Source organism: Tardiphaga sp. 215_C5_N2_1 (assembly GCF_052076055.1).
Classification (GTDB): domain Bacteria; phylum Pseudomonadota; class Alphaproteobacteria; order Rhizobiales; family Xanthobacteraceae; genus Tardiphaga; species Tardiphaga robiniae.
Genome location: NZ_CP197240.1, coordinates 853355 through 909521, shown reverse-complemented (window position 1 = coordinate 909521; position 56167 = coordinate 853355). Strand labels below are relative to the sequence as shown.

General features: G+C 61.6%; 57 protein-coding genes, 3 tRNA genes and 1 pseudogene (2 of these 61 cut by a window edge). 16 read left to right on the top strand and 45 right to left on the bottom strand.

Annotated elements, in window-relative coordinates:
- On the bottom strand, positions 1-2438 hold the 5' portion of the coding sequence (gene dnaE / locus AB7828_RS04215) for a DNA polymerase III subunit alpha (protein WP_441229475.1). The gene continues 1045 nt to the left of window position 1, outside the view; the window shows 2438 of its 3483 coding nt (coding positions 1-2438); the start codon lies at positions 2436-2438; the stop codon falls past the left edge of the window.
- Positions 2439-3133: 695 nt separating this feature from the next.
- Here dnaE and AB7828_RS04210 point away from each other — a divergent pair.
- Positions 3134-3433, top strand: a complete 300-nt coding sequence (locus tag AB7828_RS04210; protein ID WP_441229474.1) for a DUF3551 domain-containing protein — start codon at positions 3134-3136, stop codon at positions 3431-3433.
- A 59-nt stretch (positions 3434-3492) separates the two neighbouring features.
- On the opposite strand, the gene AB7828_RS04205 is transcribed toward AB7828_RS04210, so the two are convergent.
- The 26 genes from AB7828_RS04205 to AB7828_RS04080 all read right to left on the bottom strand — a co-directional run bounded on the left by AB7828_RS04205 (position 3493) and on the right by AB7828_RS04080 (position 27459).
- Positions 3493-4191, bottom strand: coding sequence for an ABC transporter ATP-binding protein (locus tag AB7828_RS04205; RefSeq protein WP_068730961.1), 699 nt, complete (start codon positions 4189-4191; stop codon positions 3493-3495).
- A 9-nt stretch (positions 4192-4200) separates the two neighbouring features.
- Positions 4201-5481, bottom strand: coding sequence for a lipoprotein-releasing ABC transporter permease subunit (locus AB7828_RS04200; RefSeq protein ID WP_320443987.1), 1281 nt, complete (start codon positions 5479-5481; stop codon positions 4201-4203).
- A 76-nt stretch (positions 5482-5557) separates the two neighbouring features.
- On the bottom strand, positions 5558-6877 hold the full coding sequence (gene proS, locus AB7828_RS04195) for a proline--tRNA ligase (RefSeq protein ID WP_441229473.1): 1320 nt from the start codon (positions 6875-6877) through the stop codon (positions 5558-5560).
- A 568-nt stretch (positions 6878-7445) separates the two neighbouring features.
- On the bottom strand, positions 7446-7826 hold the full coding sequence (locus tag AB7828_RS04190) for a hypothetical protein (protein WP_441229472.1): 381 nt from the start codon (positions 7824-7826) through the stop codon (positions 7446-7448).
- 56 nt (positions 7827-7882) lie between these two features.
- Positions 7883-8158, bottom strand: a complete 276-nt coding sequence (locus tag AB7828_RS04185; protein ID WP_315841858.1) for a DUF1467 family protein — start codon at positions 8156-8158, stop codon at positions 7883-7885.
- Between the two features lie 7 nt (positions 8159-8165).
- On the bottom strand, positions 8166-8588 hold the full coding sequence (gene mce, locus AB7828_RS04180) for a methylmalonyl-CoA epimerase (protein ID WP_068730877.1): 423 nt from the start codon (positions 8586-8588) through the stop codon (positions 8166-8168).
- 31 nt (positions 8589-8619) lie between these two features.
- Positions 8620-10284, bottom strand: coding sequence for a ribonuclease J (locus AB7828_RS04175; protein ID WP_089264553.1), 1665 nt, complete (start codon positions 10282-10284; stop codon positions 8620-8622).
- Positions 10281-11099, bottom strand: a complete 819-nt coding sequence (locus AB7828_RS04170; protein WP_309944083.1) for a biotin--[acetyl-CoA-carboxylase] ligase — start codon at positions 11097-11099, stop codon at positions 10281-10283. Before AB7828_RS04170 ends, AB7828_RS04175 begins: the two co-directional genes overlap by 4 nt.
- Positions 11100-12536: an NADH-quinone oxidoreductase subunit NuoN gene (nuoN, locus tag AB7828_RS04165; RefSeq protein WP_120290021.1), complete on the bottom strand. Its 1437-nt coding sequence runs from the start codon at positions 12534-12536 to the stop codon at positions 11100-11102.
- A 25-nt stretch (positions 12537-12561) separates the two neighbouring features.
- Positions 12562-14067: an NADH-quinone oxidoreductase subunit M gene (locus AB7828_RS04160; RefSeq protein WP_374725641.1), complete on the bottom strand. Its 1506-nt coding sequence runs from the start codon at positions 14065-14067 to the stop codon at positions 12562-12564.
- Between the two features lie 14 nt (positions 14068-14081).
- Complete coding sequence (gene nuoL, locus AB7828_RS04155; RefSeq protein ID WP_309944086.1) at positions 14082-16166, bottom strand: NADH-quinone oxidoreductase subunit L; 2085 nt, start codon at positions 16164-16166, stop codon at positions 14082-14084.
- 7 nt (positions 16167-16173) lie between these two features.
- Complete coding sequence (gene nuoK, locus AB7828_RS04150) at positions 16174-16482, bottom strand: NADH-quinone oxidoreductase subunit NuoK (RefSeq protein ID WP_068730883.1); 309 nt, start codon at positions 16480-16482, stop codon at positions 16174-16176.
- Positions 16479-17117 carry an NADH-quinone oxidoreductase subunit J gene (locus tag AB7828_RS04145; protein ID WP_068730884.1) on the bottom strand — a complete coding sequence of 213 codons (639 nt, stop codon included), beginning with the start codon at positions 17115-17117 and terminating at the stop codon, positions 16479-16481. The genes nuoK and AB7828_RS04145 overlap by 4 nt, the downstream gene beginning before the upstream one ends.
- Positions 17118-17126: 9 nt before the next feature.
- Positions 17127-17615, bottom strand: a complete 489-nt coding sequence (nuoI, locus tag AB7828_RS04140; protein WP_089264557.1) for an NADH-quinone oxidoreductase subunit NuoI — start codon at positions 17613-17615, stop codon at positions 17127-17129.
- A gap of 7 nt (positions 17616-17622) precedes the next feature.
- The gene (gene nuoH / locus AB7828_RS04135; protein WP_089264558.1) at positions 17623-18648 is read right to left on the bottom strand and encodes an NADH-quinone oxidoreductase subunit NuoH; all 1026 of its coding nucleotides are present in this window, start codon (positions 18646-18648) and stop codon (positions 17623-17625) included.
- A 4-nt stretch (positions 18649-18652) separates the two neighbouring features.
- Positions 18653-20722 (bottom strand): NADH-quinone oxidoreductase subunit NuoG, encoded by a 2070-nt coding sequence (gene nuoG, locus AB7828_RS04130; RefSeq protein WP_441232192.1) that lies wholly within the window; start codon positions 20720-20722, stop codon positions 18653-18655.
- An 11-nt stretch (positions 20723-20733) separates the two neighbouring features.
- A complete protein-coding gene (nuoF, locus tag AB7828_RS04125) occupies positions 20734-22059 on the bottom strand; it encodes an NADH-quinone oxidoreductase subunit NuoF (RefSeq protein WP_439058214.1) in 1326 nt (441 codons plus the stop codon).
- An 11-nt stretch (positions 22060-22070) separates the two neighbouring features.
- The gene (locus AB7828_RS04120) at positions 22071-22286 is read right to left on the bottom strand and encodes a hypothetical protein (protein WP_089264560.1); all 216 of its coding nucleotides are present in this window, start codon (positions 22284-22286) and stop codon (positions 22071-22073) included.
- Positions 22283-23089, bottom strand: a complete 807-nt coding sequence (nuoE, locus tag AB7828_RS04115; protein WP_439058213.1) for an NADH-quinone oxidoreductase subunit NuoE — start codon at positions 23087-23089, stop codon at positions 22283-22285. Before nuoE ends, AB7828_RS04120 begins: the two co-directional genes overlap by 4 nt.
- A gap of 10 nt (positions 23090-23099) precedes the next feature.
- On the bottom strand, positions 23100-24068 hold the full coding sequence (locus tag AB7828_RS04110) for an FkbM family methyltransferase (RefSeq protein ID WP_439058212.1): 969 nt from the start codon (positions 24066-24068) through the stop codon (positions 23100-23102).
- Positions 24065-25258 (bottom strand): NADH-quinone oxidoreductase subunit D, encoded by a 1194-nt coding sequence (locus AB7828_RS04105; RefSeq protein ID WP_089264562.1) that lies wholly within the window; start codon positions 25256-25258, stop codon positions 24065-24067. The genes AB7828_RS04110 and AB7828_RS04105 overlap by 4 nt, the downstream gene beginning before the upstream one ends.
- On the bottom strand, positions 25255-25869 hold the full coding sequence (locus AB7828_RS04100) for an NADH-quinone oxidoreductase subunit C (protein ID WP_441229471.1): 615 nt from the start codon (positions 25867-25869) through the stop codon (positions 25255-25257). The genes AB7828_RS04105 and AB7828_RS04100 overlap by 4 nt, the downstream gene beginning before the upstream one ends.
- A gap of 26 nt (positions 25870-25895) precedes the next feature.
- Positions 25896-26483 (bottom strand): NuoB/complex I 20 kDa subunit family protein, encoded by a 588-nt coding sequence (locus AB7828_RS04095; RefSeq protein ID WP_089264564.1) that lies wholly within the window; start codon positions 26481-26483, stop codon positions 25896-25898.
- Positions 26474-26839 carry an NADH-quinone oxidoreductase subunit A gene (locus tag AB7828_RS04090; protein ID WP_068730894.1) on the bottom strand — a complete coding sequence of 122 codons (366 nt, stop codon included), beginning with the start codon at positions 26837-26839 and terminating at the stop codon, positions 26474-26476. Before AB7828_RS04090 ends, AB7828_RS04095 begins: the two co-directional genes overlap by 10 nt.
- A gap of 231 nt (positions 26840-27070) precedes the next feature.
- Complete coding sequence (locus AB7828_RS04085) at positions 27071-27280, bottom strand: hypothetical protein (RefSeq protein WP_089264565.1); 210 nt, start codon at positions 27278-27280, stop codon at positions 27071-27073.
- On the bottom strand, positions 27268-27459 hold the full coding sequence (locus AB7828_RS04080) for a hypothetical protein (RefSeq protein ID WP_175367099.1): 192 nt from the start codon (positions 27457-27459) through the stop codon (positions 27268-27270). The genes AB7828_RS04085 and AB7828_RS04080 overlap by 13 nt, the downstream gene beginning before the upstream one ends.
- Positions 27460-27533: 74 nt before the next feature.
- Between AB7828_RS04080 and AB7828_RS04075 the strand changes: the two genes are divergently transcribed.
- Positions 27534-27794 (top strand): DUF3072 domain-containing protein, encoded by a 261-nt coding sequence (locus tag AB7828_RS04075; RefSeq protein WP_441229470.1) that lies wholly within the window; start codon positions 27534-27536, stop codon positions 27792-27794.
- Positions 27795-27903: 109 nt separating this feature from the next.
- On the opposite strand, the gene AB7828_RS04070 is transcribed toward AB7828_RS04075, so the two are convergent.
- Positions 27904-27980, bottom strand: a tRNA-Asp gene (locus AB7828_RS04070).
- A 255-nt stretch (positions 27981-28235) separates the two neighbouring features.
- On the opposite strand from AB7828_RS04070, the gene AB7828_RS04065 reads away from it, so the two are divergent.
- From AB7828_RS04065 to AB7828_RS04040, 6 genes are all read left to right on the top strand, one after another.
- On the top strand, positions 28236-28556 hold the full coding sequence (locus tag AB7828_RS04065) for an HU family DNA-binding protein (protein ID WP_068730898.1): 321 nt from the start codon (positions 28236-28238) through the stop codon (positions 28554-28556).
- Between the two features lie 98 nt (positions 28557-28654).
- Positions 28655-29914 (top strand): peptidase T, encoded by a 1260-nt coding sequence (gene pepT / locus AB7828_RS04060; protein WP_441229469.1) that lies wholly within the window; start codon positions 28655-28657, stop codon positions 29912-29914.
- Positions 29915-30118: 204 nt separating this feature from the next.
- Entirely contained in the window at positions 30119-30853 is a 735-nt protein-coding gene (locus AB7828_RS04055; protein WP_089264570.1) for a helix-turn-helix transcriptional regulator, read from the top strand.
- An 82-nt stretch (positions 30854-30935) separates the two neighbouring features.
- Positions 30936-31550 (top strand): acyl-homoserine-lactone synthase, encoded by a 615-nt coding sequence (locus AB7828_RS04050; protein WP_158596803.1) that lies wholly within the window; start codon positions 30936-30938, stop codon positions 31548-31550.
- Entirely contained in the window at positions 31550-31735 is a 186-nt protein-coding gene (locus tag AB7828_RS04045; protein WP_315841841.1) for a hypothetical protein, read from the top strand. The genes AB7828_RS04050 and AB7828_RS04045 overlap by 1 nt, the downstream gene beginning before the upstream one ends.
- Positions 31736-31833: 98 nt before the next feature.
- Positions 31834-31910, top strand: a tRNA-Val gene (locus tag AB7828_RS04040).
- 16 nt (positions 31911-31926) lie between these two features.
- Here AB7828_RS04040 and AB7828_RS04035 read toward each other — a convergent pair.
- From AB7828_RS04035 to AB7828_RS04010, 6 genes and pseudogenes are all read right to left on the bottom strand, one after another.
- Positions 31927-32342, bottom strand: a pseudogene (locus tag AB7828_RS04035) (GFA family protein).
- A gap of 96 nt (positions 32343-32438) precedes the next feature.
- The gene (gene lon, locus AB7828_RS04030) at positions 32439-34865 is read right to left on the bottom strand and encodes an endopeptidase La (protein WP_093758782.1); all 2427 of its coding nucleotides are present in this window, start codon (positions 34863-34865) and stop codon (positions 32439-32441) included.
- A gap of 307 nt (positions 34866-35172) precedes the next feature.
- On the bottom strand, positions 35173-36447 hold the full coding sequence (gene clpX, locus AB7828_RS04025; RefSeq protein ID WP_089264575.1) for an ATP-dependent Clp protease ATP-binding subunit ClpX: 1275 nt from the start codon (positions 36445-36447) through the stop codon (positions 35173-35175).
- Positions 36448-36890: 443 nt separating this feature from the next.
- Positions 36891-37526, bottom strand: a complete 636-nt coding sequence (locus AB7828_RS04020; RefSeq protein WP_089264576.1) for an ATP-dependent Clp protease proteolytic subunit — start codon at positions 37524-37526, stop codon at positions 36891-36893.
- A 310-nt stretch (positions 37527-37836) separates the two neighbouring features.
- The gene (tig, locus tag AB7828_RS04015) at positions 37837-39189 is read right to left on the bottom strand and encodes a trigger factor (protein ID WP_441229468.1); all 1353 of its coding nucleotides are present in this window, start codon (positions 39187-39189) and stop codon (positions 37837-37839) included.
- Positions 39190-39350: 161 nt separating this feature from the next.
- A tRNA-Leu gene (locus AB7828_RS04010) sits at positions 39351-39435 on the bottom strand.
- Positions 39436-39585: 150 nt separating this feature from the next.
- Between AB7828_RS04010 and AB7828_RS04005 the strand changes: the two genes are divergently transcribed.
- The gene (locus AB7828_RS04005) at positions 39586-40902 is read left to right on the top strand and encodes a multicopper oxidase family protein (protein ID WP_441229467.1); all 1317 of its coding nucleotides are present in this window, start codon (positions 39586-39588) and stop codon (positions 40900-40902) included.
- A gap of 7 nt (positions 40903-40909) precedes the next feature.
- Here the strand turns inward: AB7828_RS04005 and AB7828_RS04000 are convergent, their stop codons facing one another.
- Positions 40910-42406, bottom strand: coding sequence for an NAD(P)H-hydrate dehydratase (locus AB7828_RS04000; protein ID WP_441229466.1), 1497 nt, complete (start codon positions 42404-42406; stop codon positions 40910-40912).
- Between the two features lie 442 nt (positions 42407-42848).
- On the opposite strand from AB7828_RS04000, the gene AB7828_RS03995 reads away from it, so the two are divergent.
- Positions 42849-43187 carry a P-II family nitrogen regulator gene (locus AB7828_RS03995; RefSeq protein ID WP_068730910.1) on the top strand — a complete coding sequence of 113 codons (339 nt, stop codon included), beginning with the start codon at positions 42849-42851 and terminating at the stop codon, positions 43185-43187.
- Positions 43188-43374: 187 nt separating this feature from the next.
- The gene (gene glnA, locus AB7828_RS03990; RefSeq protein ID WP_068730911.1) at positions 43375-44784 is read left to right on the top strand and encodes a type I glutamate--ammonia ligase; all 1410 of its coding nucleotides are present in this window, start codon (positions 43375-43377) and stop codon (positions 44782-44784) included.
- A 77-nt stretch (positions 44785-44861) separates the two neighbouring features.
- On the opposite strand, the gene AB7828_RS03985 is transcribed toward glnA, so the two are convergent.
- Positions 44862-45548, bottom strand: a complete 687-nt coding sequence (locus AB7828_RS03985) for a hypothetical protein (RefSeq protein WP_439058205.1) — start codon at positions 45546-45548, stop codon at positions 44862-44864.
- A gap of 122 nt (positions 45549-45670) precedes the next feature.
- On the opposite strand from AB7828_RS03985, the gene AB7828_RS03980 reads away from it, so the two are divergent.
- Positions 45671-46810 (top strand): AI-2E family transporter, encoded by a 1140-nt coding sequence (locus tag AB7828_RS03980; protein WP_089264581.1) that lies wholly within the window; start codon positions 45671-45673, stop codon positions 46808-46810.
- Between the two features lie 140 nt (positions 46811-46950).
- On the opposite strand, the gene AB7828_RS03975 is transcribed toward AB7828_RS03980, so the two are convergent.
- The 6 genes from AB7828_RS03975 to AB7828_RS03950 all read right to left on the bottom strand — a co-directional run bounded on the left by AB7828_RS03975 (position 46951) and on the right by AB7828_RS03950 (position 50611).
- Complete coding sequence (locus tag AB7828_RS03975) at positions 46951-47247, bottom strand: antibiotic biosynthesis monooxygenase family protein (RefSeq protein WP_092142187.1); 297 nt, start codon at positions 47245-47247, stop codon at positions 46951-46953.
- Between the two features lie 78 nt (positions 47248-47325).
- A complete protein-coding gene (locus AB7828_RS03970; RefSeq protein ID WP_441229465.1) occupies positions 47326-47562 on the bottom strand; it encodes a hypothetical protein in 237 nt (78 codons plus the stop codon).
- Positions 47563-47598: 36 nt separating this feature from the next.
- Positions 47599-48843 (bottom strand): diguanylate cyclase, encoded by a 1245-nt coding sequence (locus tag AB7828_RS03965; protein ID WP_441229464.1) that lies wholly within the window; start codon positions 48841-48843, stop codon positions 47599-47601.
- Positions 48844-49087: 244 nt separating this feature from the next.
- On the bottom strand, positions 49088-49564 hold the full coding sequence (rpsI, locus tag AB7828_RS03960; RefSeq protein ID WP_089264585.1) for a 30S ribosomal protein S9: 477 nt from the start codon (positions 49562-49564) through the stop codon (positions 49088-49090).
- Positions 49564-50028 carry a 50S ribosomal protein L13 gene (gene rplM / locus AB7828_RS03955; RefSeq protein ID WP_089264586.1) on the bottom strand — a complete coding sequence of 155 codons (465 nt, stop codon included), beginning with the start codon at positions 50026-50028 and terminating at the stop codon, positions 49564-49566. Before rplM ends, rpsI begins: the two co-directional genes overlap by 1 nt.
- 151 nt (positions 50029-50179) lie before the next feature.
- The gene (locus AB7828_RS03950) at positions 50180-50611 is read right to left on the bottom strand and encodes a PaaI family thioesterase (RefSeq protein ID WP_093758792.1); all 432 of its coding nucleotides are present in this window, start codon (positions 50609-50611) and stop codon (positions 50180-50182) included.
- Between the two features lie 76 nt (positions 50612-50687).
- On the opposite strand from AB7828_RS03950, the gene AB7828_RS03945 reads away from it, so the two are divergent.
- The 3 genes from AB7828_RS03945 (at position 50688) to AB7828_RS03935 (ending at position 53540) form a co-directional block, all read left to right on the top strand.
- Entirely contained in the window at positions 50688-51509 is an 822-nt protein-coding gene (locus AB7828_RS03945; protein WP_441229463.1) for an enoyl-CoA hydratase, read from the top strand.
- Between the two features lie 5 nt (positions 51510-51514).
- Positions 51515-52111 (top strand): CoA-binding protein, encoded by a 597-nt coding sequence (locus AB7828_RS03940; protein ID WP_175367108.1) that lies wholly within the window; start codon positions 51515-51517, stop codon positions 52109-52111.
- A gap of 148 nt (positions 52112-52259) precedes the next feature.
- On the top strand, positions 52260-53540 hold the full coding sequence (locus AB7828_RS03935; RefSeq protein ID WP_068730964.1) for an O-acetylhomoserine aminocarboxypropyltransferase: 1281 nt from the start codon (positions 52260-52262) through the stop codon (positions 53538-53540).
- A gap of 181 nt (positions 53541-53721) precedes the next feature.
- Here the strand turns inward: AB7828_RS03935 and AB7828_RS03930 are convergent, their stop codons facing one another.
- Together AB7828_RS03930 and AB7828_RS03925 are read right to left on the bottom strand one after the other, a co-directional pair.
- On the bottom strand, positions 53722-54531 hold the full coding sequence (locus AB7828_RS03930; protein ID WP_441229462.1) for an FTR1 family iron permease: 810 nt from the start codon (positions 54529-54531) through the stop codon (positions 53722-53724).
- A 119-nt stretch (positions 54532-54650) separates the two neighbouring features.
- On the bottom strand, positions 54651-55742 hold the full coding sequence (locus AB7828_RS03925) for a COX15/CtaA family protein (protein ID WP_441229461.1): 1092 nt from the start codon (positions 55740-55742) through the stop codon (positions 54651-54653).
- Positions 55743-55895: 153 nt separating this feature from the next.
- Here AB7828_RS03925 and AB7828_RS03920 point away from each other — a divergent pair, with 153 nt between their 5' ends.
- A complete protein-coding gene (locus tag AB7828_RS03920; RefSeq protein ID WP_441229460.1) occupies positions 55896-56120 on the top strand; it encodes a DUF2842 domain-containing protein in 225 nt (74 codons plus the stop codon).
- Here the strand turns inward: AB7828_RS03920 and AB7828_RS03915 are convergent.
- Positions 56117-56167, bottom strand: the end of a protein-coding gene (locus tag AB7828_RS03915) for a polysaccharide deacetylase family protein (RefSeq protein ID WP_441229459.1). Its footprint extends 987 nt past the window's final position; only the last 51 of its 1038 coding nucleotides appear in the window; the start codon falls outside the window, past its right edge — the gene reads right to left on this strand; it ends in the stop codon at positions 56117-56119. The two genes, AB7828_RS03920 and AB7828_RS03915, sit on opposite strands and share 4 nt — an antisense overlap.

The window sequence follows — 56167 nt, the reverse complement described above, 5'->3', positions numbered from 1 at the left end:
GCCTCGGCGCGAAATTCCGACAGCTTGTCGGTGTTGCCCATGTCGAGCGTCATCGACGCCGCAATGAACTCCACCGGATAATGCGCCTTCATATAGGCGGTGTGATACGACACGAGCGCATAGGCCGCCGCGTGGCTCTTGTTGAAGCCATAGTCGGCAAATTTCGCGAGCAGATCGAAGATCGTATCGGCCTGCCCTTTCGGCACACCGTTCTTGACGGAGCCGGCGACGAAGATCTCGCGCTGCTTTTCCATTTCGGCGCGGATCTTCTTGCCCATCGCACGGCGCAGCAGATCGGCGTCGCCAAGCGAATAGCCGGCCATGACCTGCGCGATCTGCATCACCTGTTCCTGATAGATGATGACGCCGAAGGTTTCCTTCAGGATCGGCTCGATGATCGGATGCAGATATTCCGGCTCTTCATCGCCATGCTTGCGCGCGCAATAGGTCGGGATGTTCGCCATCGGGCCCGGACGATACAACGCGACCAGCGCGATGATGTCCTCGAAACGGTCGGGGCGCATGTCCACGAGCGCGCGCCGCATGCCCTGGCTTTCCACCTGGAACACGCCGACCACTTCACCGCGCGCCAGCATCTCGTAGCTCTTGGCGTCGGTAATCGGCGTGGTCGCAAGATTGACGTCAATATTGCGCTGCTTGAGTAGCTTCACGGCGACATCGAGCACCGTCAGCGTCTTCAGGCCGAGGAAGTCGAACTTCACGAGACCTGCTGGCTCAACCCATTTCATGTTGAACTGGGTGACCGGCATGTCCGATTTCGGATCGCGATACATCGGCACGAGCTGCGACAGCGGCCGGTCGCCGATCACGATGCCTGCGGCGTGGGTCGAAGCGTGGCGCGTCAGACCCTCGAGGCGCTGCGCGATATCGAAGGCTTTGGCGACGATCGGATCCTCGTCGCGGAGCGCCTGCAGCTTCGGCTCGCCTTCGATCGCCGCAGCCAAGGTCACAGGGGCCGCAGGATTTTGCGGCACCAGCTTGGTCAGCTTGTCGACCTGGCCATAGGGCATCTGCAGCACACGGCCGACGTCGCGCAACACGCCGCGCGCCTGCAGCGTACCGAAGGTGATGATCTGCGCGACCTGATCGCGGCCGTAGCGCTGCTGCACATAGGAGATCACCTCACCGCGGCGATCCTGGCAGAAGTCGATATCGAAGTCGGGCATCGAGACGCGTTCCGGATTGAGGAAGCGCTCGAACAGCAGGTTGAACTGCAGGGGATCGAGGTCGGTGATGGTCAACACCCAGGCGACCAGCGAGCCGGCGCCCGAACCGCGGCCCGGCCCCACCGGAATGCCCTGCGCCTTCGCCCATTTGATGAAGTCGGACACGATCAGAAAGTAACCCGCATAGTTCATGCGGGAGATGACGTTGAGTTCGAAGTCGAGCCGAGCGTGGTATTCCTCCTCACTCTTGCCTTGTGACACGCCGTGGATCTCGAGACGTTTGCGCAGCCCCTCCTCGGCCTGACGGCACAACTCGTCGGATTCCTCCTGGGCCGCGCCTTCGGCGTTACTGCCGGCACCGACCGTGAAGCGCGGCAGGATCGGCTTGCGTGTCTTCGGCCGGAACGAGCAGCGCTCGGCGATTTCGACGGTTGACGCCAATGCCTCAGGAATATCGGCAAACAGAACCGCCATTTCGGCGCGGGTCTTGAAGCGATGATCGGTGGTGAGCTGCTCGCGGTCCGTTTCGGCAATGATCCTGCCACCGGCGATGCATAGCAGCGCATCATGGGCCTCATAGTCATCCGCGGCGGCAAAATACGGCTCGTTGGTTGCCACCAACGGCAGGCCCTTGGCGTAAGCCAAGTCTATCAAACCCGCTTCGGCGCGGCGCTCCTTCTCTGCGCCATGACGCTGCAGTTCGATGTAGAGCCGATCGCCGAATAGCGATGCGAGTCGGTCGCAACGCGCAGCGGCAAGCGCGGATTGATCGGCGAGCAGCGCCTGATTGATCGGACCATCCGGACCGCCGCTCAACGCGATCAGGTCTTCTGTTTCCTCCAGCAGCCAGTCCAGCTTGATGTGGGGCGCGTGGTTGACCGGGGTTTCCAGAAACGCGCGCGAGTTGAGTTTCATCAGGCTCTGATAGCCGCGCTCCTTGGCGGCCAGCAGCACAATGCGCGGCATCACGGCGTTCAGCGCATTACGGGCGTTGGGATCCTGGTCGCCGAAATCGATCGCGACCTCGCAGCCGGTGATTGGCTGGATGCCGTAGCCCACCAGCTTCTCGGAGAATTCCAGCGCGCCAAACATGTTGTCGCTGTCGGTCAGCGCCAGCGCCGGCTGATGGTCGGCCTTCGCCAGTTCCGCCAGTTTCTGGATCTTGATCGAGCCCTTCAGCAGCGAATAGGCCGAATGCACGTGCAGATGGACAAATCCGGCATTCGACGCGGCGGCGGGCTTCTGACTCATGGCGTGGGACGTTCCGGACTTTGCAGCGCCCGATCTGGGCAGTCATCGACACTGGGGATCGCGGCAGCCTGTTCAGGCCGACTCGCTGCCCTATGGTGATGCCTGCCCCCGGCCAAGTCCATGTGAAACCCGCTCGGGCCCGGAAGCGTCCCCGCATTCCCTAGGGAATGCTTGTCATTCCCCGGGAGCGCTCCCGTATCCGCCGGAGAGTGCTTCCCCGGTGTTCCGGCGCCAGCTTCGCAGCCAGCGTCCGGGAGCAGGATCACAGCTGGGGGATCAGTTGCGCCCAAACCGCAATCATGCCGACGAACAGAACGATCGATGCCAGCGCAGCGGCTTCTTCAACAAAGGTCTTCAACATGGTGGCCTCCGTGATCTCTGGAACATATGAAGAACATTGTTCTCATTCTGTTCCTAAGTCAAGCAGCCGATCCGGGCGCGTCGCGCCTCATATTCCGAATGGTTAAGACGGCGAGCCGGCACGCTTTCCGCCCAGCCAGCCAAGGCCATCCCTCGCCGGCGATCACCTACGCCGTATTGCGTCGCCTGTGCCGAACAAGCCCTGTTACGGCATGTTTCCGGCGCCAGATGCGGAGCGGAATCCGGCTTTGTGAGTTGACGAATACCTCTCGGACCGGCTTTGTGCCGGTCAGAGATCACACGCAGCCGGCCATCTGAGTCGGCAGGAGAATTCGATGCGCGCAGCCCTGCTTGCTCTGGTCGCCTTCGGCGCCCTCTCGGCCCTCAATGTCACGCCCGCCGCAGCACAGCGCACCGATCCCGGCCCGTTCTCGTTCAACACGCCGAGCGGTTATCCGTTCTGCATGCGCTCGCTCTATGACGACGACGACTGCAGCTACCGCACCTATGCGCAGTGCGCCGCGACGGCATCGGGCATCGGCCTGACCTGCTTCGCCAATCCGGCGTTGGCCTATGCGCAGACCTACGCGCCGCAGCAGCCGCGCGTGAAGCGCAAGCGTAAGAGCAGCTACTGAGCGACGGCGCCGTCCGCGGCGCCTCGCTTTTTCTCTCTCAAATGAAACGAGCGGCGGGGTCAGTCGAGTTCGACGACCTTGCCGTTTTCCAGCGACACCCGCCGGTCCATGCGGCCAGCCAGTTCCATGTTGTGGGTCGCGATCAACATCGCCACCTTGGTCGCCTTCACCAGCTGCATCAGCGCCTTGAAGACATGATCCGCGGTATGTGGATCGAGATTGCCCGTCGGCTCGTCGGCAAACAACACGCGCGGTGCATTGGCCACCGCGCGGGCAATCGCAACGCGCTGCTGCTCGCCGCCCGACAGCTCCGCCGGGCGATGTGTGATGCGTTCGGCCAGACCCAGATAGGCCAGGATTTCCTTGGCGCGGGCGACCGTCTCGGAGCGCTTCAAGCCGCGGATCATCTGCGGCAGCATGACGTTTTCCAGCGCGGTGAATTCCGGCAGCAGCCGATGCGACTGGTAGACGAAGCCGATATCGGTGCGGCGGATCTGGGTGCGCTCGGTGTCCGACAGGCCCGAGGTCGCGGTGCCGCCGACATAGACCTCGCCGTCATCTGGGCTCTCGAGCAGGCCGGCAATATGCAGCAGCGTCGACTTGCCCGAGCCGGATGGCGCCACCAGCGCGACCGACTGCCCCGCCCACAATGCCAGCTTGGCATTGTCGAGAATGGTCAGAACGCTTTCGCCCTGGGTGTATTGCCGCTTGATGTCGTGGAGATAGACCACCGGTACATCATCTGCCCCTTGCGCCATATCAGTCACTCACTCGTATCTTAGCGCATCGACGGGATCGAGGCGCGCGGCGCGCCACGACGGGTAGAGGGTCGCCAGGAACGACAGCGTCAGCGCCATGATGACCACCGCGCTGGTTTCGCCGACGTCGACCTCGGCCGGCAGCTTGGACAGGAAATACAGTTCCGGCGAGAACAGCTCAGTGGATGTCATCCACGAGATGAATTGCCGGATCGTCTCGATGTTGAAGCAGACCAGTAGTCCAACGAAGAAGCCGACCAGCGTGCCGACCACGCCGATCGCAGCACCCGTGATCAGGAACACCCGCATGATCGAGCCTTGAGAGGCGCCCATGGTGCGCAGGATCGCGATGTCGCTGCCCTTGTCCTTCACCAGCATGATCAGGCCGGAGACGATGTTCAGCGCCGCCACCAACACGATCAGCGTCAGGATCAGGAACATGACGTTGCGCTCGACCTGCAGCGCATTGAAGAAGGTCGAGTTGCGCTGCCGCCAATCGACGATGAAGATCGGCCGCCCGGCCGCCTCGGTCACGAGCTTGCGATACTCGTCGATCCTGTCGGGATTGTTGGTGTAGACCTCGATCGAGGTCACGTCAGAGGGGCGATTGAAGTAAGTCTGCGCCTCGGCCAATGGCATGAACACGAAGGTCGAGTCATATTCCGACATGCCGATCTCGAAGACGGCAGCAACCTTGTAGGGCTTGATGCGCGGCGTTGTGCCCATCGGGGTCACCGCCCCCTTCGGCGAGATCAACGTGATCATGTCGCCGGCATGGATCGAGAGTTGATCCGCCAGCCGCCGACCGATCGCCACACCCTGCCCGTCATCGAAGCCTTCGAGCGTGCCCTGCTTGATGTTCTTGGCGATCGACGTGAGGTTATTGAGGTCGCCGGCGCGGATACCGCGGATAAAAATGCCGGCAGCCCCAAACGCGGATGACCCCAATCCCTGGCCATCCACGACCGGCGCGGCAAGACGAATGCCATTCACACCGCTAATGCGGTCGGCGACATCCTTCCAGTCGGTCAGCGGGCTTTCCAGCGGCTGCACCAGCAGATGCCCGTTGAGGCCGAGGATCTTGTCGAGCAGCTCCTTGCGAAAGCCGTTCATCACGGCCATCACGATGATCAGCGTGGCGACGCCGAGCATGATGCCGAGGAACGAGAAGCCGGCAATGACGGAGATGAATCCCTCTTTGCGGCGCGCACGGAGATAGCGTCCGGACAGCAGCCATTCGAAGGCGGCGAAGGGTGGGGTTCGAACTGGCTCGCTCATGGCATCATCCATCGCCCGACTCCCATACGAATCGGGCTTATTCTAGCCGCATCGTGAGTGATGCGGCGACCACGCAGTGGATAAGTCGTCAGGACGTCAGCTTTGCGACGACCTCGGCGGCACTGATATTCTCACGCGAACCGTCTTCGCGCCGCTTCAGCTCGACCTTGCCTTCGGCGAGCCCCTTCGGGCCGACGAGAATCTGCCAGGGCACACCGATCAGGTCGGCGGTGGCAAACTTGCCGCCGGCGCGCTGGTCGGTGTCGTCATAGAGCACATCGACGCCCTTGGCCGAGAGCTCCTTGTAGAGCGCCTCGCAGGCCGCATCCGTATCGGCCGAACCCTGCTTCAGGTTGAGGATGGCGGCACGGAACGGCGCCACTTCCTCGGGCCACTTGATGCCGTTCTCGTCGTGGCAGGCCTCAATGATCGCGCCCAGCAGCCGCGATACGCCGACGCCGTAGGAGCCGCCATGGATCGCCGTCTCCGCGCCATCGGCGCCGGCAACGGTCGCCTTCATCGCGTCGGAATATTTGGTGCCGAAATAGAAGATCTGGCCGACTTCGATACCGCGGGTGTTGAGCCGCCGCTCGGCCGGCACTTCGCTTTCGAACCGCGCGGCGTCGTGGACGTCTTCGGTTGCCGCATAGATCGAGGTCCACTGATTGATGATGCCCGTGAGATCACCGCTATAATCGACATCGGCCGGCGGGATCGGCAGATCGAGCACGTTCTTGTCGCAGAACACGCCGGACTCGCCGGTCTCGGCGAGCACGATGAATTCGTGGGAGTGATCGCCGCCGATCGGTCCGGTCTCGGCGCGCATCGGGATCGCTTTGAGGCCCATGCGCGCGAAGGTGCGCAGATAGGCGACGAACATCTGATTGTAGGAATGCTTCGCCGCGGCTTCGTCGATGTCGAACGAATAGCCATCCTTCATCAAGAATTCGCGGCCGCGCATCACGCCGAAACGCGGACGCTGCTCGTCGCGGAACTTCCACTGGATGTGGTACAGGTTCAGCGGCAGGCTCTTGTAGGACTTCACATAGCCGCGGAAGATTTCGGTGATCATTTCCTCGTTGGTCGGCCCGTAGAGAAGCTCCCGCTTGTGGCGGTCCACGATGCGCAGCATCTCCGGCCCATAGGCGTCGTAGCGCCCACTTTCGCGCCAGAGATCGGCGAGCTGCAATGTCGGCATCAGGAGCTCGATGGCACCCGCCCGGTTCTGCTCCTCGCGGACGATCTGCTCGATCTTCTTCAGCACCCGCAGGCCCAGCGGCAACCAGGCATAGATGCCGGCGGCCTCCTGACGGATCATGCCCGCGCGCAGCATCAGCCGGTGCGAGACGATCTCGGCTTCCTTCGGCGTTTCCTTGAGAATGGGCAGAAAATAGCGCGACAATCGCATGGTTAGGCCTGGGAATCGGAGGGACACGGGAGAACGCGAGTGAAACCGGATCGGCCGCCAAAATACAAGGGCGACGGGTCGCACGCCGGGCAGTCTAGGACATGGAGCCGGCAATCGGGGCTTAATTCCGTTCGCCTGGCGAATTTCTTCCCAGGCTGTCAAATATCTCCATTTCCGATGCCGGCAAGGCGACCCCAGCGTGACCGGAAATCGCGTAAAAGGTCGCGATTCTACCCTTGGCCTAAATTTTGAACACACATTGCCGAAATTGGTGACAAACAAAAAAAGTTAAGCTACGACTCACAGCTCAGGCGGTTCGTAAGGACAGAGTCTGGTGGTCCAAGTCTCGGGAGGAGCCCTGACGCGCTCAAGCAGCGTCAACCCGCTAAGCAAGGATAAAATCCAAAGTTTGGGGTAATAGGGTCGACACAATTTTCCGAGCAGGGCTGCGGCCCTGCTCTTTTTTTTCGGCAGATTCCCGACAACGACCGCGACGCTTCATATCGTCCGAGACGAAAAAGGCCGGCATCCATGCCGGCCTTTTTTCGAAGATGCAACGCGCTGCGTACTACAGCGCACCACCCTTCGGCCTGATGCCCGACAGCCACGAACAGACCAGGCCCTGTACCGCGCCGACGATCCCGAATGTAAGGATCTGGCGCAGCGGGATCGACACCGACGTCCAGATCAACATCATCCCGATACTCACGACATAGCCAGTAAGCGCCGAGGTCAGCACCTTCGGCCACAGCTGCATCTTGTCTTCGAGGAACCAGTCCTCAAGCCACATCACCAGCGACGGGATCAGCCCGAACCAGTAGGCAAAGGGCAATCCCATAATGAAGCCGGGAAAGCCACCGATGATCCTGCCGCTGGCAATTTCGCGCAGCTCGAAAACCGCAAAGCCGACAGCCGGCCCAAGCAACAGAAAAAGCAGAAAGCGCTTCATGCGTCAGCTCCGTATCGACACCTGAAAGGACAGACTCCGCAGGTTAAAGATCGCTCTCAGATCGGCACGCCCATCAGCTTCGAGAGCCTCTCGATGTTGAAGTAGTCCATGCGATACGCATACATGCCGGCCGCGAATAGCACCGCGGAAATCACCGTGGTCCAGATCAGCTTGCGCCCCATCCGGGCCAGCACAGGCGCACCGGGATCGGTGCCGTCGGTGCCCTCGCCGTCCTCATGCTGGCTGCGCACGCCGAATGGCAGCGTCAGGAACAGCGTGATCCACCAGATGACGAAATAGACCGCGAGCGACGTCGAGATCGTATAGGCCATCGTGCCCTCAGGACTGTTCGATTTCGGAAGCTTGTTCGATCTCTACCAGCGCGCCCGAGAAATCCTTGGGATGCAGGAACAGCACAGGCTTGCCGTGGGCGCCGATCTTCGGCTGGCCGTCGCCAAGCACGCGCGCGCCTTCCTTGATCAGGTTGTCGCGTGCCGCGATGATATCCGGCACTTCGTAACAGATGTGATGAATGCCGCCGTCAGGATTGCGCTCGACGAATTTGGCGATCGGCGAGTCCGCGCCGAGCGGCTGGATGAATTCGATCTTGGTATTCGGCAGCGTCGCGAACACCGTGATTACGCCATGCTCCGGCAGCGGCACGGTCGCGGAAATCTCGGCACCGAAGGCGGTGCCGTAGATCTTCGCAGCTTTCTCCGCATCGGCGACGGCAATCGCCACATGATTGAGCCGGCCCAGCATGGTGTCCTCCGTAGTCTTTGTTTCTTTGCTTTTAGTCTTCGACCTGCAGGATGTGAACGTAGCACATCGTCTTCTTGCCCCATTGATCGGCGAGTGACGAGCGGACAGCGCGTCGCACCGACTCCGCCATCGCATCCGGATCGCGCTTGCGCGCCTTGGGCAGGTTTTCGACGATGTTGACGACGATGTCGAACACGACATCCTCCATCACCTCGCCCTTGAGGTTCTTTTCGGGAATGCCGATCAGATCGACCGCAGGGTCGTCGACCAGTTCGCCCTTCATGGTCACGGCCAATGCCACGAAAGCGCAGCCGGCAAAGGACAGCCGGCGCCGCTCGCTCACCGCGCGGGACTTGGAGTCCTCGAGGATGAGGCCGTCCTTGAACATGCGGCCCGACGGCAATTCGTCGATGACGGCAGCATCGCCGGGCGCAAGGCGCACCAGATCGCCGTTCTTGACGATCATGGTCCGCGGCACGCCGCAGGCGCGCGCCAGCTTGGCATGCTCATGCAGATGCAGCGCCTCGCCATGGACGGGGATCAGCAATTGCGGCCGCACCCAGGAGATCATGTCGCGCAATTCGTCGCGGCGCGGATGGCCGGACACATGCACCAGCGCATCGCGATCGGTGATCACCTCGATGCCCTGCGTGACAAGACCGTTGATGATGGTGCCGACCGCCTTCTCGTTGCCCGGAATGGTCCGCGACGAGAAGATCACCGTATCGCCCTTGTTGAGGGTCACCATCGGATGATCATCGCTGGCGATACGCGCCAGCGCCGCGCGCGCTTCACCCTGGCTGCCCGTGCACAGCGCCACCACCTTGTCCGGCGGGAAATGGCCGTAATAGTCGGCGTTGCGGAACGCCGGCAGTCCATCGAGATAGCCGCATTCGCGAGCCACCTGCACGACGCGCTCCATGGCGCGGCCGACCAGCACCACTTCGCGGCCCGCGGCCTGCGCCGCTTCGGCAACGGCCCGCAACCGCGCCACGTTCGATGCGAAGGTCGTAACGGCGACGCGGCCCTTGGCAGCCTTCACCAGTTTGGTGAGCGTGGCGGCAACCTCCGTTTCGGAAGGTGAGCGGCCATCGCGCACCGCATTCGTGGAGTCGCCGATGATGGCCAGCACGCCGGCATCGCCGAGTTCACGCAGCCGCTTTTCGTCGGTTGGCAGGCCGATGATCGGTGTCGGATCGATCTTCCAGTCACCGGTATGCAGCACGGTGCCGAGCGGCGTGTGCAGCGCGATCGCATGGGATTCCGGAATCGAATGCGCAACCGGAATGAACTCGATATCGAACGGGCCGAGATTGATGCGGCCGCCCGATGGCACCACGGTGACGGGGATCTTCGGCGGATTGCGCTCGCTGGCGCATTTGGCTTCAAACAATGCGGCGCTGAACTGCGTCGCATAGATCGGGCATTTCAGCTTGGGCCACAGGTCGATGATGGCGCCGAAATGGTCCTCATGGGCGTGGGTGAGCACGAGACCAACGAGATTCTTCTTTTCCTTTTCCAAGAAGCGCACGTCGGGCATCACCAGATCGATGCCGGGCAGATGTTCCTCGTCGCCGAAATAGACGCCGAGGTCGATCGCCAGCCACTTCCCGGCCAGGCCATAGATCGACAGGTTCATGCCAATCTGGCCGACGCCTCCCAGCGGTGCGAAGGTCAATTCGTTGGGTCGCGTCATTTGCGTACTGTCCTTGTCGACGCGGCCGATCCGAAATGAACGTCGCCGGCGGTAATAGGGATTCGCCGGCGATCCGCTGTCGCGACAATCATACAACCGGCCTCATCAATGGTGTCGAAAATTCCCGAAATCGTCTGTACCCCGTTGTCCACGGACACCGGCTGACCGATCCCTGCTGCACGCTCCAGCCACTGTCGCCGGATCTCGGCAAACCCGCGGCCGGAATCCCAGATGCCGCGCATCTCCTGCCAGGTGTCCGAAAGCGCCGCAAACAGGTCTTCGGCGCTGGCGCTGACACCCATCGCATGCAGGCAAGCAACCGGATAAGGCATATTGTCGGGGGCCGCCACCACATTGGTGCCGATGCCGACGACAACAGCAAGCTGGCCGTTCGGCGCTGCCTCCGCCTCCAGATTCATTCCGACCAGCTTGTGCCCGCCTGCCAGAACGTCGTTCGGCCATTTCAGCCGATAATCATTCGCGGCCGACTGCGGCGCCCGCATCGCGGCTTCGACGCTGATCTGTCGGAGCGCCTTCTCAACGGCAACGCCGGCCGCAAAGCCCAGCGTCGCCGCAACTGAGGGCGTCACATCAAGAACTTCCAGCACCGAACTGGCGAGGTTCCCGCGGGGAGCGACCCACGGCCGATGCCGCCGCCCACGTCCCGCAGTCTGTTCCGTTGTGACAAACCACATCGGACCGCGCTCGCCTGTGCGTGCGCGGTCCATGGCTTCAGTATTGGTTGAACCGGTTGAGTCGAATGCGGCGAGCTTCGTGCCCGCCGCGAGGGCTCGGGGACCGAGCGAAAATACCATCTAGAACAGCGACTTCGCTGCGAATGCCGCCGCGCTGACCAGAGGCGCCGGATAGACGAAGAACAACACGTTGAAGAGACCCGCCACAGCCAGCACCGTGCGCAGTTCAACGCGCATCGGATCGAGCTTCCCGACCGGCTCGTCGAAATACATGAGCTTCACGATGGACAGGTAGTAGAACGCGCCCACCACGCTGGCCAACACACCGACCACGGCCAGTACGAACAGGCCCGACTTGATGGCCGCCATGAAGACGTAGAACTTGCCGAAGAAGCCGGCCAGCGGCGGCACGCCTGCCAGCGAGAACAGGAACATCGCGAAGAAGAAGGCGATGATCGGATTGGTGCGCGACAGGCCGGCGAAATCCTTGATCGTCTCAACGGGCTGGCCATTGCGCTTCATGGTCAGGATGATGGCGAAGGTGCCGAGGGTCATCGCGACATAGATCGCGATATAGACCAGCACGCCCTGCGCACCCTCCTGCGTGCCGGCGGCAAGACCGACCAGCGCGAAGCCCATGTGGCCGATCGACGAATAGGCCATCAGGCGCTTGATGTTGGTCTGGCCGATGGCGGCGAACGAGCCCAGTACCATCGAGGCCAGCGACACGAACACCACGACCTGCTGCCATTGCACGACAATGCCCGGGAACGCCGTCAGCGTGACGCGGGTGAACACGGCGAGTGCTGCAACCTTCGGGGCCGAGGCGAAGAAGGCGGTGACGGGCGTCGGTGCGCCTTCGTAGACATCGGGCGTCCACATGTGGAACGGCACGGCCGACACCTTGAAACAGAGGCCGGCGAGCAGAAACACCAGGCCGAACACCAGGCCGATATTGCCGGTCTTGGCTTCGGCGGCGATGCCGGCGAAGGACACCGTGCCGGTGAAACCGTAGATCATAGAAGCGCCGTAGAGCAGCATGCCCGACGACAGCGCGCCGAGCACGAAATACTTCAGGCCGGCTTCGGTCGACTTTGCATTGTCGCGGTTGGAGGCTGCGACGACATAGAGCGCAAGGCTCATCAGTTCGAGGCCGAGATACAGCATGATCAGGTCGCCGGCCGAGATCAGCACCATCATGCCGAGCGTCGAGAGCAGCACCAGGATGGCGTATTCGAAAATACGACGGGACTGGTCCGCGAGGAATTCACGCGACAGGATCAGCGTCACGGCCGACGCGATAATCGCCAGCACCTTCAGGAAGCGTGCATAATCGTCGACGATGAAGCTGCCGCCGAAGGTGACATGCTTGCCCGCAGGCAGCATGATTTCAGCCGCGCCGACCACCACCAGCAGGCAGACGGCGAGCGTGGTGACGAGACCCGTGACCTTCGGTCCGTTGAAGGCACCGATCATCAGCAGCACCATGGCGCCAACCGCGAGCATCAGCTCCGGCAGTACGGGCAGCAGGGAATATCCGGCGGTCGTAATCGTCATTGCGCGTTATCCTGATCTGCTGCGGTCATTGCAGCAGCGCGGCTGCCTTCACGGCAGACGTTGCAGCAGCGTAATTGTTAACGAGGAGCTGGATCGAAGCCGCCGACATGTCGAGCACCGGCTTCGGATAGACTCCGAACAGAATGGTGAGAATGACCAGCGGCACCAGCACCAGGCCTTCCCGGAACGTGATGTCCTTGATGCCCTGCAACGCAGGCTTGGTCAGTTCACCGAACACGACCTTGCGGTACAGCCACAGTGCATAGGCCGCCGACAGGATCACGCCGATGCTGGCGAATGTCGCCGTCGGGATCGAGACCTTGAAGGTGCCGATGAGCGTCAGGAATTCACCGACGAAGCCGGAGGTGCCGGGCAGACCGACATTGGCCATGGTGAAGACCATGAACAGCGCCGCATAGATCGGCATCCGGTTTACGAGGCCACCATAGGCCGCGATCTCACGGGTATGCAGGCGGTCGTAGACGACGCCGACGCAGAGGAACAGCGCGCCCGACACGATGCCATGCGACACCATCTGGAACACTGCGCCGGAGACGCCCTGGGTGGTGCCGGCGAAGATGCCCATGGTCACATAGCCCATATGCGCGACCGACGAGTAGGCGATCAGCTTCTTGATGTCTTCCTGCATCAGCGCGACCAGCGACGTGTAGACGATCGCGACCACGGAGAGCGTCCAGACCATCGGCGCGAAGTAGAGAGAGGCATCCGGGAACATCGGCAGTGAGAAGCGCAGGAAGCCGTAACCGCCCATCTTCAGCATGATCGCAGCCAGTACGACTGAGCCTGCCGTCGGCGCTTCCACGTGTGCGTCAGGCAGCCAGGTGTGCACTGGCCACATCGGCATCTTCACCGCGAAGGATGCGAAGAATGCCAGCCACGCCCAAGTCTGCAGGCTGCGCGGCACGGCGGTGTGCATCAGCGTCGGGATGTCGGTCGTACCCGCATTCCAGTACAGCGCCATGATGGCCAGCAGCATCAGCACCGAGCCGAGGAACGTGTAGAGGAAGAACTTGAACGAGGCGTAGACGCGGCGCGGGCCGCCCCAGATGCCGATGATCAGGAACATCGGGATCAGGCCGCCTTCGAAGAACAGATAGAACAGCACCAGATCCAGCGCCGAGAAGGTGCCGATCATCAGCGTTTCCAGGAACAGGAACGCGATCATGTATTCGCGGACACGCTTGGTGACCGACTTCCAGCTGCACAGGATGCAGAACGGCATCAGCGCCGTGGTCAGGATCACGAAGGGCAGCGAAATGCCGTCCACACCCATATGGTAGTTGATGGTCGCGGCCAGCCAGGGCGCCTTTTCGACAAACTGGAAGTCGCCGTTCGACGGGTCGAAGCGCATCACCAGGATCAGCGAGACCGCAAAAGTGATCAGCGTGGTCCAGAGCGCGATCCAGCGCGCATTGCCCTGCGCAGCCTCGTCGTCGCCGCGGCTGAGATAAATCAGGATCGCACCGACGATCGGCAGGAAGGTGACGACCGAAAGAACCGGCCATGTCATGACGGACGCCATTGTTACTGGCCCCCCAGGCCGAAGATAAACCAGGTGATCAACCCGGCGACGCCGATCAGCATCGCGAAGGCATAGTGATAGAGGTAGCCGGTCTGCAGCTTAACCACGCCGCGCGTGATATTGAGCACGCGGGCCGAGACACCATCAGGCCCGAGGCCGTCGATGATCATGCCGTCGCCCTTCTTCCACAGGAAGTGGCCGATCCACTTGGCCGGGCGGACGAAGATGATCTCGTAGAGCTCGTCGAAGTACCACTTGTTGAGCAGGAACTTGTAGAGCAGCGGATGCTGGTTCGCGAGTTCGACAGGCAAATACGGCTTGCGAACATAGAACAGATACGAAATCAGGAAACCGAGCACCATCATCACGGTCGGCACATAGGGCACCCAGCCGGGAATGTGGTGCATCTCCTCGATGATGTGCGGGTTCATCTTCAGCGATTCCCGGAAGAACTCGCCAACGTGATGACCAGCAAACAGCTCCTTGAACGGGAAGCCTGCGGCGAACGATCCGATGCCCAGCACGGCCAGCGGGACCAGCATCCACAGCGGCGCTTCATGTGCTGCATCGTAATGCTTCTTGTCGTGGGGCTCGCCATGGAACGTCTTGAACACCAGACGCCATGAATAGAACGAGGTCAGCAGCGCCGCGACCACGGTCATCAGGAAGCCGTAGAAGGCGAACTGGGTGTGCGAGGCGTAAGCCGCTTCGATGATCGCGTCCTTCGAGAAGTAGCCGGCCGTGAACGGGAATCCGGTCAGCGCCAGCGTACCGATGGTCATCATCGCGTAAGTGAACGGGATCTTGTTCCATAGGCCACCCATCTTCCGGATGTCCTGTTCGTGATGCATCGCATAGATCACCGAGCCCGAGCCCAGGAACAGCAGCGCCTTAAAGAAGGCGTGCGTAAACAAGTGGAACATGGCGACCGAGTAAGCCCCCGTCCCCAGCGCCACGAACATGTAGCCGAGCTGCGAACAGGTCGAGTAAGCGACGATGCGCTTGATGTCGTTTTGCACCAGACCGATGGTCGCGGCGAAGAATGCAGTGGTCGCGCCGACCAGCATCACGACGGCCTGCGCGTTCGGCGCAAGTTCAAACAGCGGCGACATGCGCGCCACCATGAAGACGCCCGCGGTGACCATGGTCGCCGCGTGGATCAGCGCCGACACAGGCGTCGGGCCTTCCATCGCGTCCGGCAACCAGGTGTGCAGCAGGAACTGGGCTGACTTGCCCATCGCGCCGACGAACAGCAGCAGACAGGTCAGTGTCAGTGCATCGGCGTGCCAGCCGAAGAAGTTGATCGTCTTGCCGGTCAGGCCGGGCGCGCTGGCGAAGATCGTGTCGAGATCGGTCGAGCCGACCAGCATGAACAGCGCGAAGATGCCGAGCAAGAAGCCGAAGTCGCCGACGCGGTTAACCACGAAGGCCTTGATCGCCGCAGCATTGGCCGAGGGCTTCTTGAACCAGAAACCGATCAGCAGGTAGCTGGCCAGACCCACGCCTTCCCAGCCGAAGAACAGCTGCAGCAGGTTATCCGCGGTCACCAGCATCAGCATCATGAAAGTGAACAGCGACAGATACGCCATGAAGCGCGGCCGGTTCGGATCATCTTCCATATAGCCGAGCGAATAGATGTGCACGAGCGACGACACCGTGGTGACGACGACCAGCATCACGGCGGTCAGCGTATCGACGCGCAACGTCCAGGACATCTGCAGGTCGCCCGAATTGATCCAGTTCAGCAGCACGATACGGGCATCGTGATGCATGAAGGCGACGTCCACGAAGGTCATCCAGGACAGCACCGCCGACACCACCAGAAGACCGGCAGTGATCAGCTCGGCCGCACGCGAGCCGAGTGCGGCCGGCTCGGCAACGTGGTGATGGTCGTCGTGATCATCGTGACCATGATCGTCATGCCCATGCGCAGCATGTGCATGCGCGCTGGCATCGCCGTGACCGTGGTCGTCATGCGCATGGTCCATCTCGTCGCCGCTCGGGTTACGCCCATGCGCACCCAAGATGGCGATGAAGCCTGCGATCAGCGCGCCGATCAGCGGCAGGAATACAAGAGCCTGGATCATAACTGGCTCAGCCCTTCATCAGATTGACGTCTTCAACCGCGATCGAGCCGCGGTTGCGGAAATAGACCACCAGCACGGCGAGACCGATCGCTGCTTCCGCAGCGGCCACGGTCAGCACAAGCAGCGCGAACACCTGCCCGACGATGTCGCCTAGGAAGGTCGAGAACGCCACCATGTTGATGTTGACGGCGAGCAGGATCAGCTCGATCGACATCAGGATGACGATGATGTTCTTGCGGTTCAGGAAGATGCCGAGAATGCCCAGCGTGAACAGGATCGCTGCGACCGCCAGATAGTGTCCGAGACCGATCGTCATTTGACCCAGCTCCCTGCGTCGGCGTCCTGCAGGCCCTGCCCGGTCGCGACCTTGCGCACTTCCATCGCCAGTTCCGGATTGCGCGCGTTCTGAACATTGATGTCCTGGCGCCGGACCTTGACCTTGTGGCGCAGCGTCAGCACGATCGCGCCGATCATCGCCACCAGCAGCACCATGCCGGCCAGCTGGAAGTAATGGATGTACTTCGTATAGAGCACGAGGCCGAGCGCCTCGGTATTGCTCACATTCGTCGGGATGGCCGCCGTGATCGACTTGGTGACGTTCGGGTTCATCACCCAGCCACCTGCGACCAGCAGCAATTCGGCAAGGAAGATCGCACCGATCACGAGACCAAACGGCAGATACTGAATGAAGCCTTCGCGCAGCTGCGTGAAGTCGACGTCGAGCATCATGATGACGAACAGGAACAGCACCGCGACGGCGCCGACATAGACGACGATCAGCAGCATTGCGAGGAATTCGGCGCCCATCAGCACGAACAGGCCCGAGGCGTTGACGAAGGCCAGGATCAGGAACAGCACGGAGTGCACGGGATTGCGCGAGGCAATCACCATGACCGCAGAAGCCACACAGATGCTGGCGAACAGATAGAAGAACAGTGCGGGAAGGATCATCTGGTCACCTTACCGGTACGGCGCGTCGAGTTCGATTGACTTCGCAATCTCGCGCTCCCAGCGGTCGCCGTTGGCGAGCAATTTCGCCTTGTCATAATAGAGTTCCTCACGCGTCTCGGTGGCGAACTCGAAGTTCGGTCCCTCGACGATCGCATCCACCGGACAGGCCTCCTGGCACAGTCCGCAATAGATGCATTTCACCATGTCGATGTCGTAGCGCACGGTGCGGCGCGTCCCATCGTTGCGGCGCGGGCCGGCTTCGATGGTGATGGCCTGTGCCGGACACACCGCTTCGCAGAGCTTGCAGGCGATGCAGCGCTCTTCACCGTTTGGATAGCGGCGCAGCGCATGCTCACCGCGGAAACGCGGCGAGATCGGCCCCTTCTCGAACGGATAATTCAGCGTCGGTTTCGGCTTGAAGAAATACCGCATGGCGAGGACGAACGCCGAAACGAACTCCGCCAGCAGAAGCGAATGAGCTGTTGCCCTGATATTCATAGTGACCTCATTTCGGAGCAAGGCCCCCGAATTGCAGCACGGCAGCGACGATGATGACGTACGCCAACGACAGCGGCAGAAACACCTTCCAGCCCAGACGCATCAGCTGGTCGTAGCGGTAGCGCGGCACGATCGCCTTCGCCATCGCAATCAGGAAGAACATGAACATCACCTTGATGGCGAACCAGATGATGCCTGGCACCCAGGTGAATGGCGCGAACGGGATCGGCGACAGCCAACCGCCAAGGAACAGGATCGTTGCCAGCGCACACATGGTGACGATGGCAACATATTCACCGAGCATGAACAGCAGATACGGGGTCGAGCCGTATTCGGTCATGAAGCCCGCGACCAGTTCCGATTCCGCTTCGACGAGGTCGAAGGGTGGACGGTTGGTTTCAGCCAGCGCCGAGACGTAGAAGATCACGAACATCGGGAACAGCGGGATCCAGTACCAGCCGAGAATGCCCCACTTCGAATCCTGCGCGGCGACGATGGCCGTCAGGTTCAGCGAACCGACGCAGAGCAAGACCGTGATGATGACAAAGCCAATCGAGACTTCGTAGGACACCATCTGCGCGGCGGCGCGCAGCGCCGACAGGAAGGGATATTTGGAGTTCGACGACCAGCCGGCCATGATGATGCCGTAGACCGACAGCGACGAGATCGCGAAAATATAGAGCACGCCGACATTGATGTCGGAAATGACCCAGCCGAGATCCATCGGGATCACCGCCCAGGCCGCCAGCGCGAGCACGCAGGACACCAGCGGCGCCAGCAGGAACACGCCCTTGTTGGAGCTGGAAGGAACCACCGGCTCCTTCAGCACGAATTTCAACAAGTCCGCGAAGGATTGCAGCAGGCCGAATGGCCCGACCACGTTGGGGCCACGGCGGATCTGTACCGCTGCCCAGATCTTGCGGTCAGCCAGCAGGATGTAGGCAATCGCAATCAAGAGCACCACGAGCACAAGGAGGCTCTGCGCGACCATGATGATCAGCGGCCACAGGGTGCTTGTCCAGAATTCAGCCATCGGTTTACTCCGCCGCCGTCAGCATCTGGCCGGAAGCCAGGCGGGAGCATTCCGCCATGATGGCTGACGCACGCGCGATCGGGTTGGTCAGGTAGAAGTCCTCAACGGAGGCCTTGAACGGTGTCTTGTCGACGGTGCCGCCCTTGCCCGCAAGGGTCTTGATCGCACCGGCATCGCCGGCCTCGATCTGATCGATGCGCATCAGGTGCGGTGCAGCCTTGAAGATTGCCTGCCGCAAGGCAGCTAGTGAGTCGTAAGGCAGCTTGTGGCCGAGCACGTCGGACAATGCGCGGATCACTGCCCAGTCCTCGCGGGCATCGCCCGGCGGGAAACCGGCGCGTTCCGCCATCTGCACGCGGCCTTCGGTGTTGACGAAGATGCCGGACTTTTCGGTATAGGCCGCACCCGGCAGGATCACGTCGGCGCGATGCGCACCGCGGTCACCATGGGTGCCGATGTAGACGACGAAAGTGCCGTCAGCGACTTTCACGTCGTCGGCGCCGAGCGAGAACAGCACGTCGAGCGAACCGGCCGAGGTCATCTGCGCGAGGCTCAGGCTGCCCGATGTCGGCGCGAAGCCGATATCGAGCGCGCCGACAGTCGAGGCTGCCGTCTGCAGCACCGCAAAACCGTTCCAGCCGTCCTTGATCACGCCGAAGTCCGAGGCGAGCTTGGCAGCCGCCGCGAGTACCGCAGCGCCATCGGCACGTGCGGCTACACCGGCGCCAACTAGCACGATCGGATGCTTGGCGTTCTTCAGCACATCGGCGAAGGCGTTCTTGCCGGCGGCGAGTTCGGCCAGCGAGTCCGTGCCGGCGCCGAGATAGTCGTAGCGATAGGTCAGATCGGCCTTCTCGCCGATCACGCCGACCTTCAATGCACCGGTGCGCCATGCCTTGCGGATGCGCGCGTTGAGAACGGCGGCTTCCTTGCGCGGGTTGGCGCCCACGATCAGCAGCGCATCGGCCTGCTCGATGCCGGCGATGGTCGGGTTGAAAATGTAGGACGCGCGGCCAGTGGCCGCATCGAAAGCGCCCGCGCTCTGGGTCGCCAGATTGGCCGAGCCCATGCTTGCGAGCAGTTGCTTCAGCGCGAACATTTCCTCGACGGCGGCGAGATCGCCAGCGATGGCGCCGATCTTCTTGCTGCCAGCCACCTTAGCAGCGATGGCGCTGAATGCTTCAGCCCAGGTCGCCGCACTCAGCTTGCCGTTGTCGCGGATATAGGGACGATCGAGACGCTGCGTGCGCAGGCCGTCAACGATGTGGCGGGTCTTGTCGGAGATCCATTCCTCGTTCACCGCCTCATTGACACGCGGCAGGATGCGCATCACTTCGCGGCCACGGGTATCGACGCGGATCGCCGAGCCGACGGCGTCCATGACGTCGATGGACTGGGTCTTGCCGAGTTCCCACGGACGCGCAGCGAAAGCATAAGGCTTCGAGGTCAGCGCACCGACCGGGCAGATATCGACCAGGTTGCCCTGCAGCTCCGAGGTCAGCGCCGTTTCGAGGAACGAGGTGATTTCCATGTCCTCGCCGCGACCGGTCGCGCCCATTTCCGGCACGCCGCAGATCTCGGCGGCGAAGCGGACGCAGCGCGTGCACTGGATGCAGCGGTTCATCGAGGTCTTCACGAGCGCGCCGAGATACTTGTCCTCGACGGCACGCTTGTTTTCGGCAAAGCGCGACGTGTCGACGCCATAGCCCATCGCCTGGTCCTGCAGATCGCACTCGCCGCCCTGATCGCAGATCGGGCAATCCAGCGGGTGGTTGATCAGCAGGAATTCCATCACGCCTTCGCGTGCCTTCTTGACCATCGGCGAACGGGTCGAGATTTCTGGCGGTTCTCCCTTGGGACCAGGCCGGCAATCGCGCACACCCCAGGCGCAGCTCGCGACCGGCTTCGGTCCGCCCTTCACCTCGACCAGACACATGCGGCAGTTGCCGGCGATCGACAGGCGCTCGTGGTAGCAGAAGCGCGGGATTTCGGCGCCGGCGGCTTCACACGCCTGCAGCAGCGTGTATTCCGCGGGGACCTCGATCTCTTTGCCGTCGATGATCAGTTTCGTCATAGCCATGCGCCCTACTCCGCCGCGACCAGATGCGCGGGATCGAGGATGCCCTGATCGTCGAGCGTCGCCTTGCGGCTGAACTCTTCGATGCGGCGTTCGATCTCCGGGCGGAAGGCGCGGATCAGGCCCTGCACCGGCCACGCGGCGGCATCGCCGAGCGCGCAGATGGTGTGGCCTTCAACCTGCTTGGTGACTTCGAGCAGCATGTCGATCTCGCGCTTGTGGGCGCGGCCTTCGACCATGCGGCTCAGCACGCGCCACATCCAGCCGGTGCCTTCGCGGCACGGCGTGCACTGGCCGCAGCTCTCATGCTTGAAGAAGTAGCTGATGCGGGCAATCGCCGCGACGACGTCGGTGGACTTGTCCATGACGATGACGCCGGCGGTGCCGAACGACGACTTCACCGCGCGGGTGCCGTCGAAATCCATGATGAGTTCTTCGCAATCCGCAGCCGGGATCAACGGGCACGATGCGCCGCCCGGGATGATTGCCAGCAGATTGTCCCAACCGCCGCGAATGCCGCCGCCATGCTTCTCAATGAGCTCCTTGAACGGAATGCTCATCGCGTCTTCAACGACGCAGGGCGTGTTGACGTGGCCGGAGATGCCGTAAAGCTTGGTGCCGACATTGTTCGGACGACCGATGCTGGCGAACCATGCCGCGCCGCGGCGCAGGATATCCGGCGCAACAGCGATCGACTCGACGTTGTTCACCGTGGTCGGGCAGCCGTAGAGACCGACATTCGCCGGGAATGGCGGCTTCAGGCGCGGCTGGCCCTTCTTGCCTTCGAGGCTTTCGAGCAGCGCCGTCTCTTCGCCGCAGATATAGGCGCCGGCGCCGTGCGCGACGTAAAGGTCGAACGGGAAGCCGTGAATGTTGTTCTTGCCGATCAGATTGGCCTCATAGGCTTGATCGATCGCCGCCTGCAGATGTTCGCGTTCGCGAATGAATTCACCGCGCACATAGATGTAGCCGACATGAGCGCCCATGGCGCAGCCGGCGATCAGACAGCCTTCGACCAGCGTATGCGGATCGTGCCGCATGATCTCGCGGTCCTTGCAGGTGCCGGGCTCGGACTCGTCAGCATTGACGACGAGATAGCTCGGGCGACCGTCGGCATTGTCCTTGGGCATGAAGGACCACTTCATGCCGGTCGGGAAACCTGCACCGCCGCGGCCACGCAGGCCGGACGCCTTCATCTCGTTGACGATCCAGTCGCGGCCCTTGTCGATGATGGCCTTGGTGCCATCCCAGCCGCCGCGGCGGCGTGCGCCGGCGAGGCCCCAGTCGTCGAGGCCGTAGAGATTGCGGAAGATGCGGTCGTTGTCGTCGAGCATGGCTTCCTCGATCAGCGATTGGATTGCTTGTAGGCGAGCATCGCGGCGCAACCGCCGAACACAACGGCCCACAACAGACTGGATTCAAGCGTGGCGTTCAAAAAGAAGCGCTGCAGCGAGAAAATGAACGCAGCTGCGACCATCGTATGCAGTGCGATGTAGAGCCACTTGTTCATTGCCGCGTCCCCCGACAGCGTTGCAAATTTCATCGACAGCACGCGCGTCATTTCTTCGGCTCCTTGGGAGTCTTCGGCTCCTTAGAAGCGCCACCCTTCGGCGGATTGGTCTTGGTCGCGTCGGCCGCCGGCGGCTTCGGCGCCGGGCGCTCCTGCACATTGGCCGACTCGGTCTGCTTCTTCGGCTCGGCATCGGCGAGCGCGGGTTCCTTCGGCATATCCAGAACCTTGGTGTAACTGGCGGCACCACCACTCGTCATCACGCGCGCGCCGCCTTCGGGCGCAGCAAACTGACGGCCGATCTGCGAACCCGGCTTCGGCGGCGTGCCGGCAGCGAAACCGTCGATCAGCTTGTTCATGCTCTCTTTGGTGAGATCTTCGTAAGTGTCGCTCCAGATCATCGCCATCGGGGCGTTGACGCAGGCGCCGAGACACTCGACCTCTTCCCAGCTGAAGTCGCCATCTGCGGACAGATGGAACGGGTCGTGATGGATGCGATGCTGACAGACGTCGATCAGATCGCCGGCGCCGCGCAGCATGCAAGGCGTGGTACCGCAGACCTGGATATGCGCCTTCTTGCCGACCGGCTGCAGCTGGAACTGGGTATAGAAGGTCGCGACTTCGAGCACGCGGATATAGGGCATTTCCAGCATGTCGGCGACGACGCGGATCGCGGCTTCCGAGACCCAGCCGGCTTGTTGCTCCTGTGCGCGCCACAGGATCGCGATCACGGCTGATGCCTGACGGCCGGGCGGATAATGCGTGATCTGCTCTTTCGCCCACGCCAGATTCTCGGGCGTGAATTTAAACGAAGCGGGCTGAACTTCTTTCGGAGCCAAACGGCGGACGGACATGTCTAGTCTCTCAATGAGTGCGGCGCGCCGCGCTCGCATTCAGGCTGCTGATGCGGTCGAGCCAGAACGCACTCGATGTGCCAAACACGTTGTAGCCAACATGTGTGGACACCTTGATGCGATCGAGGATCGACAACTCGGTCACGGTTTCGAAACGGTTGGTGGCGGGATCATGCACGATCAGCTTGAGCGGCGTTTGATCCAGAATAAAGCGTGAGACGGTGTGATGCGGGTCATTGCCGTGCTCTTCGCACATGATGACCGAGTCGCCCTGCAGCAATCGTGCGCCGCCCTTGATGGCCTCGATCTCGACGCCTTCGACGTCGAGCTTGATCAGATATTTGCCCGACATCGACACCTTGCCGTCGTCGAGCAGATTGTCGAGCGAGATCACCGGCACTTCCTCGCCGCCGGCATTGGGATCGCCGGCGATGCTGAAGGCTTCGTGCTTGGTGCCCGACAGATGCGCCGTGCCGCGCTGCGAGCCAATCGCGCATTTGATGACGTCGAACCGGTCACCATTGATCCTGGCGTTAGTGGCAAGTTTGGCGAAATTGTCGAACGACGGCTCGATGGCGATCGCCTTGTGCGAGCCGAACGGTCCGCTCGACACCAGCACCGACCAGTATCCGTAATTCGCGCCGCAATCGAGCAGCGTGTAATCGACATCGATCGAGTTCCGGAACAACACCTCAAGCTCGTCTTCATAGGAGAAGGTGCGGTTGAGCAACTTGCTCCAGTAGCCATCGCCGAATGGGAACGCGAACAGCGCATCCGCATTCAGCTTCACCACGAGATCGCGCGCCGGCAGCACCGTCCTGCGCATCAGATTGGCGCACATGTTGTAGCCGCGATGCGAGAACGAAGATGAGATCTTCGAGCCAACCACCAGCGCACAGGCCATCGCACGTTCCCAGAGATTCACGCTCTGGAGAACGCCGGACGCCCGGTCAAACTGTATGGGAGGCGTCAGCGTCACCGATCGACCTCTCCGAACACGATGTCGAGCGAACCGAGAATGGCGGAGACGTCGGCAAGCAGATGGCCGCGGCACATGAAGTCCATGGCCTGCAGATGCGCAAAGCCCGGCGCGCGGATCTTGCACTTGTACGGCTTGTTGCTGCCGTCGGAGACGAGATAGACGCCGAACTCGCCCTTCGGCGCTTCGACGGCAGCATAGACTTCGCCTTCCGGCACACGAAAACCTTCGGTGTAGAGCTTGAAGTGATGGATCAGCGATTCCATCGAACGCTTCATCTCGCCGCGACGCGGCGGGAAAATCTTGTTGTCTTCGACCGCAACGGCGCCCTGCCCGTCCGGCGCGCGCATCTTGGCTATGCACTGCTTCATGATCTTGGTCGACTGTCGCATCTCTTCGACACGAATACAGTAACGATCGTAGCAGTCACCGTTCTTGCCGATCGGAACGTCGAAGTCCATTTCGGCGTAGCATTCATAAGGCTGCGACTTGCGCAAATCCCATGCAGCGCCCGAGCCGCGCACCATCACGCCGGAGAAGCCCCACTTCCAGGCGTCTTCCAGCGACACCACGCCGATATCGACGTTACGCTGTTTGAAAATACGATTGCCGGTGAGCAGCGTTTCGAGATCGTCGAGCACCTGCGGGAAGGCATCGCACCAGGCATCGATATCGTTGATCAGCTTGGGCGGCAGGTCCTGATGTACGCCGCCGATGCGGAAGAACGCGGCATGCATGCGCGAGCCCGAGGCGCGCTCATAGAACACCATCAGTTTTTCGCGCTCTTCGAAGCCCCACAGCGGCGGGGTCAGCGCGCCGACGTCCATCGCCTGCGTGGTGATGTTGAGAAGATGCGACAGGATGCGGCCGATTTCGGAATACAGCACGCGGATCAACTGGCCGCGGCGCGGCACGGTGACGCCGAGCAGCTTTTCGGCGGCCAGACAGAATGCGTGTTCCTGGTTCATCGGCGCGACGTAATCGAGCCGGTCGAAATACGGGATCGCCTGCAGATAGGTCTTCTGCTCGATCAGCTTCTCGGTGCCGCGGTGAAGCAGGCCGATATGCGGATCGACGCGCTCGACGACTTCGCCGTCGAGCTCCAGCACAAGGCGGAGCACGCCGTGCGCGGCCGGATGCTGCGGTCCGAAGTTGATCGTGAAATTGCGAACGTTGGGTTGTTCGGTCATGGCTTGACCTCTGCCTTCTCGTCACCCGGCAGCACGGGATAATCCGCGCCTTCCCAGGGCGAGAGGAAATCGAATTTGCGGAATTCCTGATTGAGCCGGACCGGCTCGTACACCACCCGCTTCTCCTGGTCGTCGTAGCGAACCTCGACGAAACCGGTGAGCGGGAAGTCCTTGCGCAGCGGATGGCCGTCGAAACCGTAATCGGTCAGCAGACGGCGCATGTCGTGATGCCCGACAAAGATCACGCCATAGAGGTCATAGGCTTCGCGCTCGAACCAGTCAGCACCGGGAAACACCGAAATGATCGACGGCACCTGAGTTGTTTCGGATGCCAGACCTTTCAGACGGATGCGGGTGTTCAGCGTCGGCGACATCAGGTGATAGACGACGTCGAAGCGCTTTTCGCGGCCGGGGTAATCGACCGCCGTCGCATCGGTGAAGTTGACGAAGCGGCAGCGCGGATCGTCACGCAGGAACTGCACGACCTCGACGATCTTCGATGTTTCCACCGCAATCGTCAGCTGGCCGAACGCCACCTCATGCGCGAGCGCGGCACCCGGCAGGGCGCCGACAATCGTCTGACCCAGTGTGTCGAGCCTCACATCGTCCATGACAAAGCCTTAAGCGTTCGCGAGTCTTAGCGTTCAATCGTGCCGGTGCGGCGGATCTTCTTCTGCAGCAGCAGCACGCCGTAGAGAAGCGCTTCTGCGGTGGGCGGGCAGCCCGGGACATAGATGTCGATCGGCACGATACGGTCGCAGCCCCGAACCACCGAATACGAGTAGTGATAGTAGCCGCCGCCATTGGCGCAGGAGCCCATCGAGATGACGTAACGCGGCTCCGGCATCTGGTCATAGACCTTGCGCAGCGCCGGGGCCATCTTGTTGGTCAGCGTGCCGGCGACGATCATCACGTCGGACTGACGCGGCGAGGCGCGCGGCGCGAAGCCGAAGCGTTCGACGTCGTAACGCGGCATCGACACCTGCATCATCTCGACCGCGCAGCAGGCGAGACCGAAGGTCATCCACATCAGCGAGCCGGTGCGCGCCCAGGTGATCAGATCGTCGGTCGCGGCGACGAAGAAGCCCTTGTCGGACAGCTCGGCATTGACCTCGAGAAAATACGGATCGTTCGCGCCGACCGGCTTGCCGGTGGACGGATCGATGATGCCTTTCGGCGCCTGCGCGATCGCGGGAGCCGAGGCTATGACTGGGCTCAATCCCATTCGAGCGCGCCTTTCTTCCATTCGTAGGCGAAACCGATGGTGAGCACGCCAAGAAACACGATCATCGACCAGAAGCCGGTTGCGCCAAGCTTGCCGAAGGCCACTGCCCACGGAAACAGAAAGGCGACTTCCAGATCGAAGATGATGAAGAGAATCGCCACCAGATAGAACCGCACATCGAACTTCATGCGCGCATCGTCAAAAGCGTTGAATCCGCATTCATAGGCGGACAGCTTTTCCGGATCTGGCTGCTGGTAGGCGACGAGAAATGGCGCGATCAGCAAGGCCAGACCGATGACGGATGCGATGCCGATAAAGACCACAAGTGGGAGATAATTATGCAAGATGCCGTTCATCGGCGAGCCTTACTCCTGCGGCCCTGACTTTGCCACAGATTCGAACATTGGAATGGTTCTGAGGCTTAGCGCAGCGCAACAAGCCATGCAAGACAAGGGATGTTGACAGTTTCATGCTCTGCCATGCGCGGCGCGACGATTGAAACGCAACCTTGCCGATGCATCGCTGGCTGCGACAAACCTCCCGCAGATTCTCAAAAATCCGGCATGACTTCTCAACCGCCGGGACCGTCAAACCTCGCCCGTCGGCGGGTCGGACCTGACGTTCCTTCCCTGCCACAACATGCCATCCAGTTCGGCGCGTTTCCGTACCAGCAGCAACTCCGCGGCGGCGTTGTCCATGCCCGCCTGTCGCAACAGGCGGATCGCCGCGCCGAGCTCGGCGATCTGCGCCCGCAATGTGATGATCCTGAGTTGCGGCGGCTCGCTCACGCCGGACATGCTAGCACCTCGCGCTCCGCAATGAGCGCCAGCAGATCGGCCTGCATCCGCTGCAGGCGCATGGCGGCATTGGCACAGTCCAGCCCGGCATTGGTCAACAACCGGATATCCGACTGCACCCCTTTCATCTGGTAGCGCAGCCGGGCGATTCTGAAATTCAGGTTGGCGAGCTTGGTCATTTGCGATATAGAACAAAAAGAGAACAAAATGACAAGCCATTGTTTCGACCCAGATCGGATTTTTGGAGGTTCCCATGACCCTTGCTTTGAAGGCCCTGGCTTTGAAGACCCGCGGTGAGATCGTCGTCCCCGCGATTGCCGCATCGGTATCGTCGTATGAGAGCCTGCCGGATCGCCTCTCCGGGCCGATGACTCGCGGCCAAGCGCTGACGCTGAAATCGCTGGCGATCGAGGCCTATCAGCCCAAACAATTCGAAAAGGACCTGACGCGCGCTGAAGCCGCGCGGCGAATCGAGGCGCTGAAGCAGGAAATCGCGCTCGCAGATTCGTTCTGAGCGCTGGCACGTCAAATGCCGCGCGAGACGTCTACAACTCTATAGTTCTCTTGAGGAAATTTGTGGGGACGACCGCGGATGGACCTGAATCCCACCATTCCCGATGGAATGGCGCGAGAGACGGGACTCGAACCCGCGACCTCTGCCGTGACAGGGCAGCGCTCTAACCAACTGAGCTACTCCCGCGTGGATCGTCTGCAATCCCGCAGTGGGGCTGGACATAAAGGGACGTCCTTTTGAAGTCAAGGACGTTGCAGAACCATTCCGGGGGACATCACAAGAGAGCGTCGCTGCAGGCTTTGCGAGAAGGCCGTTTTAAGGCCGGAAATGCAAATAAGCCCCTGTTTGCAGGCAAAACAGCGGGGCGGCATCGCTCCGAATCGTTTAAGCCCTGCTGCGTCACAGGTTTAAGACAGACCACCAACGAGAAGGGCCAGATTCATGGCAAAAGCTGCAACCACCACCGCCGCGAAAGCGGCCACTCCTCCCACCATCACGCTGAAGCATCTCGCCGCGGCCCTGGCTGAAGATCACGAGCTGTCGAAGAAGAAGGCCGAAGAAATCCTCGGTGACATGGTGGAGCGCATCACCAACCACCTCAAGAATGGCGAGCGTATCCGCATCGTCGGCCTTGGCATCCTTCAGGTCCGCAAGCGTGCCGCCCGCATGGGTCGCAACCCGGCGACCGGCGAGCAGATCGAGATCGCGGCCAGCAAGAAGGTCGCGTTCCGGCCGGCCAAGGAACTCAAGGAAGCCGTCTGATCGACCGCTTGAACTGATCTCATTCCGGGCCGCGTCCTCGTGACGGCCCGGAATGAAACTTCTAAGCTGCCAGGACTTCTGCAATCAGATGGTGCCCTTTGACAGCAACTCCCCCCTTCGATTTCGCCCATGACGTGACTGCGTGCTTCCTGCGCTATGTAGTGATAGACACTCAGTCCGACCCCGCCTCCCCCACCTGCCCATCGACCGAAAAGCAGAAGGATCTCGGCCGCGTGCTCGCGCAGGAGCTGCGGGACCTGGGGCTCAGGGACGCGCATCTCGACGAGCATGGCTATGTCTATGCGACGATCCCCGCGACATCGGACAAGAAAGTGCCGGTGATATGTTTCTGCTCGCATATGGACACCTCGCCCGACTGCAGCGGCAAGGACGTCAAGCCGCAGATCGTCAAGAACTATCGGGGCGGCGATATCGTGCTGCCGGTGGACACAACGCAGGTCATCCGCGTCGCCGACAATCCGGCGCTGAAGGATCAGATCGGCCATGACATCATCACCACCGACGGCACCACTTTGCTGGGCGCCGACAACAAGGCCGGCCTTGCCGAGATCATGGACGCGGCACGTTTCCTGGTTGCCAATCCACAGATCAGGCACGGCACCATCAAGATCCTGTTCACGCCCGATGAAGAGATCGGCCGCGGCGTCGACAAGGTTGACCTGACAAAGCTGGGCGCCGACTTCGCCTACACCATGGATGGCGAGACCGCCGGCTATGTCGAAGACGAGACTTTCTCGGCCGACGGTGCCGTCATCACCATCGAAGGCGTCAGCACGCATCCCGGCTTTGCCAAGGGCAAGATGGAGCACGCCATCAAGATCGCCGCCGCAATCGTCGAGCGACTGCCGAAAGACACTTGTTCGCCTGAGACCACCGACGGCAAGCAAGGCTTCCTGCATCCGATCGGCATTTCAGGCGCGCTTGAAAAAGCGACGCTCAGCCTCATAGTGCGCGACTTCACCGACGACGGCCTCGCGGAGAAAGAAGCGCTGCTGCAATCCATCGTCGACGACGTGATGACGGCCTATCCGCATTCGACGGCGACACTCGAGATCAAGCAGCAATACCGCAACATGAAGCAGGTGATCGACCGCTATCCGCAGATGGTCGAATACGCCGTGGAAGCGATCCAGCGCGCCGGGCTCAAACCCGTCCGCAGCAGCATCCGCGGCGGCACCGACGGATCGCGGCTGTCCTTCATGGGCCTGCCCTGCCCCAATATCTTCGCCGGCGAACACGCCTTCCATGGCCGTACCGAATGGGTCAGCGTCCAGGACATGGAAAAAGCCGTGCAGACCATCGTGCATCTCGCGATGATCTGGGAAGAAAGGGCGTAGTGGTAACAAAGAACCATTCGCGGCACAAAGCAGCGAGGGACGGGCGTTCCGGCAGTGACGGAACGGTGTATAGTTGTACTGTCAATCGAATGGCGAATTGCGCGCCGTGACGGCGACGATATCCTCCCCAGTACATATTATAAATTATAACAAGAATAATTTCCCAAAAACATAGCTCCATTTCAGCTGATATGCAGGCGCGCCATGGGGTCATTCAAAGGCAAGCATTTTCAGACCGCGTTGTCGGCCATCGAAAGCATTGCCAATGCCGCCTCCATGTCTGCGGTTGGCGATGTCGTGGCCGCTACGGCCAAATCGTTCGGCTACAACCACATCTGCTTTCTGGCCTCGACCGGCGTCAACCAACCGTTCGAAGATCGCGTGTTGCTGAAAGTATGGCCCAAGCCATGGGCCGAACAATATAGCGCGTCCAATTTCTATGCCTCGGATCCCGTTGCGCCGCGGATCCGCCGGCAACCCGAGCTGTTCACCTGGTCCGACATCCGGCTCGATGAGGTCAGCCCGATATCACGGACCATCATGGAGATCGCGTCTGTCGATTACGGATTGAAGTTCGGCCTCTGCGCGCCGGTGCACGGCATGAACGGCTATCAGGCCGGCCTCTCGCTGGCAGGCTACGAAGTCGAAAATACCGAGGACGCGCACGGCGCCATCGAGCTCGTCACGATGTATGCGTTCAACCGCTTTGCAACGCTTCGCTCTCATCAGCGTGCGAAGTTGATCGCCCTCACCTTGCGGGAGCGCGAGGTCGTCAGCTGGGTCGCTGCCGGAAAGACCGCCTGGGATACGAGCGTCATTCTCGGTATCTCCGAGGATACGGTGAACAAGACTGTCACCGCTGCCATGCACAAGTTGAATGCGCATACGCGCGCGCAGGCCGTGGCCGAAGCGATCACACAAGGACTGATCGCTTTCTGAATTGTCAATCCCCTGCCCACGGAATATCGCGACCAAACTCATCATGAGAACCCTCCACGCAGACGAGCGTGGAGAGCTTTTTATGATCGAGGTCATTCACAGCGGTAATGCTGGGCAGTTCGGCGATCTCCTGGACAAGCAATTTCGGTTACGGCACGAGGTCTTTGTCGGAGAGCGCGGCTGGACCGCCTTTGATGTCGATGGCGAGCACGAGAAAGACCAGTATGACGATGATGCTGCTGTCTATTTGGTCGCGGCCGATGACGCAGGCACTGTCGCAGGCGGCTTCCGGCTCTATCCAACCGTACTGCCTCACATGCTCAGCGAGAATTTTGCGCAGCTTGTCGATGGCGCGCTGATCCAGCGCCGCGATGTGTTCGAGCTGACACGCTTTGCCATGCGCAAATCCGAACGCCGCAGCCATCACTATTTCGAACTGCTGCTCGCGATTCAGGAATATGGCCTGATGGAAGGCCTGTCCGGTTTCACCTCGGTCATCAATCCCTTGCGCATCCCGATTCTTCAGGGCTTCGGACTGGAGATCGAGCCGCTGGGATTGCCAGCCATGATCGATGGCGAGGCCACCATCGCCGTGCTGTTTCATGTCAGCGAAAAGTGTCTCGCCCGCGTCAGCAAGAGTGTCGCCATCAAAGACAGCGTCTTTGCACTGCCTCAGACATCCCGGCGGATTGCCTGATGCCGATGTCCCCCAATCAGTTCCAGGTCATTCAGGGCGGCAAAGACGCCGACGAGCTAATTGTCACGATGCTGCAAGCTTTGCGGCTGGCGAACGCATGCGGGTCCGAGACGACCTATGATCTGCTGCGCATGGCGCTGCTGAACGAAGGCGTTCAACTCGCCAAGGTGCTGGCGGCGCGCTAGGCAAAACACCTGAGGGCGAGATCGGAATATCCGCGCGGGAACGCCTTGCCGCGACGGAGTGCTGGCGTTAAAGAGAGGCCGTGAGGGTGATTGCCCGAGGGCGGCTAGCTCAGCTGGTTAGAGCATCTCGTTTACACCGAGAGGGTCGGGAGTTCGAATCTCTCGCCGCCTACCACCACCTCCCTGGGCCGCTATGGATCGTTCGATCCCTTCGGCCGCGCTGGCAGTTCCGCAGATCATGAATCCAGGACGCGGCTGACCGGCACCAGATCTGACGTCGTGGCGGCAGCTCGGCGCGCTGGCGGATACTGCCCCAACGAATCCCCCACTCGTTATCCTCCGCCTCCTCGCCACTGGCGAATATCGGCGAGCCGCAGTCCCCGCAAAAGTGCTGCAGCCGGTTGAGACCGTTGTCGCCACGCTTGACATAGATCTTCGGCGCACCGCCCGTCATCTCGATCGTGTCGGCCGGCGTCAGTACCGTGACGCGATAGGGCGAACCCGTCAGCATCTGGCAATCCGTGCAGTGACAGATCGACACCCACTGCGGATCGATCGTCGCGCGATAGCTGATGAAGCCGCAGTGGCATTGGCCGTCGATCTGCATCGTCCCGTCCCCCGAACATCTCAAGCAACTGCGATCTTGCCATAAAAAAAACGGCGCCCCGAAGGGCGCCGCTGATTGTCATTGAGGATGCGAGCCTCAGTGGGCCGTCAGGCCGCTGCCGGCCTCTTCCGCGCCGTCGGCCTTCACCGGCAGCTTGGTATCCTCTTCCCAGACGATCGCCTTGGGCGCCCGCACCAGGGCGTTGGCGATCACCTCGTCCATCCGGGCGACCGGGATGATATTCAGCCCGCCCTTGATAGCGTCGGAGATCTCGGTCAGATCCTTGGCATTGTCCTCGGGGATCAGCACCGTCTTGATGCCGCCGCGGGCCGCTGCCAACAACTTCTCCTTCAGACCACCGATCGGCAGGATCCTGCCGCGCAGCGTGATCTCGCCGGTCATGGCGACATCGTGACGGATCGGAATGCCCGTGAGCACGGACACGATCGTCGTCGCCATCGCCACGCCTGCGGACGGACCGTCCTTCGGCGTTGCACCCTCGGGCACGTGGACGTGGATGTCGCGCCGCTCGAACAGCGGCGGCTCGATCCCGAAGTTGATCGCGCGCGAGCGAACGTAAGACGCCGCCGCCGAGATCGATTCCTTCATCACGTCGCGCAGGTTGCCGGTGACGGTCATGCGGCCCTTGCCGGGCATCATGACGCCTTCAATGGTGAGCAATTCACCACCGACATCCGTCCATGCCAGACCGGTGACGACACCGACCTGATCGTCGCTCTCGATCTCGCCGTAGCGATACTTGGGCACGCCCAGGAACTCTTCGAGATTCTTCTCGGTGACCTTCACCACCTTCTTCTTCGAGAGCATCAGCTCCTTCACGGCCTTGCGGGCCAGTGTGGAGAGCTCGCGCTCCAGATTACGCACGCCCGCTTCGCGGGTGTAGCGGCGGATCATCAAGAGCAAGGCGTCGTCGTCGATCGACCATTCCTTGGCATCCAGACCGTGCTTCGAGAGCGCGATCGGAATGAGATGCTTGCGAGCGATCTCGACCTTCTCGTTCTCCGTGTAGCCGGCGATCCGGATGATCTCCATACGATCCATCAGCGGGCCCGGAATATTCAGGGTGTTCGCCGTGGTGATGAACATCACGTTCGACAGATCGTAGTCGACCTCCAGATAGTGATCGGCAAAGGTGCCGTTCTGCTCGGGGTCAAGGACCTCAAGCAGAGCCGACGACGGATCGCCGCGGAAATCGGCGCCCATCTTGTCGATCTCGTCCAGCAGGAAGAGCGGATTCGTCGTCTTGGCCTTGCGCATCGACTGGATGATCTTGCCGGGCATCGAACCGATATAGGTCCGGCGATGTCCGCGGATCTCCGCCTCGTCACGCACGCCGCCGAGCGACACGCGCACGAACTCACGTCCGGTCGCCTTGGCGATCGACTTGCCGAGCGAGGTCTTGCCGACGCCGGGAGGTCCGACGAGGCACAGGATCGGCCCGCTCAGCTTGTTGGCGCGCGTCTGCACCGCGAGATACTCGACGATACGGTCCTTCACCTTCTCGAGCCCGTAGTGATCGTCATCCAGCACGGCCTGCGCCGCAGCGAGGTCCTTCTTGACCTTGGACTTCTTGCCCCACGGAATCGACAGCAGCCAGTCGAGATAGTTGCGCACGACGGTCGCTTCCGCGGACATCGGCGACATCTGGCGCAGCTTCTTCAGCTCGTGCTGCGCCTTCTCGCGGGCTTCCTTCGACAGCTTGGTCTTGGCGATCTTCTCTTCGATGTCGGCCAGCTCGTCACGACCCTCGTCGTCGCCGAGCTCCTTTTGGATCGCCTTCATCTGCTCGTTGAGATAGTACTCGCGCTGGGTCTTCTCCATCTGGCGCTTGACGCGCGAGCGGATGCGCTTCTCGACCTGCAGCACCGAGATCTCGCTCTCCATCAGGCCGAGCACCTTCTCCAGGCGCGCTGTGACGGACAGCGTTTCCAGGATGCCCTGGCGATCCGCGATCTTGACGGCGAGATGCGACGCAACGGTGTCGCCGAGCTTGGCGAAATCAGTGATCGCCTGCACGACGCCGACGACTTCGGCGGAGATCTTCTTGTTGAGCTTCACATAGCTCTCGAAGTCCGAGACCACCGAACGCGACAGAGCTTCCGCCTCGACGCTCTTCGCATCGGTATCGGCCAGCGCGACTGCGGTCGCTTCGTAATATTCGGTGCGATCGGAATACTTCTCGACCTTGGCGCGCTCGAGCCCTTCCACCAACACCTTCACGGTGCCGTCGGGAAGCTTCAAAAGCTGCAGCACGCTGGCGAGCGTACCGATCTCGTAAATCGAGTCCGGCGATGGATCATCGTCCGACGCATTCTTCTGCGTGGCGAGCATGATGAGCGCATCGTTCTTCATCACCTCTTCGAGCGCGCGGATCGATTTCTCGCGGCCGACGAAGAGAGGCACGATCATGTGCGGGAAGACGACGATGTCGCGCAGCGGCAACACCGGATAGGAGTGGCTTTCGCCGTGAACAATGGTTGGCCGGGGTTTGGAGGCAGTCATGGCCCATTCCTTTTGCTGTGCCCCCTTGCAAGCAGTCCGCCCGATGGCGCAACCGCACAAGGTGCCGATTTTCCGTCTTTGCTCGGCCGTCTCAGGCTCTACGTGTCCGGATCGTTATGGCGAATCTTGAGGGAGATTTTGTGTTCGCCGAGAGCATTAGGTGGCTATGGGCCGGGGGGGTGTCAAGTCACGGCAATACCCATGAACAAGGGCGGTTTACAGAGCGTAGCAGCAATAAAATAGGCGGCTGCCGATCACCGGCAGCCGCCTATTGAACTTAAGTCGATGGGCCCGAAAGCCGCGCCGATCAGGCGCTTGCGCTGCTCTCCGCCGTCCGGTCCGAACGGTCGGCGTAGATGTAGAGCGGGCGAGCCGTCCCATCCACAACCTCCTTGGAGATGACGACTTCCTCAACACCTTCCAGACCGGGCAGATCGAACATGGTTTCGAGCAGGATGCTCTCCAAGATCGACCGCAGACCACGTGCACCTGTCTTGCGTTCGATAGCCCGGCGGGCCACCGCACCCAGCGCTTCGTCGGCGAAGGTCAGCTCGATGTTCTCCATCTCGAACAGGCGCTGGTACTGCTTGACCAGCGCGTTCTTCGGCTCGATCAGAATCTTCTTCAGCGAGGTCTCGTCGAGGTCCTCGAGTGTCGCGACCACTGGCAGACGGCCGACGAATTCGGGGATCAAGCCGTACTTCAGCAGATCTTCCGGCTCGACATGTCGGAAGATTTCACCAGTGCGGCGATCTTCGGGCGCCAGAACCTGCGCTGCGAAGCCGATCGAGGTGGTCCGTCCGCGCGACGAGATGATCTTCTCGAGGCCCGAGAACGCACCGCCGCAGATGAACAAGATGTTCGTCGTATCCACCTGCAGGAATTCCTGCTGCGGATGCTTGCGGCCGCCCTGCGGAGGCACGGAGGCAACGGTGCCTTCCATGATCTTCAGCAGAGCCTGCTGCACGCCCTCACCCGACACGTCACGGGTGATCGACGGATTGTCCGATTTGCGCGAGATCTTGTCGATTTCGTCGATATAGACGATGCCGCGCTGCGCACGCTCGACATTGTAGTCGGCCGCCTGCAGCAGCTTGAGGATGATGTTCTCGACGTCCTCACCGACATAACCGGCTTCGGTCAGCGTCGTCGCATCGGCCATTGTGAACGGCACATCCAGAATGCGGGCGAGCGTCTGCGCGAGCAGCGTCTTGCCCGAACCGGTCGGACCGATCAGCAGGATGTTCGACTTCGCGAGTTCGACGTCGTTGTGCTTGGTCTGGTGGTTGAGGCGCTTGTAGTGGTTATGCACCGCGACCGAGAGAACCTTCTTCGCATGGAACTGACCGATGACGTAATCATCGAGCACCTTGCAGATTTCCTTCGGCGTCGGAATGCCGTCGCGCGACTTGACCAGCGAGGACTTGTTCTCCTCGCGGATGATGTCCATGCAGAGTTCAACGCATTCGTCGCAGATGAAGACGGTAGGACCCGCGATCAGTTTGCGAACTTCGTGCTGGCTCTTGCCGCAGAACGAACAATACAGCGTGTTCTTGGAGTCGCTGGTACCGACCTTACTCATTCCTATCTCCGTCCGCCGTTCGATCTTTGTCTGCCGGTCGCCCAGTTACGGGACATATCCCGTAGATAGAGCAAAATCCGTACCAAAAAAGACCTCGTTCCAGAATGCCGCTCGAATCACGGCTCACTCGAATCCCCGCGATACTAACCGATCCGCATCAGCGAACCATGCTGACAGCCGATGATCAAGAATTCGCTAATTGGCTCCATCGCCTAGAGCGTGACAATAGCGTGATTTGCGGCATTTGCGCGGGAGAACCCCGAAAATTGGGGAACGTTGCGTGAATGACACCACCCGACCAGCACGAAAGCGGAACTCTCGCGTCTGCTGGCGTCGGCACATAGTACCAATTCGGGAATAACTTGATCGATATGGCTGGCTTGGGACAGGCGGCGCGGGCGCCGTCTGTCTCGGTCTCGATATGTTCGCCGAAACGGCGTCGTTTAGGCCGGCTTCGCCGGGGTCGATTCTTCAGCGCGCTTGTCGATGACCTTGTCGATCAGCCCGAAATCCTTCGCCTGATCCGCCGTCATGAAGTTATCGCGCTCGAGCGCGTTGTGAATGTCCTCGTAAGCACGTCCCGTGTGCTTCACATAGATCTCGTTGAGCCGGCGCTTCAGGCTCTCGACTTCCTTGGCATGGATCAGGATGTCGGTGGCCTGGCCCTGGAAGCCGCCTGACGGCTGATGAACCATGATGCGGGCGTTCGGCAGCGCGAAGCGCATGTCCTTTGCGCCAGCCGTCAGCAACAGCGAGCCCATCGACGCGGCCTGACCGACGCACAGCGTCGACACCGGCGGACGGATGAACTGCATCGTGTCGTAGATCGCCAGACCCGACGTCACCACGCCACCGGGCGAGTTGATGTACATCGAGATTTCCTTCTTCGGATTCTCGGCTTCGAGAAACAGAAGCTGAGCAACGGTCAGCGTCGACATGCCATCTTCGACCGGACCGGTCACGAAGATGATGCGCTCCTTCAGAAGGCGCGAAAAGATATCGTAAGCCCGTTCGCCGCGGTTGGTCTGTTCGACCACCATCGGGACGAGGTTCATGTAGGTTTCTACCGGATCGCGCATTGATCACCCGAAAGGTTGGAGGAGACACACGTCCATCGGCAAGACTGGAACCGGTTACGGTTTGCCGGGAGAGGACGAACGTCCCGTGATGCAGGAACAACAAACAGAGCCCACAGATATGGACCAATCGAGCGGCAACAAGACCACCGGTCCACACGCCACCCTGAACCTCAGTTCAAGCCGATTCGGACGGCCACCGCAAAGCGCTGGAGCCCTTTTGGAACCTGTTTCGAGCGGTATCCTTAACGTCAAAACGCCGGCTGGAGGACCCGGCCGGCGCTTCTTTTAACGTCTTCTAAGAAGAAGCGGCTCAGGCCGCAGTCTTCTCGTCCTCGTCCTTGTAGAGGTCGTCCTTGGACACCTTCTTCTCGGTCACATTGGCCAGTTCGAGGATGAAGTCGACGACCTTGTCCTCGTAGATCGGTGCACGAAGCTGGGCCAGCGCGTTGGGATTGCTGCGGTAAAAGTCCCACACTTCCTTCTCGCGGCCCGGCATCGAACGGGCGCGCTCGATCACGGCACGGCTGACCTCGTCATCGCTGACGGTGATCTTGTTCTTCTCGCCGATCTCCGAGAGCACGAGACCGAGGCGCACGCGGCGGTCGGCGATCTTGCGGTACTCTTCCTGAGCGGCTTCTTCGGTGGTGTCCTCGTCGGCGAAGGTCTTGCCCGACGATGCCATCTCCTGCTGGATCGAATTCCACATCAGCTTGAACTCTTCGTCGACCAGCGACGGAGGCGCATCGAATTTGTGGGTCTCGTCGAGACGGTCGAGCAGCAGGCGCTTGACGCGCTGGCGGGTCGCACCGGCGAATTCGGCAACCAGACGCTCGCGTGCAGCTTCCTTCAGCTTGTCGAGGGACTCGAGGCCGAGGGTCTTGGCGAACTCGTCGTCGATCACGGTGTCGACCGGCGATTCCACCTTGGCCGCGGTGGTCTCGAACTCGGCGGCCTTACCGGCCAGCGTCTCGCTCGCATAGTTGACCGGGAACGACACCTTGAGGGTGCGGGTCTCGCCGGCGGCGATGCCGATCAGCTGGTCCTCGAAGCCCGGGATGAAGGTGTTGGAGCCGATCGCAACCGGGATCTCCTCGCCGGTGCCGCCCTCGAAGGCGACGCCGTCGATGGTGCCCTTGAAGTTGACCGTCACGCGGTCGCCCGACTCGGCCTTGCCGGTCTTCTCGGTGAACGAACGATTCTGATCGGCGACGCGCTTGATGGCTTCATCGACGTCCGCATCGGTCACTTCGGCCACCGGCTTCTCGACGGTGAGGCTCTTGAAGTCGGCGAGCGCGATCGGCGGCACGACTTCGATGGCGACGGTGTAATTGAGGTCCGACTTGCCCGACAGGATGTCTTCGACTTCCTTCTGCTCGGTCGGCATGGTGATCTTCGGCTCGGAAGCGAGCTTGAAGCCACGCTCGGTGAAGATCTGCGTGTTGGTGTCGCGGATCAATTCATCGACGGTCTCGGCGGCAACCGAGCGACCATAGAGACGCTTCAGGTGACCGACGGGAACCTTGCCCGGGCGGAAGCCGTTGAGCTTGACCTTGCCCTTCATGTCATCGAGGCGCGCATCGACCTTGGCTTCGATGTCGGCAGCCGGCACGTTGACCGAGAACTCGCGCTTCAATCCCTCGGAGAGGGTTTCATTCACCTGCATGGCGTCAATCTTCTTCCCGCTTGGTCCGGCCCAATGGCCCGGACATTGTAAATCTGTGCGGCATCAGGCCAGAGCCTGCGCCGGTGGTGCGAACTGTCTCTGCAAGGCCAACCTTGCGGAAACACGTCCGAAAATCGTCATGGTCAAACGCTATGTGCGCTTGGTGCGGGCGGAGGGACTCGAACCCCCACAACTTTCGTCACTGGAACCTAAATCCAGCGCGTCTACCAATTCCGCCACGCCCGCGAAAAACATCATGTCCGGCCGCGATGTCGCGAGCGGCGGGCTTATAACATGGGGACCGTGGTTCGCAGCAAAAAAATGGTCACATAGCGGCTTACTTGCCGCAGCCCCGGCAACTGGACTTTGGCGCGGCAAAATGGTCGGGATTTGGGCATGACGAACCGCTTTCTCCCCCTCACGCGCCGGACCCTGCTTGCAGGCGCCGGGAGCACGTTGATCGCCCCGATTCTGCCCCGGGTCAGCCTCGCGCAAGCCGTCGCCGCGCTGGAGCTACAGGCCAAGGCTGATCCCTTCCCGGTGAAGCCCGGTGCCTCCACCGAGGCCTGGACGCTCCATTCGGCCCAGAAGGGGCCGCTGCGCTTCAACCGCGGCGACGAGATCACGGTTCAACTCGCCAATCAGCTGCCGGTCCCTATCGTCTTGAACTGCCGAGGCATTAACGGCTCGTCCGGGATCGGGCCGCTGCTCGACCGCAAGCCGGTCGCCGCCGGGGCCAAGGACGCGTTCAAGCTGCAGATGCGCAGCGCCGGAACGTCGTATCTGGACATGCGCCTGCTCGGCGACGGTCAGGCGCTGCCGTCCCAGGTTCGCAGCCTGGTCATCCAGGAGAGCGATCCGGTCGAGGTGGACCGCGACGAGGTGCTGCTGATCGAGGACTTCCGCCTCAGGCCGGACGGCAGTCTGCTCGCCCCCGCCAGCGATCCGAAAGACGCCGCCGCGCTGTTCCTGATCAACCGGAAATCCACGCTGGAGCTATCGGCCCGGGTCAATGAACGGCTCAGGCTCCGTCTCATCAACGGCTGCCAACGCAATGTGGTTGCTCTGAAATTCGACGATCACGAGGTCCGTGTGATGGCCATCGACGGTCAGCCCTCGGAGCCGTTCCCTGCCCGCAATAATCAGGTGGTGCTGGCGCCCGGAACCCGGGTCGACGTCTTCCTCGACGCCGTCAGGCCGGCGGGATCGACTTCGGCGATCCTGCTCCATGACGGCAAGACAGCCCGGCCGATCGGCCAGATCAAAATGTCCAACGATCCGCCGCTACGGGCCACGCCCCTGCCGGCCGCCGCGCCGCTGCCCTCCAACGGTTTGCCAGCTCAGCTCGATCTCAAGGGCGCGATGCGCGTCGATATGGCCCTGAGCGCCGTCAGTCCCGAATGGGTGAAGCCGATCGATCTGTCCGCCAGCACACCGCCGGCATTCCGAACCAAGCCCAGCCGCACTGTGGTGCTTGCGCTGACCAACCGGGCCACCAGCCCGATGATATTCCAGATCCACGGCCATCACGTCCGCCTGCTCGACAGACTTGATGACGGCTGGAAGCCGTTCTGGCTCGACACCCTGGCGCTGGACGTCGGTCAGACCCAGCGCATCGCCTTTGCCGCCAACAATGTCGGGCGCTGGCTAATGGAGGCCTTCGTCGCTGACTGGGCCGCCCCGCGGCAGGTCCGCTGGTACGGCGTCGACTGAGAGGTCGTCAGTACTGGATACCGAGCTGGTCGTAGAGCCGACGGAACACCGCCGGCAGCACCTCGGTCAGATCCTCGGCGATCAGCCCCGGCCCAGCTTCGCTGCCGGCCTCGCCATGCATCCAGACGCCGATACAGGCGGCCTCATAGGCCGGAACGCCTTGCGCCAGCAGCGCGCCGATGATGCCGGCCAGCACATCGCCGGACCCGGCAGTCGCCAGCCATGGCGGCGCATTGGCTGATATGGCAGCCCGGCCGTCCGGCGACGCCACGACCGTATCCGGCCCCTTCAACAGCACGATAGCGCCTGACTCTTGCGCCGCCAGACGAACCCGCTCCAGTTTAGATACTGCTGGATGTTCCACATCCACCTTACTGAAGATACGTGAAAATTCACCTTCATGAGGCGTCAACACGACGCCGGATTCCGGGCTGGCCTTGATCAGACCGAACAGCCGTTCGGGCATCTCCGCGAAGCTGGTCAGCGCATCCGCGTCGAGCACCGTATGCCGCTTCGTGGCCAGGATGGTCTCCACGAACATCCGCGTCCGCTCGCCGATGCCAGCGCCCGGCCCGATCACGCAGGCTGACACCTTGCCGCCGATCAGCGCGGCGAACTCTGCCGACGTATCCACCGGCCGCACCATCACCGCGGTCAGCGCGGCGGCATTGACCGCCAGCGCATCGCGCGGCGACGCCACCGTCACCAACCCCGCCCCGCCGCGCAGCGCCGCGCGGGCGGACAGCCGGGCAGCGCCCGTGGCGGCGATGTCGCCGGAGACAACCACGGCATGGCCGCGCGAGAATTTGTGGCTGTTGATTTTCGGCACCGGAAACGCGTCGGCCCACAGGTCCGGATTGTTCTCGAAGGTCTGCGGCCGGATTTCCGCCAGCACATCCTCATCGATGCCGATGTCGATCACCCGCAGCCGGCCACAATGCACCCGGCCCGGCACCAGCAGATGGCCCGGCTTGGGCCTGAAGAACGTCACGGTCTCGGTCGCCCTGATAGCGCCGCCCATCACGGCCCCTGAATCGCCGTTGATACCGCTCGGCAGGTCGACAGCCAGCACGGGCACGCCGGCCGCATTGATGGCGTCGATCATGATCAGCGGATCGCCCTTGACCGGACGATTGAGCCCGGCGCCGAACAACGCATCGATGATCAAAGCCGGCTGCCCGATCAAGGAGGGATCACAGGGCAGCACCTCACCCTTCCATCCCTTGGCAGCCAGCGCCGCATCGCCCTTCAGCGTTGCCCGGTCGCAGAGCAGGATCACCGAAACGTCACGCCCCTGCGCCGCGAGCTCGGCCGCCGCGACGAAGCCATCACCGCCATTGTTGCCACGACCGGCAACGACCAGGATCGCCCCCTCCTCGGCCAGTTCGCCCGCCACATCCGCGACCGCCCGTCCGGCGGCGCGCATGAGTTTGAAGCCTGGCGTGCCCGCCGCAATCGTGAGTTGATCAGCGCGCGCCATCTCGTCGGTCGTTAGAATATCCATCTCGCTTCTCATTACGCCTTTTTGGAAGGCACTCGCGTCACACGCGAACGCAGCAGAGTAAAACTGCACATCACGCGATCACTTTGATCACTATGTAGGCAAAAGTAATCGAATACTCTTGATGCGAACCTCGTCAGGTGCGATGTAATAACCTGATAATGCTTCAAAAATAGCCGAGGAGCGAACTTGGCACGGACCCTGCTTTTAGGGAAGCCAGCTTCGGGTCCGTCGCGCTCACCGGCAAATGTTGAAAGACACCTGTTTAAGAGACAGGGGTGGCCGACCGTCTACCGCATCGGGCGAGATTTCGTCTGTGCGGCGTGGCGGCAGCGTAATAACGCCCGAAATTGGGTATCGAACAGTGTGCGCACAACGCGCAATGGTCAAAGCTACTTGAGGCAAATAACTTGCGGCCTGATTGGAAGTGCCGGGGAGACGTTCAGTGAAAAAGATCGAAGCCATCATCAAGCCCTTCAAGCTGGACGAGGTGAAAGAGGCTCTTCAGGAAGTCGGGTTGCAAGGCATTACCGTCACGGAAGCCAAGGGCTTCGGCCGTCAGAAGGGCCATGCCGAACTTTATCGCGGCGCTGAATACATCGTCGACTTTCTACCCAAGGTGAAGATCGAGATCGTGATTGGCGACGACCTCGTCGAAAAGGCGATCGATGCCATCCGTCGCGCCGCACAAACCGGCCGCATTGGTGACGGCAAGATCTTTGTGTCGAACATCGAGGAAGCCGTGCGCATCCGTACCGGCGAGTCCGGACTCGACGCGATCTGACGGACTGGACGCTCTCCAAGCCGGGTGCTATCCGACATTCAACGCTTCAAGGCGTCACCAAAAAGGCTGCTTCGGCAGCCTTCTGTTGTTGACGGTTTGTCTTGTTGAAAACATGCCGTTGTGACCTGATCGTCACGACAGATTGTTACGTCCCGGAAATCGGCCCGCAAAAAAGGTAGGGAGCCCCATGACGACCGCCAAAGAAGTCCTGCAGTCCATCAAGGACAATGACGTCAAGTACGTCGACCTGCGTTTCACCGATCCCCGCGGCAAGTGGCAGCACGTGACCTTCGACGTCTCGATGGTCGATGAAGAAATGTTTGCCGAAGGCACCATGTTCGACGGTTCCTCGATCGCCGGCTGGAAGGCGATCAACGAGTCCGACATGATGCTGATGCTGGATCCGGCAACGGCGACGATCGATCCGTTCTTCGCAGAGACCACCATGGTCATCACCTGCGACATTCTCGAGCCCTCCACCGGCGAGCCCTATAACCGCGACCCGCGCGGCATCGCCAAGAAGGCCGAAGCCATGGTCAAGTCCATGGGCATCGGCGACACCGTGTTCGTCGGTCCGGAAGCCGAATTCTTCGTGTTCGACGACGTCCGCTTCTCGAGCGACCCCTACAACACCGGCTTCAAGCTCGACTCGTCCGAATTGCCGACCAACTCCGGCACCGAATATGAAGGCGGCAATCTCGGCCACCGCATCCGCACCAAGGGCGGCTACTTCCCCGTCCCGCCGCAGGACTCGGTGCAGGACATGCGCTCGGAAATGCTCGGCGCGATGGCGCGCATGGGCGTCAAGGTCGAGAAGCATCACCACGAAGTGGCGTCCGCCCAGCACGAACTCGGTATGAAGTTCGACACGCTGACCTACATGGCCGACCAGATGCAGATCTATAAGTATTGCATCCATCAGGTCGCGCACATCTACGGCAAGACCGCCACCTTCATGCCGAAGCCCGTCTTCGGCGACAACGGCTCGGGCATGCATGTGCACCAGTCGATCTGGAAGGACGGCAAGCCAACCTTCGCCGGCAACAAGTACGCCGATCTCTCCGAGACCTGCCTCCACTACATCGGCGGCATCATCAAGCACGCCAAGGCGATCAACGCCTTCACCAATCCGTCGACCAACTCCTACAAGCGTCTGGTCCCCGGCTACGAAGCCCCGGTGCTGCTCGCCTACTCCGCGCGCAACCGTTCGGCCTCCTGCCGCATCCCCTACACCACCAACCCGAAGGCCAAGCGCGTCGAAGTCCGCTTCCCGGATCCGATGGCCAATCCGTATCTCGCTTTCGCCGCGATGCTGATGGCCGGTCTCGACGGCATCAAGAACAAGATCGATCCGGGTCCGGCCATGGACAAGGACCTCTACGATCTGCCGAAGGAAGAGCTGAAGTCGATCCCGACGGTGTGCGGTTCGCTCCGCGAAGCCCTCGAGAACCTCGACAAGGACCGCGGCTTCCTCAAGAACGGCGGCGTGTTCGATGACGACTTCATCGACAGCTATATCGAACTGAAGATGACCGAAGTGATGCGTTACGAAATGACGCCGCACCCGGTCGAATTCGACATGTACTACTCGCTGTAATTCCGTAGGGATCGCAGTTCGAACGATCAGGGCGCTCCGGAAACGGGGCGCCTTTTTCGTTGCGCTTCTCCTGTCGCCTATTTCCGGGCGAGAGCCATCGCCGGTTCAGGCGTGTTCGGGAAGCCTATCGCCGCAAGCGCCCTGGCTGCTTCGCCTTCGCTGGCGGCCCACGGCAGCATCGTGGTGACACCGCGCGTGACGGGTTCGCCGAGACTCCCGCCGAAATCGATCGGCCACAGACCATTCGGCACCGCCTCGACCGTGATGCCGCGCAGCCGCGTGCCAGCGCCGAGAGGCGACAGATCATCCGGCTGCAGCCGTCGCGCCGTCGATGCATCCCGGGGGTCTGTGAAACTGGCCAGCACCGGCATCAATTCGCCGGTGACCGGAACGGCGCCGGTCTGGCTGCTGACGTCGCGAAAGGCGATCTTGCGCCCCGCCGCCTGATAGGCGCGCATCGCCACGAAATTGGCGCCGTCGAAATCCGCGCTGCCCTTGTCGTCGTGCAGCATCAGCGCGGCGAGATTCCTGCCGCCGCCGAGATCGACGACCACGGCATCGCCCCGTGACGTCACCTTGCCGGCAGGTTGGTAGCCCCGATAGGGATGCACGGAGACGACATTCGAGGCCGACTTCACGCCGTCCGGCGTCTCGACCTCCATGGTCAGCCGATATTTGTGCGCGGGCCGGTTGATCCTGATCTGATCGCCGATCACCAGGGCCGCGAGCAGTCCGAGCGGACCGACCCATTTCAGCATGTTCATTATTATTGGCCTCCCTCATCGGCCATGCACGATAGCGACGGAGACGTCAAAGCGGCGATATGTCTTGATCCCCGATGCAATTGACGGAACAGTGAAAGTCCAATCGATGCAGAGGATCCACCGTGCCCGCAGAAGCCAATGTCCAGACGCGCAGCGACCTGACCTGGGCGATCACGGCGGGCGGCATCGCCACGGTGTCCTTTGCGATCCTCATCGGATTCGCCTGGTACTTCTCGGGAACGCTATTCCTGATCTTCGCAGGCATTCTGCTCGGCGTAGCGCTCAATGCGCTGACGGAATTATTCGGGCGCTTCATGGGCGGCCCGCATCCGATGCGGCTCGTCATGATCTGCATCGTGCTCGCCGCGATGCTGGTGGGCGTGATGTATCTCGGCGGATCGACCATCGCCAATCAGGCCAAGACGCTGTCCGGCACCCTCAAGTCACAGGTCGTCAACGTAAAGACCTATCTCGAGCAGCACGGTGTCGACACCAGCTATTTCGATTTCAACAGCATCACGTCGGATCCGCCCGCCGAGCCCGGCACGTCGCCCGCTACCTCAACACCGAAGTCCAGCGGCGGCTTGCCGAGCGCCGGCACCATCGCGTCATCAGGCGGCGCCATCGTCAGCCAGACACTGAAGATTCTACTCGGCACCGTCGGCGCGGTCGGCAACTTCTTCATCGTGCTGTTCTTGGGCCTGTCGTTTGCCGCACAGCCCAGCGTCTATCGTAAAGGGCTGTTGCACCTGACGCCGCGAAAACATCGCGGGCCGATGACGGTTATCGTCGATCGCATCAGCGACACGCTGCAGCGCTGGCTGATCGCGCAGATGCTCACCATGGTGGTGGTCGGCGCCATTACCTGGATCGGACTGAAGCTGATCGGGATTCCCAGTGCCTTCATTCTCGGCGTTCAGGCCGGCCTGCTCGCCTTCATTCCCACCGTCGGCGCCCTGCTCGGCGGGTTGATCGTCGTGCTCGCCAGCCTTGCCTCGGGCTGGGTCGCCGCCGCGTCAGCCTTTGCGCTGTTCATGGGCGTGCATGCGCTGGAGAGCTACATCCTGACGCCGATCCTGCAGCGGCAGGCACTGGATATTCCGCCAGCCACACTGTTCGCGTTCCAGATCCTGCTCGGCGTGGTGTTCGGCGTCTGGGGCCTCGCATTGGCATTGCCGGTGCTGGCGATCGTCAAGGTCGTCATCGATTTCATGCGCGAAGAGGACGAAGCCTCCGCGCAGGATAAGGCGATGGCGGCTTAACCTGATCCCTCATCCTGAGGAGCGCGCCGAAGGCGCGCGTCTCAAAGGATGGTCACAGGCTTCGAGCCAAGTCAGCCCATGGTTCGAGACGGCGCTGAAGAAGCGCCTCCTCACCATGAGGGACTGAGTTTAGGTTACCCCTACGTGGTCAGCACAGTCTCGGTGTGCTCGACATAAGGCGGCGTTTCGAAATATGGGCCCACCAGCGCGCGCCATTCGGCGAAATCGGGCGAACCACGGAAATCGACGGTGTGGTTTTCGAGGGTTTCCCACTTGGCGACGAGACGGTAGCGCGACGGCATCTCGACCGACTTGTGCAGCTCAAAACCCTTGCCGCCCTTGGCGCGGAGGAATAGCGGCTTCGCCTTGGCGACGGCCGCCTCGAAATCCTTCTCGGTGCCCGGCTTGACGTCGATCTGTGCGATTTCAGTAATCATGGTTTCCCGACCCTTTGTTTTACGGTCGGTGTCTTTACCGCAAAGTCGGGGTTCGGTGAAGGAGCCGCCGAAAAGTGATCAGGCGAACAGCAGAACCGTGCCGACGAGCATGACGCAGCAGCCGATGAAAGCGATGACCGGCAGCTTGCCGTGCTGCACGCCGTAGCGCCCCTGCGCACGACGTTCGGTGATCAGTGCGGTCTCGTATTCGTCCGAGCTCGAAAACATGCAGGCAAAGCCGGCACGGGCCGAAGCGGCAGCCGCTTCGAGCGACATCAAAGCAGTATTGGAAGTCGAGTCAGGCGAGGTCATCATGCGATGACCATAGGGATCGAATGGTAAACGGATCCTTTATCGCGCGCCGCTTGCCGTCATCGTGACCGCAGCCCGCACGACGCTCGGCTTCGCCGCCTGCCCGATCGCCGCAGCGCGGCGCCCCTGCTCCAGCGACAGCGGCTCTTCTTCCGCGGCCTGCACGCGGTTACGGCCGCTGCGCTTGGCCTGGTACAGCGCAGTGTCCGCGGCAGCCAGCAGGACGTCGAGTTCAGTGCCGGCCGGTCCGCCGGCCACACCGATACTCACGGTGGTCGCGACCGGTGCCTCGTCGACCTGGATGCCGCAGGTCGCAAACGCCTCGCGCACACGCTCGGCCGCCTGCATCGCCTCGTCCAGGCTGCAGGGCAACATCGCCGCAAACTCCTCGCCGCCGATGCGGCCCGACAGGTCGGTGATCCGCAGCGTATGCGTGATGACCGTGGCGAATAGTTTCAGCACCTCGTCGCCGGCGGGATGGCCGAAGCGATCGTTGATCGACTTGAAGTGATCGATGTCGAAGATCATGACCGTGACCGGACGCCCGGCCTTCGCCTCGCGCTCGATCATCCGCGCCGTAGCCTCGGAGAAGCCGCGGCGGTTGAACAGGCCGGTGAGCGGATCGCAGGACGCGGCGACCTTGTGCGCCGTGACCGCACGCTCGGACACCAGCATGAAGATCAGGAACACCGTGCCGACCGCATAGAGCACGAGCTCGATGGCAAAGGCCGTGACCCAGATGCTGTTGCCGAAATTGCTGTGATCGCCATGCAGCAGATCGCCGAGCAGGATCGGCAGCATCAGGACGAAACCATGCAGCATCGGCACCAAAATGGTCGGCCACCGCCGTTGCACCGCCTTGCGACGCTCGTTCCACAATTCATGCGCCGTCAGCATCGCATAAAGCGCCACGATGCCGGCGCCGATGGTCATGCGCAGCGACGCAGCCTCAGCCGGCAGGGTGAAGATGACAGCGATCCAGGCGATGGCGCCGAGAAACAGGCCGGCCCAGCTCGGCCTGCGGCCATGGAACACGCGCGCAGCGTTCCACACCATGCCGCAGGCCACGAAGCCCACGGCATTGAATGCCAGCGACAGCACGTCGCCCAGGAGCGACGCGGCAAGTGTCCACAATGCGACCGATACGGCGCCGAGCAGGTAAGCCAGCCCCCACCAGTTGAGGGCCGCGATCTTTTCCTGTCGTCCGAAGAACAGCAGCATCCCGCCCAACATCGCCGCAACCAGGGTTGCCACCAAATAGAGCGTGGAAGAATCGAGCGACATATTTGAGCACCGGCAATTGTTGCGAGATTTCCAAACCATCATGATTCGGAGTGGCCTCTTCGCCATCATCGAACATACGAGTGTACCGATTGGAAATCCGTTTGCGCGCCTGCACAAGTTTTCACGAAAAACTGCATCAATCTGTCGGTATCCGGAATGTCCCGGAACGCAAAAAGGGCGCCCGAAGGCGCCCTTTTCAAAATTGTATTCACCGCATTTGCAGCAAATTTTATCGAAGCAGAAATTAGCGCTTCGAGAACTGGAAGGACTTGCGGGCTTTCGCCTTGCCGTACTTCTTGCGCTCGACGACACGCGAGTCGCGGGTCAGGAAGCCGCCCTTCTTGAGGACGCCGCGCAGATCCGGCTCGAAGCAGGTCAGAGCCTTGGAGATGCCGTGACGCACGGCACCGGCCTGGCCCGACAGACCGCCACCGGCAACGGTGCAGATCACGTCGTACTGGCCAGCGCGGGCTGCAGCGACCAGCGGCTGCTGGATGAGCATGCGCAGCACCGGACGAGCGAAGTACACTTCGACTTCACGGGTGTTGACGACAACCTTGCCGGCGCCCGGCTTGATCCAGACACGAGCGACAGCGTCCTTACGCTTGCCGGTCGCATAGGCGCGGCCCTGCTTGTCGACCTTCTTGACGTACTTCGGGGCATCCGGAGCGGACACCTTCAGCGACGCCAGCTGATCGAGAGACTGCATGGTATCCGACATTATGCGGCCCTCTTGTTCTTGCGGTTCAAAGCGCCGACATCGAATGCTTCCGGCTGCTGGGCCTCGTGCGGGTGCTCTGCACCGGCATAAACACGCAGATTGCCGAACTGGACGCGACCGAGCGGGCCGCGCGGGATCATGCGCTCAACAGCCTTCTCGACAACGCGCTCCGGGAAACGACCTTCGAGGATCGACTTCGCAGTACGTTCCTTGATGCCGCCGATGAAGCCGGTGTGGTGATAGTAGACCTTGTCGTCGCGCTTGCGGCCGGTGAAAACCACCTTGTCCGCGTTGACGATGATGACATGGTCGCCGCAATCAACATGCGGGGTGTAGGTCGGGAGATGCTTGCCGCGCAGCCGCATTGCGACCAGCGTGGCCAGCCGACCCACCACGAGACCAGTGGCGTCGATGACGATCCACTTCTTCGTGATCTCGGCGGGCTTTGCCGAAAACGTCTTCATTGTGAATATCCATGAAAAGGGGATATCGGCGGTGATCCGCCGAACTAAGCGCGTTTCTAGATAGACAACCGGATTCCGTCAATGCCAAATATAGCAAAATTCGCCTATTAAATCATGGCGTTATAATTACGGTTCTATAATACCCTTCAAATTACCCAACGTTCGGAATGGAATAGGTCGACGTCACATGGGCGATCGGATCCGCCGAAGTGCCTGATAACAGGGTCACTTCGCCCACGGCGAGGCGTTTTCCGAGCTTCAGCAGCTTGGCGGCAGCCAGCACATCCTGCCCCGGCAGGCCCTTGCGCAGGAAATTGATGTTCAGGCTGGTGGTCACTGCGAGGCCCACAGGGCCGATCGCCGACAACAGCACGACGTACATGGCAAAATCGGCCAGGGCCATCAGTGTCGGACCCGATACCGTGCCGCCCGGCCGCAGCATGCGTTCGCCATAGGTCTGGCGCAGCAGGCAAGTGGTACCATCAGCACTTTCAATCGCAATATCGCCGGCGCCAAAGGCCTGCGGGAACTCGCGCTTCAGAAACGCCTCGAGTTCAGCCACGCTCATTTTCGCAGTCGTCATGTCGCCACCCTGCTCTCGCTTGTGCCGTCCTGTTACAATATGGTGACGGTCCTGCCCAGCGATGGAATCTCAAGTCATGGTTCAACCAGCACGCGCGGAAACAGCGCGGCCATCCATTCTTCTGCGTGAAACGGTCGGCAGCATCGGCGTGTTGACGCTGAATCGTCCGGGCGCCCGCAACAGCCTCTCCGAAGGACTGATCGGCGAATTGCACGCCGCCCTCGATGACATGGCCGGCGACAAGACCGTGCGCGCCGTGGTGATCGCCGCCAACGGCTCGGTCTTCTCCGCCGGACACGACCTGAAAGAACTTACCGCGCGACGTACAGACACCGATCGCGGCCGCGCCTATTTCGCGCATATGATGACGATCTGCAGCGCCATGATGCAGGCCATCGTGCGGCTGCCGAAGCCGGTGATCGCAGCCGTGCAAGGCGTCGCCACTGCTGCAGGTTGCCAACTCGTGGCGAGCTGCGATCTCGCTATCGCCTCCGAGCACGCAAAATTCGCGACGCCCGGCGTCGATATCGGCCTGTTCTGTTCGACGCCCATGGTGGCGCTGTCGCGCAACGTACCGCGCAAGCAGGCGATGGAAATGCTGCTCACCGGCGAGCCTATCTCCGCCGACCGCGCGCGCGAGATCGGCCTGGTCAACCGCGTGGTGCCCGCCGGCACCGAACGCGATGCGGCGATCGCGCTGGCAGAACAAGTGGCGCACAAGTCGGCGCATACGGTGAAGATCGGCAAGGAAGCTTTCTATCGCCAGGCCGAGATGACTCTCGCGGATGCCTATCGCTTCGCCGCTGAAGTGATGACCGAGAATATGATGGCCCGCGATGCCGAGGAAGGCATCGGCGCGTTCATCGCAAAGCGCGAGCCGAAGTGGGAAGACCGGTAATTGAAATGAACCACGACAGCTATAACGACGCCTATATCCGCGAGATCCTCAACACCGTCAAAACCGTCGCGATGGTCGGCGCTTCCCCGCAAAACGTGCGGCCGAGCTATTTCGTGTTCAAGTATCTGGCCGAACGCGGCTACGACATGATCCCGATCAATCCGGGCCAGGTCGGCAAGAGCCTGCTGGGCAAGCCGTTCGTCGCCTCGCTGCAGGAGATCGGTCGCCCGGTCGACATGATCGACATCTTCCGCAGCGCCGAGCATGTCATGCCGATCGTCGACATCGCGCTGACACTCGATCCGCTGCCCAAGGTGGTGTGGATGCAGCTCGGCGTGCGCCATGATGAGGCCGCCGCCAAGCTTGAAGCCGCAGGCATCAAGGTGGTGATGAACCGCTGCCCCAAGATCGAATATGGCCGGCTGTCGTCGGAGATCCAGTGGATGGGTGTCAATTCGCGCACGCTCAGCTCCAAGCGCGCGCCGATTCCAACCCAGGGCATGCGGCTGTCGCTGAATCGCAGCAGCCTTGGCGGTGGCAGCACCGCTGCGGCCGATCGCGTTGCGCAGCAAAATAACAAGGACAAGAACGACACCGCCTGACGGTGCGTTTCGCGATTTTATTTCCTTTGAAATGACACAGCGCAGCACGACTGTTGCGAAGTCAGGGCAAAATGCCGCCTCGCCTTGACGGCGGCGCTGCGCCCGATCAGGTTGGCGCCAACAAACCGCTATTCGACAGGGAGTGATGATGAACGATCGTATTCCAGGCTTCGGCACCCTCGCCGTCCATGCCGGCGCGCAGCCCGACCCGACCACCGGCGCACGCGCGACGCCGATCTATCAGACCACTTCGTTCGTCTTCAACGATGCGGATCACGCCGCCTCGTTGTTCGGCCTGCAATCCTTCGGCAACATCTATACGCGCATCACCAATCCAACCACCGCTGTCCTCGAGGAACGCGTCGCAGCGCTGGAAGGCGGCACCGCGGCCCTCGCCGTCGCATCCGGCCATGCCGCGCAGCTCGTGGTGTTTCAGCAGCTGCTGCAGCCCGGCGACGAATTCATCGCCTCGCGCAAACTCTATGGCGGTTCGATCAACCAGTTCAGCCACGCCTTCAAGAGCTTCGGCTGGAACGTGGTGTGGGCCGATCCCGATGACGTCCCCTCGTTCGAGCGCGCGGTGACCGACAAGACCAAGGCGATCTTCATCGAGTCCATCGCCAATCCTGCCGGCTCGATCACCGACATCGAGGCGGTTGCTGCCGTAGCCCGCAAGGCCGGTGTGCCGTTGATCGTCGACAACACGCTGGCGACCCCCTATTTGATCAAGCCGATCGACCACGGCGCCGACATCGTGGTGCATTCGCTGACCAAGTTTCTCGGCGGCCACGGCAATTCGCTCGGCGGCATCATCGTGGACGCGGGCACCTTCGACTGGTCGAAAGGCAACAAATACCCGGTGCTGTCTGAGCCGCGCCCGGAATATCACGGCATCAAGCTGCAGGAGACGTTCGGCAACTTCGCTTTCGCCATCGCCTGCCGCGTACTCGGCCTGCGCGATCTCGGCCCGGCGCTGTCGCCGTTCAACGCATTCCTGATCCAGACCGGCATCGAAACGCTGCCGCTGCGCATGCAGCGCCACAGCGACAATGCCAAGGCGGTCGCCGAATGGCTGTCGGCACATCCGAAAGTGGCGGCGGTGAATTATTCGGGATTGTCGGATAACCGCTATCACACCCTCGCGCGCAAATATGCGCCGAAGGGCGCAGGCGCCGTGTTCACCTTCAGCCTGAAGGGCGGTTATGACGCCGGCGTCAGCTTGGTGTCGAACCTGAAACTGTTCTCGCATCTGGCCAATGTCGGCGACACCCGCTCGCTGGTGATCCATCCGGCCTCGACCACCCACAGCCAGCTCGACGACGAAGCCAAGACGCGCTCCGGCGCCGGACCCGATGTTGTCAGGCTGTCTGTCGGTATCGAGGACAAGGAAGATCTGATCGCGGATCTCGAACAGGCGCTGAACGCATAAGTTCTTCCCTCGCCCCGCCTAGCGAAGCAAAGCTTCGCTAGGCGGGGCGAGGGTGGCGCGGACGCAGTCCGCGTCGGGTGAGGGGGAGCCAGTGTTTCACTCACTGGCTCCCCCTCACCCGGAGTACTCGCTTCGCTCCTAATCCGACCTCTCCCCGCAAGCGGGGCGAGGTTAAGAAGCGCTAGGCCTGACCGCGCATCGCTTTCGCTTCGCGGATCAAGCGCGCATTGCGCTGGAACACCGAATAGGTCGCCAGCGCGAACAGCACCACCAGCGACTGGATCGACAGCGCCTCCAGCGTCGGATTGAATCCGATTGCCGTGAGGAACGCACTGCCCGGCGCGTCGGTGACCGGGATCATCGCCTGTTCTTGGAATTCCTGGATTGCTTCGCCGATGAACTTGATGCCCATCACGAACAGGAAGGCCGAGGTGATGATGAACAGCGGCCGCAGCGGGATGCGCTGGGCAATCATGTTGATGAAGTAAAACAGCACGACGAGACCGGCGGTCGCCGCTGCCAGACCGCCGAACAGTCCGACGCTCCAGCCGCCTTCGGTGGTCGCGAGCGCGTTGATGAACAGCACCGTCTCGGCACCCTCACGGAACACAGCCAGAAATGCCAGCATCGCGACGGCGAGACCCGTATCCTGCGCGAGCGCCTGATCCGCTTTCGCCGCCAGATAATCCTGCCAGCCGCGCGGATCCTGCTTCACCATCAGCCAGCCGCTGACATAGAGCATCAGGCCTGCAGCAAACAGGATGACGATGGCCTCGAAAACATCGCTGTGATCGCCGGAATTGAACACCGCAAAGGCCCAGGCAGCGATCAGGCTGGCGAAGATCGCCGCCAGCGCGCCCAGATAGAGCGCGGTCACGCGATGGCCGCCGCCGGATTTCCTGAGATAGCCGGCCAGCGCGGCAATCACGAGCATGGCCTCGAGACCCTCGCGTAGCAGAATGACGGCAGCCTGAATGAATGCGGACGACATGACCCAATCCCGTGTGGTGGTGCGTCGTATCTATTGCGCGGCGCGCATGAGCGAAAGCCGCGCAGCCACACGACTGCGTCAACTCCGTTACAATCGTTCTAGTCGGTAACGCGCAACAGCTAGGCAGCCTTGCCGACCACGAGGTCGAGCTGACGTTCGGTCAACGCCGCCCCGCGCGGCTTCATCCGCTCCACCTGCAGGATCGCCAGCGTCAAAACCACGATCGCGACCGCCTGATGCGTCAGCGCCAGATCGATCGGCACCTGATGCAGCAGCGTGAGAATGCCGAGTGCAGCCTGCACCGCGATCGATGCCGCCAGCCACAGCGCGCCATTGACGACGGCAGTCCCTGCCCGCGCGCGGATCGCATCGATCACATGCCAGATCGCCAGTGCGAACAGCACATAGGCGGTCATGCGATGCTGGAACTGAACCGTCAGCGTGTTGTCGAACATGTTGCGCCACCACGGATCCTCGAAGAACAGGCGCGACGCAGACGGGATCAGCGCGCCATCGATCTCCGGCCAGGTATTGAACACGCGACCGGCGCGTAGGCCCGCGACCAGCGCACCGAAATAGATCTGCAGGAAGGTCAGCCCCAGCAACACCCAACTCGTCACGCGCAAGCGGCCTGCCGCCAGCACCGGCGCGCGGTCGCCGAGGCGACGCAGCGTCCAGACGATGGCGGCGAAGATGATCAGTGCCAGCATGAGATGCGCCGCCAGCCGATATTGCGAGACTTCCACGCGCTTGGTCAGGCCCGATGCCACCATCCACCAGCCCACCGCGCCCTGCAGGCCGCCGAGACCGAAGATCACCCACAGCCGCTTCTTCAATTCGGATGTCAGCACGCCGCGCCACAGGAACCAGAGAAATGGCAGCAGGAACACCACGCCGATGACGCGGCCGAGCAGACGATGGCTCCATTCCCACCAGAAGATGGTCTTGAACTCGTGGAGCGTCATGCCGCTATTCAGTTCGCGGTATTGCGGGATTTGCTTGTAGGCCTCGAAGGCCGCGATCCAGTGTGATTCATCCAGCGGCGGAATGGCGCCGGTCACCGGCTTCCATTCGACAATCGACAGGCCGGACTCGGTGAGCCGCGTCGCGCCGCCGACCAGCACCATCGCCACGATCATCGCGGCGACGGCAATCAGCCACCAGCGCACCGGGCGGAATTCCTTGGGGCGGGTTTGAGACGAAGCGGTCATCGCATGGATCTCGGGAGCAGTCGCAAAATCGGCGCCAAAATCAGCGCCTTGAATGAAATTTCGAGCCCCTTATAGTCCGCCCGCGAAGGCCTGCAAAGTTGGGCACTTTGCCTAACCCGATCTCAGACCGACTTTGGACCGCACATTTCCGTCATGACCATCCGCACCCGCAAATTCTTCGGAACCATCTTTCTGCTGATCCTCGTGGTGGTGTGGTCGCTGCTCGGCATGACCATCGCGCAGACCCCCTGGCTGGCCAATAACGGCTGGCTGCAGGCGATCTTCTATGTGGTCGCGGGCCTCGGCTGGGTGCTGCCGGCGATGCCGATCATTAGCTGGATGAGCAAGGCCGATCCTGTGGATCCCGAGGTCGGCTAGCGCTGCGCGCCCGCACCGAGCATCACGCCGGATACCATCACCCGCAA

Excerpts from the sequence above, each read along its gene's own strand:
- AB7828_RS04210 (WP_441229474.1), top strand. The coding sequence starts at position 3,134 with ATGCGCGCAGCCCTGCTTGCTCTGGTCGCCTTCGGCGCCCTCTCGGCC.
- AB7828_RS04205 (WP_068730961.1), bottom strand. The coding sequence starts at position 4,191 with ATGGCGCAAGGGGCAGATGATGTACCGGTGGTCTATCTCCACGACATC.
- AB7828_RS04200 (WP_320443987.1), bottom strand. The coding sequence starts at position 5,481 with ATGGATGATGCCATGAGCGAGCCAGTTCGAACCCCACCCTTCGCCGCC.
- proS (WP_441229473.1), bottom strand. The coding sequence starts at position 6,877 with ATGCGATTGTCGCGCTATTTTCTGCCCATTCTCAAGGAAACGCCGAAG.
- AB7828_RS04190 (WP_441229472.1), bottom strand. The coding sequence starts at position 7,826 with ATGAAGCGCTTTCTGCTTTTTCTGTTGCTTGGGCCGGCTGTCGGCTTT.
- AB7828_RS04185 (WP_315841858.1), bottom strand. The coding sequence starts at position 8,158 with ATGGCCTATACGATCTCGACGTCGCTCGCGGTCTATTTCGTCATCTGG.
- mce (WP_068730877.1), bottom strand. The coding sequence starts at position 8,588 with ATGCTGGGCCGGCTCAATCATGTGGCGATTGCCGTCGCCGATGCGGAG.
- AB7828_RS04175 (WP_089264553.1), bottom strand. The coding sequence starts at position 10,284 with ATGACGCGACCCAACGAATTGACCTTCGCACCGCTGGGAGGCGTCGGC.
- AB7828_RS04170 (WP_309944083.1), bottom strand. The coding sequence starts at position 11,099 with ATGGTATTTTCGCTCGGTCCCCGAGCCCTCGCGGCGGGCACGAAGCTC.
- nuoN (WP_120290021.1), bottom strand. The coding sequence starts at position 12,536 with ATGACGATTACGACCGCCGGATATTCCCTGCTGCCCGTACTGCCGGAG.
- AB7828_RS04160 (WP_374725641.1), bottom strand. The coding sequence starts at position 14,067 with ATGACATGGCCGGTTCTTTCGGTCGTCACCTTCCTGCCGATCGTCGGT.
- nuoL (WP_309944086.1), bottom strand. The coding sequence starts at position 16,166 with ATGATCCAGGCTCTTGTATTCCTGCCGCTGATCGGCGCGCTGATCGCA.
- nuoK (WP_068730883.1), bottom strand. The coding sequence starts at position 16,482 with ATGACGATCGGTCTCGGACACTATCTGGCGGTCGCAGCGATCCTGTTC.
- AB7828_RS04145 (WP_068730884.1), bottom strand. The coding sequence starts at position 17,117 with ATGATCCTTCCCGCACTGTTCTTCTATCTGTTCGCCAGCATCTGTGTG.
- nuoI (WP_089264557.1), bottom strand. The coding sequence starts at position 17,615 with ATGAATATCAGGGCAACAGCTCATTCGCTTCTGCTGGCGGAGTTCGTT.
- nuoH (WP_089264558.1), bottom strand. The coding sequence starts at position 18,648 with ATGGCTGAATTCTGGACAAGCACCCTGTGGCCGCTGATCATCATGGTC.
- nuoG (WP_441232192.1), bottom strand. The coding sequence starts at position 20,722 with ATGACGAAACTGATCATCGACGGCAAAGAGATCGAGGTCCCCGCGGAA.
- nuoF (WP_439058214.1), bottom strand. The coding sequence starts at position 22,059 with ATGCTCGACGACAACGACCGCATCTTCCGCAATCTCTACGGCCTCGAC.
- AB7828_RS04120 (WP_089264560.1), bottom strand. The coding sequence starts at position 22,286 with ATGACGCGCGTGCTGTCGATGAAATTTGCAACGCTGTCGGGGGACGCG.
- nuoE (WP_439058213.1), bottom strand. The coding sequence starts at position 23,089 with ATGTCCGTCCGCCGTTTGGCTCCGAAAGAAGTTCAGCCCGCTTCGTTT.
- AB7828_RS04105 (WP_089264562.1), bottom strand. The coding sequence starts at position 25,258 with ATGACCGAACAACCCAACGTTCGCAATTTCACGATCAACTTCGGACCG.
- AB7828_RS04100 (WP_441229471.1), bottom strand. The coding sequence starts at position 25,869 with ATGGACGATGTGAGGCTCGACACACTGGGTCAGACGATTGTCGGCGCC.
- AB7828_RS04095 (WP_089264564.1), bottom strand. The coding sequence starts at position 26,483 with ATGGGATTGAGCCCAGTCATAGCCTCGGCTCCCGCGATCGCGCAGGCG.
- AB7828_RS04090 (WP_068730894.1), bottom strand. The coding sequence starts at position 26,839 with ATGAACGGCATCTTGCATAATTATCTCCCACTTGTGGTCTTTATCGGC.
- AB7828_RS04085 (WP_089264565.1), bottom strand. The coding sequence starts at position 27,280 with ATGTCCGGCGTGAGCGAGCCGCCGCAACTCAGGATCATCACATTGCGG.
- AB7828_RS04080 (WP_175367099.1), bottom strand. The coding sequence starts at position 27,459 with ATGACCAAGCTCGCCAACCTGAATTTCAGAATCGCCCGGCTGCGCTAC.
- AB7828_RS04075 (WP_441229470.1), top strand. The coding sequence starts at position 27,534 with ATGACCCTTGCTTTGAAGGCCCTGGCTTTGAAGACCCGCGGTGAGATC.
- AB7828_RS04065 (WP_068730898.1), top strand. The coding sequence starts at position 28,236 with ATGGCAAAAGCTGCAACCACCACCGCCGCGAAAGCGGCCACTCCTCCC.
- AB7828_RS04055 (WP_089264570.1), top strand. The coding sequence starts at position 30,119 with ATGGGGTCATTCAAAGGCAAGCATTTTCAGACCGCGTTGTCGGCCATC.
- AB7828_RS04050 (WP_158596803.1), top strand. The coding sequence starts at position 30,936 with ATGATCGAGGTCATTCACAGCGGTAATGCTGGGCAGTTCGGCGATCTC.
- AB7828_RS04045 (WP_315841841.1), top strand. The coding sequence starts at position 31,550 with ATGCCGATGTCCCCCAATCAGTTCCAGGTCATTCAGGGCGGCAAAGAC.
- lon (WP_093758782.1), bottom strand. The coding sequence starts at position 34,865 with ATGACTGCCTCCAAACCCCGGCCAACCATTGTTCACGGCGAAAGCCAC.
- clpX (WP_089264575.1), bottom strand. The coding sequence starts at position 36,447 with ATGAGTAAGGTCGGTACCAGCGACTCCAAGAACACGCTGTATTGTTCG.
- AB7828_RS04020 (WP_089264576.1), bottom strand. The coding sequence starts at position 37,526 with ATGCGCGATCCGGTAGAAACCTACATGAACCTCGTCCCGATGGTGGTC.
- tig (WP_441229468.1), bottom strand. The coding sequence starts at position 39,189 with ATGCAGGTGAATGAAACCCTCTCCGAGGGATTGAAGCGCGAGTTCTCG.
- AB7828_RS04005 (WP_441229467.1), top strand. The coding sequence starts at position 39,586 with ATGACGAACCGCTTTCTCCCCCTCACGCGCCGGACCCTGCTTGCAGGC.
- AB7828_RS04000 (WP_441229466.1), bottom strand. The coding sequence starts at position 42,406 with ATGGATATTCTAACGACCGACGAGATGGCGCGCGCTGATCAACTCACG.
- glnA (WP_068730911.1), top strand. The coding sequence starts at position 43,375 with ATGACGACCGCCAAAGAAGTCCTGCAGTCCATCAAGGACAATGACGTC.
- AB7828_RS03985 (WP_439058205.1), bottom strand. The coding sequence starts at position 45,548 with ATGAACATGCTGAAATGGGTCGGTCCGCTCGGACTGCTCGCGGCCCTG.
- AB7828_RS03975 (WP_092142187.1), bottom strand. The coding sequence starts at position 47,247 with ATGATTACTGAAATCGCACAGATCGACGTCAAGCCGGGCACCGAGAAG.
- AB7828_RS03970 (WP_441229465.1), bottom strand. The coding sequence starts at position 47,562 with ATGATGACCTCGCCTGACTCGACTTCCAATACTGCTTTGATGTCGCTC.
- AB7828_RS03965 (WP_441229464.1), bottom strand. The coding sequence starts at position 48,843 with ATGTCGCTCGATTCTTCCACGCTCTATTTGGTGGCAACCCTGGTTGCG.
- rpsI (WP_089264585.1), bottom strand. The coding sequence starts at position 49,564 with ATGTCGGATACCATGCAGTCTCTCGATCAGCTGGCGTCGCTGAAGGTG.
- rplM (WP_089264586.1), bottom strand. The coding sequence starts at position 50,028 with ATGAAGACGTTTTCGGCAAAGCCCGCCGAGATCACGAAGAAGTGGATC.
- AB7828_RS03950 (WP_093758792.1), bottom strand. The coding sequence starts at position 50,611 with ATGACGACTGCGAAAATGAGCGTGGCTGAACTCGAGGCGTTTCTGAAG.
- AB7828_RS03945 (WP_441229463.1), top strand. The coding sequence starts at position 50,688 with ATGGTTCAACCAGCACGCGCGGAAACAGCGCGGCCATCCATTCTTCTG.
- AB7828_RS03940 (WP_175367108.1), top strand. The coding sequence starts at position 51,515 with ATGAACCACGACAGCTATAACGACGCCTATATCCGCGAGATCCTCAAC.
- AB7828_RS03935 (WP_068730964.1), top strand. The coding sequence starts at position 52,260 with ATGAACGATCGTATTCCAGGCTTCGGCACCCTCGCCGTCCATGCCGGC.
- AB7828_RS03930 (WP_441229462.1), bottom strand. The coding sequence starts at position 54,531 with ATGTCGTCCGCATTCATTCAGGCTGCCGTCATTCTGCTACGCGAGGGT.
- AB7828_RS03925 (WP_441229461.1), bottom strand. The coding sequence starts at position 55,742 with ATGACCGCTTCGTCTCAAACCCGCCCCAAGGAATTCCGCCCGGTGCGC.
- AB7828_RS03920 (WP_441229460.1), top strand. The coding sequence starts at position 55,896 with ATGACCATCCGCACCCGCAAATTCTTCGGAACCATCTTTCTGCTGATC.